This window comes from Corynebacterium qintianiae, from assembly GCF_011038645.2.
Taxonomy (GTDB): Bacteria; Actinomycetota; Actinomycetes; order Mycobacteriales; family Mycobacteriaceae; genus Corynebacterium; species Corynebacterium qintianiae.
The window spans coordinates 334800-391082 of record NZ_CP064955.1; the positions used below are offsets into that span (position 1 = coordinate 334800).

At 65.8% G+C, this 56283-nt stretch carries 55 protein-coding genes (2 of these 55 running past the window's edge); 46 read left to right on the forward strand and 9 right to left on the reverse strand.

The window, feature by feature from the left end; all coding sequences use genetic code 11:
• The 9 genes from rpsM to eccB all read left to right on the forward strand — a co-directional run.
• A protein-coding gene (gene rpsM, locus G7Y29_RS01745) for a 30S ribosomal protein S13 (protein ID WP_006839471.1) crosses the window boundary here: on the forward strand, positions 1–39 show its end. 330 nt of this gene lie to the left of the window's left edge; 39 of the gene's 369 nt are visible here — the last part of the coding sequence; its start codon lies beyond the left edge, outside the window; the stop codon is at positions 37–39.
• Positions 40–42: 3 nt separating this feature from the next.
• Positions 43–447, forward strand: a complete 405-nt coding sequence (gene rpsK, locus G7Y29_RS01750) for a 30S ribosomal protein S11 (RefSeq protein WP_092151612.1) — start codon at positions 43–45, stop codon at positions 445–447.
• Between the two features lie 27 nt (positions 448–474).
• Positions 475–1080, forward strand: a complete 606-nt coding sequence (rpsD, locus tag G7Y29_RS01755) for a 30S ribosomal protein S4 (RefSeq protein WP_165003535.1) — start codon at positions 475–477, stop codon at positions 1078–1080.
• Positions 1081–1155: 75 nt separating this feature from the next.
• On the forward strand, positions 1156–2169 hold the full coding sequence (locus G7Y29_RS01760) for a DNA-directed RNA polymerase subunit alpha (protein WP_165003537.1): 1014 nt from the start codon (positions 1156–1158) through the stop codon (positions 2167–2169).
• Between the two features lie 46 nt (positions 2170–2215).
• Positions 2216–2686, forward strand: a complete 471-nt coding sequence (gene rplQ, locus G7Y29_RS01765; RefSeq protein ID WP_165003539.1) for a 50S ribosomal protein L17 — start codon at positions 2216–2218, stop codon at positions 2684–2686.
• A 73-nt stretch (positions 2687–2759) separates the two neighbouring features.
• A complete protein-coding gene (gene truA / locus G7Y29_RS01770; RefSeq protein ID WP_165003541.1) occupies positions 2760–3599 on the forward strand; it encodes a tRNA pseudouridine(38-40) synthase TruA in 840 nt (279 codons plus the stop codon).
• Between the two features lie 83 nt (positions 3600–3682).
• Complete coding sequence (locus tag G7Y29_RS01775) at positions 3683–5722, forward strand: DUF6541 family protein (RefSeq protein ID WP_165003543.1); 2040 nt, start codon at positions 3683–3685, stop codon at positions 5720–5722.
• Entirely contained in the window at positions 5719–7833 is a 2115-nt protein-coding gene (locus G7Y29_RS01780) for a DUF6541 family protein (RefSeq protein ID WP_165003545.1), read from the forward strand. Before G7Y29_RS01775 ends, G7Y29_RS01780 begins: the two co-directional genes overlap by 4 nt.
• A gap of 35 nt (positions 7834–7868) precedes the next feature.
• Complete coding sequence (gene eccB, locus G7Y29_RS01785; protein WP_165003547.1) at positions 7869–9116, forward strand: type VII secretion protein EccB; 1248 nt, start codon at positions 7869–7871, stop codon at positions 9114–9116.
• On the opposite strand, the gene G7Y29_RS01790 is transcribed toward eccB, so the two are convergent.
• On the reverse strand, positions 9113–10240 hold the full coding sequence (locus G7Y29_RS01790; RefSeq protein WP_249399776.1) for a S8 family serine peptidase: 1128 nt from the start codon (positions 10238–10240) through the stop codon (positions 9113–9115). The genes eccB and G7Y29_RS01790 overlap by 4 nt on opposite strands.
• Positions 10240–11559, reverse strand: coding sequence for a type VII secretion integral membrane protein EccD (gene eccD, locus G7Y29_RS01795; RefSeq protein ID WP_165003549.1), 1320 nt, complete (start codon positions 11557–11559; stop codon positions 10240–10242). The genes G7Y29_RS01790 and eccD overlap by 1 nt, the downstream gene beginning before the upstream one ends.
• A gap of 135 nt (positions 11560–11694) precedes the next feature.
• Between eccD and eccCa the strand changes: the two genes are divergently transcribed.
• The 4 genes from eccCa to G7Y29_RS01815 all read left to right on the forward strand — a co-directional run bounded on the left by eccCa (position 11695) and on the right by G7Y29_RS01815 (position 16942).
• Positions 11695–15327: a type VII secretion protein EccCa gene (gene eccCa / locus G7Y29_RS01800; protein ID WP_165003550.1), complete on the forward strand. Its 3633-nt coding sequence runs from the start codon at positions 11695–11697 to the stop codon at positions 15325–15327.
• A complete protein-coding gene (locus G7Y29_RS01805; RefSeq protein ID WP_165003552.1) occupies positions 15324–16202 on the forward strand; it encodes a type VII secretion-associated protein in 879 nt (292 codons plus the stop codon). Before eccCa ends, G7Y29_RS01805 begins: the two co-directional genes overlap by 4 nt.
• A gap of 107 nt (positions 16203–16309) precedes the next feature.
• Positions 16310–16627: a WXG100 family type VII secretion target gene (locus G7Y29_RS01810; RefSeq protein ID WP_165003554.1), complete on the forward strand. Its 318-nt coding sequence runs from the start codon at positions 16310–16312 to the stop codon at positions 16625–16627.
• A gap of 30 nt (positions 16628–16657) precedes the next feature.
• Positions 16658–16942, forward strand: a complete 285-nt coding sequence (locus tag G7Y29_RS01815) for a WXG100 family type VII secretion target (RefSeq protein ID WP_165003556.1) — start codon at positions 16658–16660, stop codon at positions 16940–16942.
• Positions 16943–17093: 151 nt separating this feature from the next.
• Here the strand turns inward: G7Y29_RS01815 and G7Y29_RS01820 are convergent, their stop codons facing one another.
• Complete coding sequence (locus tag G7Y29_RS01820) at positions 17094–18590, reverse strand: HNH endonuclease signature motif containing protein (RefSeq protein ID WP_165003558.1); 1497 nt, start codon at positions 18588–18590, stop codon at positions 17094–17096.
• Between the two features lie 288 nt (positions 18591–18878).
• Between G7Y29_RS01820 and rplM the strand changes: the two genes are divergently transcribed.
• From rplM to G7Y29_RS01850, 6 genes are all read left to right on the forward strand, one after another.
• Positions 18879–19322, forward strand: coding sequence for a 50S ribosomal protein L13 (gene rplM, locus G7Y29_RS01825; protein ID WP_165003560.1), 444 nt, complete (start codon positions 18879–18881; stop codon positions 19320–19322).
• Entirely contained in the window at positions 19322–19870 is a 549-nt protein-coding gene (gene rpsI / locus G7Y29_RS01830; protein WP_165003562.1) for a 30S ribosomal protein S9, read from the forward strand. Before rplM ends, rpsI begins: the two co-directional genes overlap by 1 nt.
• 117 nt (positions 19871–19987) lie before the next feature.
• Positions 19988–21331, forward strand: a complete 1344-nt coding sequence (gene glmM / locus G7Y29_RS01835) for a phosphoglucosamine mutase (RefSeq protein ID WP_165003564.1) — start codon at positions 19988–19990, stop codon at positions 21329–21331.
• A 144-nt stretch (positions 21332–21475) separates the two neighbouring features.
• The gene (locus G7Y29_RS01840; RefSeq protein WP_165003566.1) at positions 21476–21775 is read left to right on the forward strand and encodes a hypothetical protein; all 300 of its coding nucleotides are present in this window, start codon (positions 21476–21478) and stop codon (positions 21773–21775) included.
• Positions 21772–23148: a hypothetical protein gene (locus G7Y29_RS01845; protein WP_165003568.1), complete on the forward strand. Its 1377-nt coding sequence runs from the start codon at positions 21772–21774 to the stop codon at positions 23146–23148. The genes G7Y29_RS01840 and G7Y29_RS01845 overlap by 4 nt, the downstream gene beginning before the upstream one ends.
• The gene (locus G7Y29_RS01850; protein WP_165003570.1) at positions 23148–23390 is read left to right on the forward strand and encodes a hypothetical protein; all 243 of its coding nucleotides are present in this window, start codon (positions 23148–23150) and stop codon (positions 23388–23390) included. Before G7Y29_RS01845 ends, G7Y29_RS01850 begins: the two co-directional genes overlap by 1 nt.
• A 13-nt stretch (positions 23391–23403) precedes the next feature.
• On the opposite strand, the gene G7Y29_RS01855 is transcribed toward G7Y29_RS01850, so the two are convergent.
• Positions 23404–24258, reverse strand: a complete 855-nt coding sequence (locus tag G7Y29_RS01855; protein ID WP_165003572.1) for a poly(ethylene terephthalate) hydrolase family protein — start codon at positions 24256–24258, stop codon at positions 23404–23406.
• Positions 24259–24364: 106 nt separating this feature from the next.
• Here G7Y29_RS01855 and glmS point away from each other — a divergent pair, with 106 nt between their 5' ends.
• The 10 genes from glmS to groL all read left to right on the forward strand — a co-directional run bounded on the left by glmS (position 24365) and on the right by groL (position 33256).
• Positions 24365–26227 carry a glutamine--fructose-6-phosphate transaminase (isomerizing) gene (glmS, locus tag G7Y29_RS01860; protein ID WP_165003574.1) on the forward strand — a complete coding sequence of 621 codons (1863 nt, stop codon included), beginning with the start codon at positions 24365–24367 and terminating at the stop codon, positions 26225–26227.
• A gap of 19 nt (positions 26228–26246) precedes the next feature.
• Positions 26247–26906, forward strand: a complete 660-nt coding sequence (locus G7Y29_RS01865; protein WP_165003576.1) for a hypothetical protein — start codon at positions 26247–26249, stop codon at positions 26904–26906.
• A 10-nt stretch (positions 26907–26916) separates the two neighbouring features.
• Positions 26917–27996 (forward strand): alanine racemase, encoded by a 1080-nt coding sequence (gene alr / locus G7Y29_RS01870; RefSeq protein WP_165003578.1) that lies wholly within the window; start codon positions 26917–26919, stop codon positions 27994–27996.
• Positions 27993–28487, forward strand: a complete 495-nt coding sequence (tsaE, locus tag G7Y29_RS01875) for a tRNA (adenosine(37)-N6)-threonylcarbamoyltransferase complex ATPase subunit type 1 TsaE (protein ID WP_165003580.1) — start codon at positions 27993–27995, stop codon at positions 28485–28487. The genes alr and tsaE overlap by 4 nt, the downstream gene beginning before the upstream one ends.
• Before the next feature lie 10 nt (positions 28488–28497).
• On the forward strand, positions 28498–28995 hold the full coding sequence (locus tag G7Y29_RS01880; protein WP_165003582.1) for a hypothetical protein: 498 nt from the start codon (positions 28498–28500) through the stop codon (positions 28993–28995).
• Positions 28996–29005: 10 nt separating this feature from the next.
• Positions 29006–29674 (forward strand): tRNA (adenosine(37)-N6)-threonylcarbamoyltransferase complex dimerization subunit type 1 TsaB, encoded by a 669-nt coding sequence (tsaB, locus tag G7Y29_RS01885; RefSeq protein ID WP_165003584.1) that lies wholly within the window; start codon positions 29006–29008, stop codon positions 29672–29674.
• The gene (gene rimI / locus G7Y29_RS01890) at positions 29671–30156 is read left to right on the forward strand and encodes a ribosomal protein S18-alanine N-acetyltransferase (protein WP_196820164.1); all 486 of its coding nucleotides are present in this window, start codon (positions 29671–29673) and stop codon (positions 30154–30156) included. Before tsaB ends, rimI begins: the two co-directional genes overlap by 4 nt.
• The gene (gene tsaD, locus G7Y29_RS01895; protein WP_165003586.1) at positions 30153–31208 is read left to right on the forward strand and encodes a tRNA (adenosine(37)-N6)-threonylcarbamoyltransferase complex transferase subunit TsaD; all 1056 of its coding nucleotides are present in this window, start codon (positions 30153–30155) and stop codon (positions 31206–31208) included. The genes rimI and tsaD overlap by 4 nt, the downstream gene beginning before the upstream one ends.
• A gap of 133 nt (positions 31209–31341) precedes the next feature.
• The gene (gene groES, locus G7Y29_RS01900) at positions 31342–31641 is read left to right on the forward strand and encodes a co-chaperone GroES (protein WP_006839505.1); all 300 of its coding nucleotides are present in this window, start codon (positions 31342–31344) and stop codon (positions 31639–31641) included.
• A 7-nt stretch (positions 31642–31648) separates the two neighbouring features.
• The gene (gene groL, locus G7Y29_RS01905) at positions 31649–33256 is read left to right on the forward strand and encodes a chaperonin GroEL (RefSeq protein ID WP_165003589.1); all 1608 of its coding nucleotides are present in this window, start codon (positions 31649–31651) and stop codon (positions 33254–33256) included.
• A 59-nt stretch (positions 33257–33315) separates the two neighbouring features.
• Here the strand turns inward: groL and G7Y29_RS01910 are convergent, their stop codons facing one another.
• Positions 33316–33633, reverse strand: coding sequence for a WhiB family transcriptional regulator (locus G7Y29_RS01910; RefSeq protein ID WP_165003591.1), 318 nt, complete (start codon positions 33631–33633; stop codon positions 33316–33318).
• A 310-nt stretch (positions 33634–33943) separates the two neighbouring features.
• Between G7Y29_RS01910 and G7Y29_RS01915 the strand changes: the two genes are divergently transcribed.
• Positions 33944–34528, forward strand: coding sequence for a sigma-70 family RNA polymerase sigma factor (locus G7Y29_RS01915; protein ID WP_165003592.1), 585 nt, complete (start codon positions 33944–33946; stop codon positions 34526–34528).
• Positions 34512–35312, forward strand: coding sequence for a hypothetical protein (locus tag G7Y29_RS01920; protein WP_165003594.1), 801 nt, complete (start codon positions 34512–34514; stop codon positions 35310–35312). The genes G7Y29_RS01915 and G7Y29_RS01920 overlap by 17 nt, the downstream gene beginning before the upstream one ends.
• Positions 35313–35321: 9 nt before the next feature.
• Here the strand turns inward: G7Y29_RS01920 and G7Y29_RS01925 are convergent, their stop codons facing one another.
• Positions 35322–35702, reverse strand: coding sequence for a DUF5319 domain-containing protein (locus tag G7Y29_RS01925; protein ID WP_196820165.1), 381 nt, complete (start codon positions 35700–35702; stop codon positions 35322–35324).
• Positions 35703–35830: 128 nt separating this feature from the next.
• Here G7Y29_RS01925 and guaB point away from each other — a divergent pair, with 128 nt between their 5' ends.
• From guaB to G7Y29_RS01950, 5 genes are all read left to right on the forward strand, one after another.
• Complete coding sequence (gene guaB / locus G7Y29_RS01930; RefSeq protein WP_165003596.1) at positions 35831–37354, forward strand: IMP dehydrogenase; 1524 nt, start codon at positions 35831–35833, stop codon at positions 37352–37354.
• Between the two features lie 15 nt (positions 37355–37369).
• Positions 37370–38533, forward strand: coding sequence for a GuaB3 family IMP dehydrogenase-related protein (locus G7Y29_RS01935; RefSeq protein ID WP_165003598.1), 1164 nt, complete (start codon positions 37370–37372; stop codon positions 38531–38533).
• A 24-nt stretch (positions 38534–38557) separates the two neighbouring features.
• On the forward strand, positions 38558–40114 hold the full coding sequence (guaA, locus tag G7Y29_RS01940) for a glutamine-hydrolyzing GMP synthase (protein ID WP_165003600.1): 1557 nt from the start codon (positions 38558–38560) through the stop codon (positions 40112–40114).
• Positions 40115–40266: 152 nt separating this feature from the next.
• Complete coding sequence (locus G7Y29_RS01945; RefSeq protein ID WP_165003602.1) at positions 40267–40650, forward strand: hypothetical protein; 384 nt, start codon at positions 40267–40269, stop codon at positions 40648–40650.
• A gap of 279 nt (positions 40651–40929) precedes the next feature.
• The gene (locus G7Y29_RS01950) at positions 40930–41253 is read left to right on the forward strand and encodes a hypothetical protein (RefSeq protein ID WP_165003604.1); all 324 of its coding nucleotides are present in this window, start codon (positions 40930–40932) and stop codon (positions 41251–41253) included.
• Positions 41254–41265: 12 nt separating this feature from the next.
• Here G7Y29_RS01950 and G7Y29_RS01955 read toward each other — a convergent pair whose 3' ends face one another.
• Positions 41266–42300: a PspC domain-containing protein gene (locus tag G7Y29_RS01955; protein WP_165003606.1), complete on the reverse strand. Its 1035-nt coding sequence runs from the start codon at positions 42298–42300 to the stop codon at positions 41266–41268.
• A 111-nt stretch (positions 42301–42411) separates the two neighbouring features.
• Between G7Y29_RS01955 and G7Y29_RS01960 the strand changes: the two genes are divergently transcribed.
• A complete protein-coding gene (locus G7Y29_RS01960) occupies positions 42412–43590 on the forward strand; it encodes an ATP-binding protein (RefSeq protein WP_165003608.1) in 1179 nt (392 codons plus the stop codon).
• On the opposite strand, the gene G7Y29_RS01965 is transcribed toward G7Y29_RS01960, so the two are convergent.
• Positions 43573–45474 (reverse strand): FAD/NAD(P)-binding protein, encoded by a 1902-nt coding sequence (locus G7Y29_RS01965; protein ID WP_165003610.1) that lies wholly within the window; start codon positions 45472–45474, stop codon positions 43573–43575. The two genes, G7Y29_RS01960 and G7Y29_RS01965, sit on opposite strands and share 18 nt — an antisense overlap.
• A gap of 74 nt (positions 45475–45548) precedes the next feature.
• On the opposite strand from G7Y29_RS01965, the gene G7Y29_RS01970 reads away from it, so the two are divergent.
• The 8 genes from G7Y29_RS01970 (at position 45549) to G7Y29_RS02005 (ending at position 54837) form a co-directional block, all read left to right on the forward strand.
• On the forward strand, positions 45549–47258 hold the full coding sequence (locus tag G7Y29_RS01970; protein WP_430393284.1) for a TIGR04028 family ABC transporter substrate-binding protein: 1710 nt from the start codon (positions 45549–45551) through the stop codon (positions 47256–47258).
• Positions 47258–48193, forward strand: coding sequence for an ABC transporter permease (locus G7Y29_RS01975; protein WP_165003612.1), 936 nt, complete (start codon positions 47258–47260; stop codon positions 48191–48193). Before G7Y29_RS01970 ends, G7Y29_RS01975 begins: the two co-directional genes overlap by 1 nt.
• A complete protein-coding gene (locus G7Y29_RS01980; RefSeq protein ID WP_165003614.1) occupies positions 48190–48996 on the forward strand; it encodes an ABC transporter permease in 807 nt (268 codons plus the stop codon). Before G7Y29_RS01975 ends, G7Y29_RS01980 begins: the two co-directional genes overlap by 4 nt.
• Positions 48993–50615 (forward strand): dipeptide ABC transporter ATP-binding protein, encoded by a 1623-nt coding sequence (locus G7Y29_RS01985; protein WP_165003616.1) that lies wholly within the window; start codon positions 48993–48995, stop codon positions 50613–50615. The genes G7Y29_RS01980 and G7Y29_RS01985 overlap by 4 nt, the downstream gene beginning before the upstream one ends.
• On the forward strand, positions 50608–51831 hold the full coding sequence (locus G7Y29_RS01990; RefSeq protein ID WP_165003620.1) for an alkylhydroperoxidase domain protein: 1224 nt from the start codon (positions 50608–50610) through the stop codon (positions 51829–51831). The genes G7Y29_RS01985 and G7Y29_RS01990 overlap by 8 nt, the downstream gene beginning before the upstream one ends.
• A 19-nt stretch (positions 51832–51850) precedes the next feature.
• Entirely contained in the window at positions 51851–52504 is a 654-nt protein-coding gene (locus G7Y29_RS01995; protein ID WP_165003622.1) for a response regulator transcription factor, read from the forward strand.
• Between the two features lie 97 nt (positions 52505–52601).
• Positions 52602–53279, forward strand: a complete 678-nt coding sequence (locus G7Y29_RS02000; RefSeq protein ID WP_346727131.1) for a hypothetical protein — start codon at positions 52602–52604, stop codon at positions 53277–53279.
• Between the two features lies 1 nt (position 53280).
• Positions 53281–54837 (forward strand): Y-family DNA polymerase, encoded by a 1557-nt coding sequence (locus G7Y29_RS02005; RefSeq protein ID WP_165003624.1) that lies wholly within the window; start codon positions 53281–53283, stop codon positions 54835–54837.
• 9 nt (positions 54838–54846) lie between these two features.
• Here G7Y29_RS02005 and G7Y29_RS02010 read toward each other — a convergent pair whose 3' ends face one another.
• Positions 54847–55359, reverse strand: a complete 513-nt coding sequence (locus tag G7Y29_RS02010) for an AMIN-like domain-containing (lipo)protein (protein ID WP_165003626.1) — start codon at positions 55357–55359, stop codon at positions 54847–54849.
• A 144-nt stretch (positions 55360–55503) separates the two neighbouring features.
• Here G7Y29_RS02010 and G7Y29_RS02015 point away from each other — a divergent pair, with 144 nt between their 5' ends.
• Positions 55504–56283 carry the 5' portion of a ferredoxin family protein gene (locus tag G7Y29_RS02015; RefSeq protein ID WP_165003629.1) on the forward strand. It continues 141 nt past the right edge of the window, so the window shows 780 of its 921 coding nt (coding positions 1–780); its start codon is at positions 55504–55506; its stop codon lies beyond the right edge, outside the window.

The following is a 56283-nucleotide window of genomic DNA, read 5'->3' on the forward strand; positions in this document are numbered from 1 at the left end:
AAGGGCCCGAAGAAGACCATCGCAGGAAAGAAGAAGTAACGCATGCCTCCCAAGACTCGTTCCGGCGCGCGCCGTACCGGCCGTCGCGTCGTCAAGAAGAACGTGGCCGCCGGCCACGCCTACATCAAGTCCACCTTCAACAACACCATCGTGTCCATCACGGACCCGAGCGGTGCCGTGATCTCCTGGGCGTCCTCCGGCCACGTCGGTTTCAAGGGCTCCCGCAAGTCCACCCCGTTCGCCGCGCAAATGGCTGCAGAGAATGCAGCTCGCAAGGCGATGGAGCACGGCATGAAGAAGGTCGACGTCTTTGTCAAGGGTCCCGGCTCCGGCCGCGAGACCGCCATCCGTTCTCTCCAGGCCGCTGGCCTGGAGGTGTCCTCGATCTCCGACGTGACGCCCCAGCCGTTCAACGGTTGCCGTCCGCCGAAGCGTCGTCGCGTTTAAGGCAGAAAGGAAAAGAGGTAATACATCATGGCTCGTTATACTGGCCCTGCTACCCGTAAGTCCCGTCGCCTCCGCGTCGATCTCGTCGGCGGAGACATGTCGTTTGAGCGCCGCCCCTACCCTCCGGGGCAGGCTGGCCGCGCCCGCATCAAGGAGTCGGAGTACCTCCTCCAGCTGCAGGAGAAGCAGAAGGCCCGCTTCACCTACGGCGTGATGGAGAAGCAGTTCCGCCGCTACTACGAGGAGGCGAACCGCCTCGCCGGTAAGACCGGCGACAATCTGCTCGTACTCCTCGAGTCCCGTCTGGACAACGTCGTCTACCGCGCTGGTTTGGCACGCACCCGCCGCCAGGCCCGTCAGCTCGTCTCTCACGGCCACTTCACCATCAACGGCAAGAAGACGAACGTCCCGTCCCACCGCGTCTCCCAGTACGACATCATCGATGTCCGCGAGAAGTCCCGCGCCATGATCTGGTTCGAGGAAGCTCAGGACAACCTGGTCGATTCCGTCGTCCCGGCCTGGCTGCAGGTCGTCCCGGAGACCCTGCGCATTCTCGTGCACCAGCTGCCCGAGCGCGCTCAGATCGACGTTCCACTGCAGGAGCAGCTCATCGTCGAGCTCTACTCGAAGTAACCAATTACTTCGAACCACCTTCCGTCATCCGTTCCTACCGGCATCAAATAGTGGTTGCCGACAAAGGAGAAGTTCATGCTCATCTCGCAGCGTCCTCAACTGACTGAGGAGTACATCGACACCAACCGCTCGAAGTTCGTCATCGAGCCCCTCGAGCCCGGTTTCGGTTACACCCTCGGAAACTCCCTGCGCCGCACGCTGCTGTCGTCCATTCCGGGCGCCGCAGTGACCTCGATCAAGATCGACGGTGTGCTTCACGAGTTCACCACGATCAACGGCATCAAGGAAAACGTTTCGGAGATCATCCTCAACGTCAAGAACTTGGTTCTGTCCTCCGACTCCGATGAGCCGGTTGTCATGTACGTGTCCAAGGAGGGCCCGGGCAATGTCACCGCTGGCGACATTGAGGTTCCGGCCGACGTGGAGATCCACAACCCGGACCTGCACATCGCGTCGCTGAACGACAACGCTCGCCTGGAGATGGAGCTCGTCGTCGAGCGCGGCCGCGGTTACGTCCCGGCCATGCCTAACTCCGGCGGAGAGGCCGGCCGCATCCCGGTCGACCAGATCTACTCCCCGGTGACTCGGGTCGCCTACAAGGTTGAGGCGACTCGTGTGGAGCAGCGCACTGACTTTGACAAGCTCATCATCGACGTGGAGACCAAGAACTCCATGTCCGCCCGTGACGCGCTCGCCTCCGCCGGCTCCACCCTGGTCGAGCTGTTCGGCTTGGCCCGCGAGCTCAACACGGCGGCAGAAGGCATCGAGATTGGCCCGTCCCCGCAGGAGACGGAGTTCATCGCCGCCTACAACCTGCCGATCGAGGACCTGAACTTCTCCGTGCGCTCCTACAACTGCCTGAAGCGCCAGGAGATCCACTCCGTCGGTGAGCTCGCTGAGTGCACCGAGAGCGATCTGCTGGATATCCGCAACTTCGGCCAGAAGTCCATCAACGAGGTCAAGATCAAGCTTGCCTCGCTGGGCCTGACCCTGAAGGACGCACCGGAAGACTTCGACCCCACCCAGATCGAGGGTTACGACGCCGAGACCGGCGACTACGTCGACGTCAGCGCGGAAGACACCGAGTAACAACAAAGAGCACGCGCTCAACCAACCGCACACGAGGAGTACGAAAATGCCGACCCCTAAGAAGGGTGCCCGTCTCGGAGGCTCCGCCAGCAACCAGAAGCACATTGTTTCCAACCTGGCGATGTCCCTCTTCGAGCACGGGGCAATCAAGACCACCGAGGCCAAGGCCAAGGTTCTGCGCCCGTACGCAGAGAAGCTGATCACCAAGGCGAAGAAGGGCACCGTGGCCGACCGCCGCGCCGTCGCCGCCGAGTTGCCGAGCAAAGAGATCGTCGCTTACCTGTTCAACGAGCTCGCACCGAAGTTCGCCAACCGTGAGGGCGGCTACACCCGCTCCATCAAGCTGGAGAACCGTTCCGGCGACAACGCCCCGATGACCCACATCTCCCTCGTTCTCGAGGAGACCGTGTCCACCGAGGCCACCCGCGCGGCACGCGCCGCGGCTTCCAAGCAGGCCGAGGAGGCTCCCGCAGAGGAGACCACCGAGGTTGAGGCTGAGAAGCAGGACGAGAAGTAGGCCGTAGCGCCTGATTCCGGCGGCCCCGCACTCCGTTATGGAGGGCGGGGCCGTTTGCTACCCTCAGGGCACCATGACGGATGAAACGCTACGACTGCGCCTCGACATCGCCTACGACGGCACCGACTTTCACGGTTGGGCGCGCCAGGCAGACCTGCGCACGGTGCAGGGGACGATCGAGGCCGCGCTCGGCATGGTGCTGTGCACCCCGGTCGAGCTCACAGTCGCGGGCCGCACCGACGCCGGGGTTCATGCCTCCGGCCAAGTCGCACATGTCGACATTCCCCGCGCCGCGCTGGAACAGCGGTCCATTGAGGGCGATCCCGCCCGCCTCGTCCGACGCATGGCGAAGCTCCTGCCCGAGGACGTGCGCATCTTCCGCGTCACTGCTGCCCACCCGCTTTTCGACGCCCGCTTCTCCGCACTCTCCCGAAGCTACGTGTACCGGGTCACCACGCACCCGGCCGGGGCGCTGCCGACTCGCGCGCGCGATACTGCCGCGTGGCGCAGGCCCGTGGACCTTTCCGTTGTGCAGGCCGTCGCTGACGCCTTCGTCGGCCTGCATGATTTCGCCGCCTTCTGCAAGGCGAAACCGAACGCGACAACGGTGCGGGAGGTGCTGGGAATGCGCTGGGTGGAGGCGTCGACAAGCGAAGAACCCAACCTGTACGAGGCGCACGTGACGGCCGACGCCTTCTGCTGGAACATGGTGCGCGCGCTGGTGGCCACGTGCCTGCAGGTGGGGGACGGGTCGAAGGAGCCCGGGTGGGTGGAACCGCTGCTCGGTGAGCGCGAGCGCAACCCGCAGGTGCTGCTCGCCCCAGCGAAGGGGCTCACGCTTGTCGACGTCGCGTATCCCGCCCCCGACGAGTACGGGCGTAGGTCTGCGTTAACTCGGGCGAAGCGCGAATAGGCGCGCCGGTTGCCGTGCGGGGGGCGGAGGGCAATAGAATCACCTAACGTTCGTAGGAAAGTTTCGGCAGGAACGGAGCGGCAATGACGGCAACCGGCGCCTTGGCGGCCGCGATCGCCTTATTCGTGCTGCCCGGATTCTTCATTTCCTGGGTCGCAGGAGCGAAGGCGCCGGCTGCGGCGGCGAGCGCGCTGCCCGTGACGTTCGGCGTCATGGGAATGAGTGCCTGGATGTGGGGGGAGACAACCGCCCCGTTCAACATGCTCACCTTCGGCATCAGTTTCCTGTTCACCCTGGGCTGCGCGGTCGTGTGGCGCCGGTTCATGGCTCGGCCCGGTAGGGGATTCAGCTTCGACGCTTACTGGGTACTTCCGGCCCTGGGAGTAGTCACGGGCGCGTGGATGCTGGCATCCGACCGGTTGAAGTGGCTGGACCGCCTGCCCCACGGCACCAACACGATCGTCCAAGGCTGGGACGTGCAATGGCATGCCAACGTCGTGCGCTACATCATGGAGGAGGGCGTGGCCTCCCCGACCCGCATGGGGGAGGTGCGCAACCTCGAGACGGCGGGCCATCTGTTCTACCCCTCAGGATTCCACGCGGGCACGGCGCTTTTCGCGCAGGCTAGCGGCCTGGAGGCCATTCCTGCGCTGAACGTCGCGGCGGCGATTCTGCCCGCCCTGGCGCTCCCGGCCGCCATGGCGTGTTTGGTTTTCGCCATGACACAGTCGCGCGGTGTGACCACGCAGATCGCGGCTGCTTTGGCCGCGATCGCCAGCTACGCCATTCCGACACTGATGTGGGTGCCGGATTACGTGGGAATGTGGCCCTACATGTTCGCCGTCTTCATCGCCGTCATCGTTGTCTGGCAATTCTGCGCCGTGCCGGAACGGCCCGAGACGGCGTTACCCGCCGCCGTGGGTTTCATGGGCGTGCTCGTCGTTCACCCGTCGGCCGTGACCATCGTCGTCCTCGGGGTCGCGCTTTACTGGCTGACGAGGCTTGTCTTCGTCCCGGTGCGCTCGAGGCTGAAGGACTTCTTCTGGCTGGCTGCCCCGGCCCTTGTGGCGGCTGGGTTGTTCCTCCCGCAGATCGTGCAGGGTTCGGAACAGGCCGAGGAGGTTTCTGCGGTGGAGCCGCCAGGGGAGAACGTGGACCCCGCCGGCGCATGGGCGACGGTCTTGCTCATGCGAACCCGCCACTCGCTGCAGTTCTTTCCCGACTTCAACCCGGTGCCTCTACTCTGGCTCGCGGCTGCCGGAGCTGTCGCGCTCATTTTCTGGCGTCGCCAAATCTGGTCTGTGGTCATGTTCGCTATCAGCGCGCTCGTGGTTGTCAACGTCCTCGAGCCCTTCGGCGGGTGGCTGCAGGATGCCCTCGCCGCGATCAGCAGCCTGCACTACAACACCGCGCACCGCCTGGTCATGCCGGTGAGCATGCTCACTCTCGCGGCCGCTGCCGTTGGTGCCGCAGTGGTGATACGGGTGCTCACACTCGCGCCTCTGGCCGCGCGGAACGGGACGGCGGCGTGGACGCGGGCGACTGCCGCTGCAGCGCTGGCGCTGGCGGTCGCGGCGGGTGCCGGGACGTGCTGGTGGGCCAAGGACAGCGCCTACGACGGCGCGAAGGAGTCTTTCGTGGGCCCGCGTCTCGACGACCGGATGGTCAACAACAACGACCGCATCGCGTTCGACTGGCTGGGCTCCCAGCCCGCGGCCCGCGAGGGCTTGACCGTTGGCGAACCCGCCGACGGTTACTCGTGGCTCTACGCCTACAACGGTGTGCCCACGCTGGACAAGCATTACGACGGCGGCCGCGGCTTCCGTACCGAACTCCTCCAGCGGCATCCCGACGCGCTGGGTGAAGCGGCCCCGGTGGACCAGGCAGCCCGCGACCTCGACGTCCGATTCATCCTCAGCAGCCCGGGCAACTTCTGGTGGGGTCAGGTGCCACCGTATCCACAACTCAAGGGGTTGTGGGCGAGCGAAGGGGTCACGCCCGTGTTCAAGCGCGGCACCACAGGCATCTTCGCCGTCAACGACGCCTTCACGCGATCGGAGCTCCACGAGATGCGCCGCGACGCACAGCGCAACGGCTCCGAGGAGCTTCCGGAGGTCCAATGATCGAGACACTGCCCGTCATCGTTTCCGCAGTCGGCCTGTTTGTCATCCCTGGAGCGGTTATCGGCTTGGCGGCAGGCATGCGCCCGGCGTGGGCGCTCGCCGCCGGGGCCGCCCTTACCCCCGGTGCATGGAGCGTGCTCGCGTGGGCTTACGGCGAAGCTGGGATTGCAGTGACGAACCTGTCGCTGTTTCTCGGCACGGTGGTGTTCATCGGTCTGGGCCTTCTGTGGAGGTTCGCGTACGGCGCAGTGGGGGAGCGTTCGTCGTGGCGTCGAGAAGCGGTGCCCATAGCTGGGGTCCTGGCCGCCTTCTCCATCCTGATGACGCGCACAGTCAACGTGTACCGAGGTTTGCCGGAGGGCTTGTCAACGCCGTTTCTGGGCTGGGACGTGCACTGGCATGCCTCCGTGATCAAGTTCATCACCGAGACCGGGGTCGCGAGCTCCGCCCGGATGGGCGAGCTGCAACACGTGGAGACCCATGAGCTGCTGTACTACCCCACGGGCTTCCACGTAATGGCGTTCGCGCTGCACGAGCTCACGGGCCGCGACATCATCTACGCGCTGAACCTGACGTCGTTGGTGCTGCCCGGGATCGGCCTGACGATTTCGGCGGCGCTGCTGGCGAAGCTGGTCATTGGCAAGCGCGGCTTGACGACGTCGCTCGCGGCCGGGCTCGCCCCCATCGTCGCCGTGGGTGTGCAGAACCTCTTTTACTCGGAGTACCACATGGGGGCGTGGCCGTACCTCGCGGCGATGTCCATGGCAGGTATCGCGGCGTGCGCGATAGCCAACACCCCCCGCGACGCGGCGAGCGTTCCCGCCGCAGGGCTCACTCTGGCGGGCGTGTGCGCGCTGCACCCGTCGCCTGTCACCGTGGTGGTTTTGCTCGTCGGTTTCTGGTGGCTCTTCGCCGGACTCCGTCAACCCAACCGCGTGCGCAATACCCTCGTCGTGGTAACAGTCGGCGTCATCGGCGCCCTGTTCATGCTGCCTCAGCTGCTCGCCGGAAGCGGTCAAGCGGAGGAGGTGGCGGAGTTCGCCGAGACGCAGCTCGACATCTCGCGCGCGGAGTCATGGCAGCGCGCGCTGGAGCTGCAATGGTCCGCAGAGCAGCACGTCCCCACCCAGTGGTGGCTCATCACAGCCGCGATCGTGGGTGCGGTCATTCTCGTGGTGTGGCGGCGCACCTTCTGGCCCGTTCTGCTCCCACTGCTCTTTATCGCCCTGACTGCCCACGCCCTGGTGTGGTTTGACGGCCCGGTCGGTGCCTTGTTCGGGGCGTACACCTCCTTGCACTACAACAATGCGCACCGGCTCGTGCTGCCCACCGCGCTGTTGTATGCGGTGTTCGCGGCGGTGGCCGTGGCGGGCATTGTGCGGTTCGCCTGCCATAAGCTAGCGCCGGGGGCGCCTCGCTGGCTGAGCATCGCGCTTGTGGCTGCCATCGCTGCGGCCCACGTGCAGTGGCAGCAGCGGCCGTTCAAGGTGTTCTACGACGCCGTGATCGAGATAAGCGCCACCAACGGGACACTCGGGGAGACCGAATTGGCGGCCTTCGAGTGGTTGACAACTCAACCCCGCGCGTACGAGGGGCTCATCGCCAACAACCCCGGCGAGGGAACGGGCTGGATGTACCCGCTGCACGGCCTGCCCTCCCTGCACCGTCACTACCTGTACCCCCCAACCCCGGTGGACTCCGCTACGAGCCGGATCTTCCAGATCCCCAACCTGCTGGGAACCGGTCTGACCCAGCGCAGGGACTACGCCAACATCGCGGACTTCGCGGCCCGTGACCTCGACGCAACCTACTACATTGTGTCCCCGCCCGGTTTCTGGGATTACCTGGAACCCATTCCTGAGCAGGTGGACGGACTGTGGACCGCGCCGGGAGCTACTCCGGTGTACCGCAACGGGCGCACAACCGTGTTCGCGATCAACGCGAACTTGACTGACGATGAGATTCGCGCCGCGCGCGAGTCGGGGGAGAAAGCCTCGCCCGGCGGCCTTCCGCCGCTGCCCTTCGATCCCTCCCAGGGCTTCCACCGCCCCACTGAGTGGGACCGGGAGGCCGCGGAGGCCGACGCTCGGCGGGCACCTGCTGTACGCTGAACCCCGAGTTCTAGGACACTATTTCGGGGGAAATCATGTCTGCACAACCGCCACGGCGGCTCCTGCCCACCACGCGTTCCCAGGTGTCGGGCCATAGGTTCATGCGCCGGCGCGTGGAGCACGGGCTCATCTTCGGCGACATCCGGATGATCCACGACCCGCTAGCCTCACGGCAGCGGGCAACCATCTTCAGCGGGGTGGCCGTTGCTCTCGTCGCGGCGATCATGGCGCTATTCGCCTGGTTGCGGCCCAACGCCGATCCGGGGGATGCCCCGATTCTCCGGGCGAGCAGCGGTGAGCTCTACATCAGGGTGGACGGGGTCGTCCACCCCGTCACCAACCTCACCTCTGCGCGGCTGATCGCGGGGGCGCCGGAGCAGGCTCAGCGCATCGGAGACAGCAACCTGCTGGAGTTGCCGCGGGGAGTGCCCGTCGGAATCGTGAACGCGCCGTCCGTTTTCGCCCCCCGGGGCTCCGCGGACGTGGCCTGGTCGGCGTGCACGCCTTCCGACCAAGTGGCGGTCTTCGCCGGTGCGCCGGCGGTACCGCTTGAGGGGGCGGCATCAATCCTTGCCTCCGCCGACGGCAGGGAATGGCTGGTTGATGGCCGGGGCCGCAGCCTCCTTCCTGCCGCAGACAGCCCGGAGGGGCGGATCATCCGCCGCAAGCTCGGCATCGATTCCGACACCCCGCGCTGGAACCCGCCCTCCCAGGTGCTCGACGCGATTGTGGAGCAAGCCCCTCTAGCAATTCCTGAGCCGCTCCCCGAGATCGCCGTCAACGGCACAGATTCGTGGGCGCTGAGCGGGCAGGGCGGCGTCCAGTCGCTATCGCGCGTGCAGCGCGAGATTCTTCTGGAGGCGGGTGCGCCCCGCAGGGACATCGCGGGTTCGGAACTTGCCGCGCTCCCCGATGCCGATCCTCCGCTGGAGATCCACCTCCCGGATCGAGTCCCGCAGTGGGTGGATCCCGAGTCCGGGGCATTCTGCGCCAGTGAGAACCGCGTCGCGGCGATCATGCCCGAGCCCGCGCCGTCGATGGCTCTCTCGGGCGGCGCGGTGGCCACCCAATTCGCGGGGCTTGACGACGGAGCCGTAGCCGTCGACACCGGCCACGGATTCCACGTGGTGTCGGCCAACGGTGTGCGCCACCCCGTCTCGGACCGAGGGGCCCTCGACGTCATTGGCGCGGAGCACATTGAACACGTGCCGTGGGAGATCATCTCGCTCTTGCCGGAGGGTCCGGCGCTGACTCAGCTCGATGCCCTCACCGCGACGTACTAGGCAGCGCGGGGCCGCAGAGCGGATCCTACAACGATTACCAGCACAAAAACTGCGAGGGCCGAAGCGAACTTGAGCCAACGCCCCGGAGCGGCGGAGGTGTGCCCCCGGGCCGGGCCCACGACCATGCGGTCGGTGTGTTCGAGCGCATCCGGTGCGAGCTGGGTGGCCACCGCGAGTGGGTCGATCGCCCCGCCGCTGGGTTCTGCGGAGGCTGCGACGATCTCGCGCACCCGCGCGGGGGTGAGATCGGGCCGGCGTTGCTTGAGTAGCGCCACGGCTCCGGTGACCACAGGGGCGGCGAAACTCGTGCCCTCGAAGGGAAAGACATCTCCCTTCTCGTTCACGGTCCCGCCTGCCCACCCGTTCCCGTCCGGCGACGGTGCGGCCGCGACGCGGCCGGCGGCGGAGAGCTGGAGCGACCCGGCTGGGACGCGAATGGAGTAATCCGCGACTGTGTGCGGGTCCGAGCGGGAGCCGACGGCAAGCACGGTGGACGAGTGGGAGGGGAAGACGTGGGACCCCTGCGGGCAATCGCCGGTGAGGTTTCCCGCTGCCGCGACGACGACGGCACCCTCCGCTTCTGCCCGGCCCAGCGCCGCGTCCAGGCCGGCCACGTCCACGCGAGGCGCGACGCGGGGATCCACGCAGGAGACAACCGAAATGTTGATCACGTGGGCGCCGAGGTCGAGGGCGTTGTGGATGGCACCAGTCAACGTCTGCAGGCTTCCCGAGCCCGCGGGTTCGGCCGAACGGAAATGCGCCGACGTCTGCCGGATAGCGATAACCTCGGCGTCCGGGGCGATCCCCGCCGTGTTTCCCGCGATCGTCCCCGCTACGACCGTGCCGTGGGCGTCGCAGTCATGGAGCGGATCGGGCGCGCCGGATACCACGAAATCCGCACCGGGCACGACCTGATCGAGCTCGGGCGAAGGAGCCACCCCCGTGTCGATGACGGCGACGCGCACGTCCGCCCCCGTGGCAAAGCGCCGCAGCTCCCGCGCCGATTCCGGTGTCGCTGGGGCGTCGACATGAGCCGGGACGGCGCATGCGATGTCCTGCGCCGCCGCGTACGGGGTTATCGGAAATACCGCGCACGCTGCCATCGCGGCCCAGACCCGACGCATCACAACCCCCTGATGAGGTCGAACACGCCGAGGAGGTGGACACCGAGCGGGAATACGGCGATGATCGCGGCCATCTCGGTGCGCTCCAGCCACACCAGCGTGGTCGGTTCCAGGTCGGGCACTCGCGCCGACCACATTGGGGCGGTCAGGGTGAGAGCAGCGGTGAAGAACGCGAACCCCACCCACACAGGGTGCGGTTCGACGGCGTTGGCCGCCGCGAGGGAGGACGCCACCACCGCCCCCAACGCGCAGAGCGCCAGAGCGACTCTCGGCCCGGCACCGTGGTGGCGGAATGAGTGGACGAGCAACGCGCCCGCCACGCACAGGCAGAACACGTACACCCACCCGCCGCCGAGTAACCCCAGCCGCGCCAGCGCAGGGAGGACGCAGAGGGACACCGCCGACGCGATGCCGGTGGTGACGCGCCGCGCGACGCGGCTGCGGTCGTCCACGTCAGCCTGGTAGTCGTCGGCCACCGCGAAAGTCTCCCCGGCCGTGGGCACACGCGGAATAGCGATGCCGGAAGCGCGGGTTGCGATTCCGGGTGTGAGGATCACCGCCGCCAGGCCGGCGAGGACCACGGCCGCGGCTGGGGCAGTGTTTACCGGCAGCCATGCCGCGGCCGCCCCCGCAGCCAGCAGGACGGCGGTGGTGGAAAGAATGGCGGCGAGGCGAGCGTCGACAAGCTTGATCACAGCCCCACCGCCCGCGGCGGCGAGGAGTGCGAGTGCGCCGGCCAGCACACCCAGTGCGGGTTCCGAGACGTCCACCCACTCGCCGCGTGGCCCCGCGACCCACCAACCCGCCGCGGCAGCGGTGGCGACCGCACTGAGCGCGAACAGAACCCGGGAGCGGGCGACGGCGGCGACCGGAAACAACGAGACTGCCGCCGCGCCCACGGCGGGAAGCGCGCCGAACAGCATCCCGACGAGGACGTACACCATGACGGCACCCGCGCAGGCTGCGGCGGCATCGAGCCCGTGCGCCCGGCCGCCTTCATCGGCTGTTGCCGCGAGCGACTCGGCCGCATCGCGTACCACCGGAGGGGTGACGGGCTCGCGCGGGCGCAGGACGACCACTTGGCCGTCGCGGAGCCGCTGCTGGTAGAGGGGCCGCGCCGGGTCGAGCACGGCGCCCGCAACGGTGGTCACCTCCCACGGGCGGGAGATCGCGGGCAGATCCACCAGCCGAGCGAGTTCGGGGAGGATCTCGGCGAATGAGGACGACGTTGGCAGAGTGATGTCGATGTCGCGGTGAAACGCAGCGACGTCGATACGGACAGTGACGCGCACAATGTGGTGCGCCGAAGTAGCAACCATGAAAATTCCCCCGGTGAGCTGCGCGCGGACCCCCGTCGCCGCGCATCTGACTCAATTATTGCCTACAATCTGCAGCGCGTCCACAGCTCGGGTGACGGGCGTGGAAAGTTTCGGGGGAAACAAGGGGGAATAGCCGTGCTCGGCCTCGACCACACTGCCGTTTTGGCGTCGCAACCTGCGCATGCCGCCGACCCTGCGCCGCCACTGCCCGAGGGCAACCTGGTCGCGGAACCGGTTCCGGAGGCGCAGCGCGACCAGCCGCAACCGCTGGTGAAGATACTCATGCCGGTGGTGATGGTCGCAGCGATCGGCGCCATGGTCGCGGTGGTCGCGCTGTCTGGCCGGGCGGTCAGCCCGATGATGATGATCTTCCCGCTCATGATGGTGCTCAGCGCCATGATGATGATCAACCCCCCGGAGAAAACCGGGGACATCGATGAAACACGCCGCACGTACCTGCGGCACCTCGACGCGCTCGCCGCTGCGGCGCGCCGCAATGCCGACCTGCAGCGCAACCACTCTTCCCACTTCCACCCGGAACCCTCCGCGCTGGTCAGCGCTACCCCGACATCTCGGGTGTGGGAGCGGGGAGCCGATTCCCCCAAAGCCCTGGAAGTGCGCCTGGGTACGGGTGCGACGACGCTGTGCACCCCGATCGAAGTCTCTGACCCCGGCTCGCCGGAGGACCTCGACCCGGTGTGTGCGGTCAGCCTGCGCCGGACGGTGGCCGCAGTACACACCGTCACCGGGATGCCGATTGTGGTCCAGCTCGGTGCCTTCCCCGCGGTGTCGCTTGTGGGCCCGCGCGCCGCCGAGGTCGCGCGGGCGGTGCTGTGCCAGCTCTGCTTCTTCCACGGGCCCGAAATGGTGGGGATGATCAACCTCCACGGGGACCCGCAATTCGAGTGGACCAAGTGGCTTCCCCACACACGGGAGCCGGACAACGCCGCGTTCCGCGTGGTGCTGGCAGACCCGGCCCACGAGCACGCGGCTTTACTCGACCCGGGTACCGACTGCGTGATCGTGGTCCACCCGGATCCCGACCACATTGCCGACGAGGAAACGTTCCAGCTCGTCTGCGACGATGTCATCCTCGCCCGCACCCTCCAGGGGGAGGAGGTGCTCGGCGCACCGGACCCTTTCAGCACGAGCGAGGCGGAGCTGGTGGCCCGCCACCTGGCGTTCTACCGGCGCCCCGACGATGCCGGTTCTACCGGCCAGGCAGGCGAGCTGCTGCCCATGCTCGGTTTCTCCGACATCGACGACCTCAACCCGCACTCCATGTGGCGGGGTAGGGAGGGCACCCGCCAGCGCCTGGTCGTCCCCTTCGGTTCTACACCCGATGGCGCTCCCGTCCACCTAGACCTGAAAGAGTCGGCGCATGGCGGCATGGGCCCTCACGGGTTGTGCATCGGTGCGACGGGTTCAGGTAAGTCGGAGCTGTTGCGCACGCTGGTGACTTCGCTGGCGGCGACCCACTCCCCCGAGGAATTGAACCTCGTGTTGGTGGATTTCAAGGGTGGTGCCACGTTCCTCGGCTGCGAGGGGTTGCCGCACACCTCGGCGGTGATCACCAACCTCGAGGACGAAGCGGTTCTGGTCGAGCGCATGTACGACGCGATCTCCGGCGAGCTCAACCGGCGCCAAGAACTGCTCCGCAGCTCGGGCAATTTCGCCAATGTGACTGACTACACCAACGCCCGGCTGGGTGGCCGCTCCGACCTCGGCGCGTTGCCCGCGCTGGTGATCATCGTCGACGAGTTCTCCGAGCTCCTGGGTCAGCACCCGCACTTCGCCGACCTCTTCGTCGCAGTAGGCAGGCTGGGCCGCTCGCTCGGCGTCCACCTCCTTTTGGCCTCGCAGCGTCTGGAGGAGGGCAAGCTGCGCGGCCTGGATTCGCACCTGTCGTACCGCATCGGCCTGAGGACATTTTCGGCTGGGGAGTCACGCCAGGTTCTCGGTGTTCCGGACGCCTACGAACTCCCCGGAGAACCGGGCAGCGGGTACCTCAAGGCGGGGTCCCCGGATCTGACTCGGTTCCGCGCCGCCTACGTGTCCGGGCCGCTGTCCCGGCGGAGAATGGAGACGGACCCCGGCGCGCGCCCGAGCGTCGGTCTGTTCCGCGGGTGGGAGACTCCCCAGCTTGAGGAGGTTGGGATCACGGTGGACGATTCGACCACGCTTTTCGACGCCGTCGTGGCCAAGGCCCGCGTATCAGCTGAGGCCCGCGGCCTCAGCGCCCACAGAGTGTGGTTGCCTCCGCTGCCGCCGGTGGTCGAACTGTCCGCCGTCTGCGAGTCGCCGCAACCGTTGAGCGTGTCTATCGGGCTGGTGGACGACCCGTACCGCCAGCGCCAGGACCACCTTGTAGTGGACTTTTCCTCGGCGGGCGGACACCTGGCCATCGCGGGTGGGCCGCAAACGGGCAAGTCTATGGCGCTGCGCACGATCGTGGCGGCCCTCGCGGTGACGCACTCCACGGCTGACGTCGCGTTCTACGTCATCGACGCGGGAGCGGGGCAACTGCAGGATCTTGAAGTGCTGCCCCATGTCGCCGGAACGGCCGCGCGCGCTGAGGAAGAGAAAGCGCGGCGCATCGTTGACGAGGTGCTGGGCCACATTGACAACCCTGACAACCCTGACAACCCTGACAACCCCAGGGTCCGCCACATATTCCTCGTCGTGGATGGCTGGCACGCCGTCGTGGCGAACGACTCCAAACTCGAGGACCTGCGCGATTCGCTGGCCAGGATCGCGTCCGAGGGGCCCGCCGCTGGAGTTCACCTGGTGGTCTCAACACAGCGGTGGAACGCGATCCGAACCAACGTGCGCGACCTCATCGGTACCCGCCTCGAACTCCACATGAGCGAGGCGACCGATTCCCTGATCGACCGCAAGAACCAAAAGAAGGTGCCAGTCCTACCTGGCAGGGGCCTGGCCCCTGACGGCAAACACATGCTCGTGGCCGCGACCGCGAAACAGGATCTCGCACACATCGCCGCCCAAACTGCGTCGCAGGCCCGCGTGCCGCAGCTGAAGGTCCTGCCGCATTACGTCTCCGCCAGGTCGCTTATCGACGCCCCATCGGCCCAGCGTCTTCCCATGGGAATCGGCGGGCCGCACCTCGACGCCTTCCACCTCGACGCGGCCCACCTGCTGGCCGTGGGGTCGCGGGGTTCCGGTAAATCGACCCTGCTGGCCACACTCATCGCGGGAATCAGCGCCCTGCCGCGCGACGACGCCAGAATGGTCATCATCGACCCGCGCCGCACGCACCTGAACGCGAGCGGGTCGGACATGGTGGCGGCCTACGGCACGGCGGGCTCGGTGGAAGAAACGGTGAAGGCGACCGTCGAGACGCTGTCCTCGCGCTTGCCCGGCGCCGAGGTGACGGCCGAACAGCTCGCCACCCGCTCGTGGTGGCGAGGACCCGACATCTACCTGGTCATTGACGACCTCGACCTGCTCGGGGACGAACCGCTGCGCCCGCTTCTTCCGCTTTTTCCGCACGCGCACGACATCGGGTTACACCTCATCGTGGCCCGGAAGTTCGGTGGTACGGGCCGCGCGTTGTACAGCGGTGTCCTCGCCGCACTGAAAGACCTGAACCCGGACGTTGTCATCCTCGACGGAAACCGCGACGAAGGCGCCATATTCGGCGTCAAACCCGGGCCCATGCCTCCGGGGCGGGCGACCTTTGTCCGTGGCGGGGAGAACGTCGGAACCATCCACATAGCCACCCTCGCACCGGAGGAGGAGCACGCGTGACCACCACCCACCCGGATCTGACCATCTCTATCAAGCAGTCGTCCACCGCGTTCGAGGGGTTGGCCAACGTCCGGCGCTACGACCGCCCCAGCGCCTCCGAGATTGCGAACTACGTGCGCAGTGTGGTCGGACCATCGCCGCACGGTTACCACGTCCACATTGAGGCGGAGGAGGATGAGTTCCAGCGCGTCGCGCAGGCTTTGGCGGACTACGACGTCACCCTCACCCATGACCAAACACAGGGGGAGGGAAGGCACGCCCTCAAGGACCCCGAGCCGATCGAGGTCGAGCGGCCCTCGGCCGATAGTGGTCAGCATCGCTCCTCGTGGCTGGTAGCGGCGTGCGTCGGGGCGGTCGTCGTACTGTGTGCAGGTGCGATCTGGGCGACGATGTCCGCGCTGGGCAGGAACGAGCCGGAAGTACCGGTGGCGCCGGAGGAGACGTCGACAAGCGAAGAGCCCGCTCCCGCGGCGGTCGTCATCTCCCGGGAGGGGCTGATGGTGGAAGCCCCCGCTGGCTTCAAGGTCGAACCCGATGGCGACATGTGGCGGGCTAGCGGCGAGGACCCGAACTTCCGCTTGCAGCTGGCAGTAGACCCGCTGTACCAACTGCCGCCGGCTGCGCTTATCGAGCAGATCCTCACCGAAATTGAGAACGACCCTCAGGTGGAGCTGCTCAACAACGAGGGCTCCGCGCTCACCTACCGTGAGACGGGCACGGACGGCTCTCAAGCTCTGTGGAAAACGTGGGTTGAGGGCGGGCACCATATTTCCATCGGGTGCCACTCGCGTTCGGCCCCGACCCAGGTCCAGGCTGCAACCTGCCGAATGGCCGTAGATTCAGCGACCTTCAACGCCGAGCGCGCCGCCGGTTAAAAAAACTTTGTCAGGGAAGGGAACCGCACAGGCTTCACGGCAGTCCAATACATATGAGGCCGAAACCGGTCTCGCCGCACAAGCTATAAGCACAAGGGGGAGATCAGATGACTCAGCTGAATACTGAAGCCGATGTCATGCGTTCCGCAGCCAGCAACGTGGACGACACCAATAACGCCGTCAACAGGGAGATCGAACGAATCCAGGGAGTTGTCGAGGGCACTCGTTCCTACTGGGCGGGCGAGGCGCAGACCAGTTTCGACGGTGTCATGCGCAATTACGACGACGCGCAGCGCCGCCTGGTGGAGGCCCTGCGCGGAATCGCAGAGAACCTGCGCGACAACGCCAAGAACTACGAGCACATTGAGGCGTCCAACATGGACGACATGCAGAAGGTCGGCGCGAGCGCGGGACTCGCGCTCTAAACGAGCTGGATTTAGGAGAAGGGGAGAAACATGACCATCAAGTACGAGTTCGGCCAGCTGGCCGGTGCGGCGGGAGACCTGCGGGCCTCGGTCGCTCAGATCAACCGCATGCTGGATGACCTCAAGTCCGGACTGCAGCCCATGGTGTCGACGTGGACTGGCGATGCCGCCGAAGCCTACAATGCCCACCAGCAGAAGTGGGACGCAGCGGCGGACGACCTCAACGTGATCCTCAACAATGTCGCCGAGGCTGTCGAGGGTGGTAACGACCGAATGCGGCAGGTCAACAACGCAGCTGCCCAGAGCTGGGGCTAGCAAGCTTATCGACGGCGCACCGCACGCTCGGGGGAGGTAGACGCGCGCCGGGCAGGATTGATATCGGGGACCAACTAATCGGGGGATGCGCAGCGCGTTCCCGCAACACCGGATGCGCAGATCCGTATGTCGCGGGGGCGCGCTAAAGCTTTTAGTAGATGGCATCGCCGTATTTGAGGTACGGGTCGTTGTTGATGAGGCGCTCGATGCGTGCTTCGTAATCGGCAAGGGGTTCTGTTTCCTCGTCAATGAACCCCGCGTTGTGGGTAATCATGGGTTCGGGCGGGTCGAAGGGGAAATTCATGCCGTATTCGTTTTCGAGTGTGGTGAGGGCATCTTTGCAGGCAATTTCATCCCGCGTGTTTTCGAAGTCGTCGAGGATTTTGTGGCCCCGGGCGAAGAAGGTTCTCACCCGGTCGCGTTCACGCCGTCGCGCGTCAAGGTCGATGTTCCAGCGGGGGTTGCATCGGTTGAGCTGCTCGCCTATGAACCCCTCGGGCTCGGACAGTTGGTAGGTTCCATCGGAAAACAGCCAGACAACATCGCCTGTGACGGGATCGGGGAGGTAATACGCCCGCCGGTCGGTCTTGACGTTGTGATGTTTCTGGCACAGCGAATACAAGTTCGCGGGTGTGGTGGAACCACCTTCCTCGTATGGCACGCGGTGGTCGAGTTCGCAATGTTCAGCAGCGCGATCGCATCCGGGCCAGATGCAGGTTCCGTCGCGTGCGGCGGCGTAAGCTCTCATCGTTTCCGACGGGACGTAGCCGGCGATCTGGTGATCCGCCACCTTGTCGAGGTCGACGATGTGCGCTGTGGTGTCCTCGACGAGGTTCGCGAATGCCTCGGTTCCGTCGCCGTCGGTCCAGCCCTGGCCGGGGAAGTACACCGACGCTCCCGGCGCCACGTCGCCCTCAGAGGTCAGGGGTGCGTACCCGTAGATAGTGACTTTGATGTCGGCGTTGAGCCCGCCGGTGAGGATGAGACGCGTGGCTTGTTCTTCGGAGAGTTTATGTTCGCGGGCGACCTGCCGGCGAAACTCAGTGATTAGAGCGTAGGTGGCGCGGTCGCATTCGACGGTCATGCCCGAGCGTTTCACAGCCCGGTATTCGTGCACGGTGAAGTCGCCCGAGTCTTTGTCGCGCCGCGTGCGCTTTTTTTCGTCGTAGGCGACACCTTCGTCGAGTTTGGCGATAAACCTGCGCAACCGGTGGGTAATCGCATTCGGTGTGGGTAGGGGCTGGTCGGCTTTCACCGGCGTAAACATTGCAGCAAGGAACTCGTCGATCACCGCCAGGACCTCCCGGGTGAGTTCGGGGCCGAGCTCGGCGATAACGTTATCGACGGAAATGAGACGTTTCAGGTCGAGCACCCGGGTGGTGTCTTGGATGGCTCTGAGCCAGGGCAGGTCAATGAGACGTCGATAAGCGAAAACCGCCTTCTCGACAGCTGCCTTGCTCTCTCCGGTGGCCTCCTGGATCGCGGTTAATTCGCGCTCGAGGTCGTCGACGATGAACGTCGGATCGGCCCATGTCGAATACAACTCGTAATCGAGGTCGCGTTTGCGCTGTGCCAATTCTGCCCGCGCGTCGCCCGGGCGCTGTGTGCGGAAAAAGCGAGTGTCAGAGTGCTGGGTAGGGTTAGTCATGTTCCCCCTTTCGTTACAGCATATGATAATCGAACATATTAGCGTAGTCAAGTCTAAATGCAGGAAATACGGATAATTTCTAGGCAATACGTTCGAAATATATTCGAGCTGACGTGCGGGACGTTTTGGATCAGGTGAGATCGTGCCCTAGGCTGATCTACCTGTGTGTTCCCGTGTTGAAAGGCACGCACATGTCCGTCGGGTCTCCACCGGCCGCCGTCAGGACGTGTCGAGCGCACTGGCTTTTTCTGGCCGGCAGCCATCTAGACAGACTTTAAGGAGTCGTACATGTCTACTTACCATCCGAAGAGCGGTGACATTACCCGTCAGTGGTACGTCATCGACGCAACCGACGTGGTGCTGGGCAAGCTCGCTTCCACCGCAGCAGACATTCTGCGCGGCAAGCATAAGCCCCAGTTCGCGCCGAATGTCGACACTGGTGACCACGTCATCGTCATCAACGCCGACAAGGTCCACATTTCCTCGAACAAGCGCGAGCGTGAAATGCGCTACCGCCACTCCGGTTACCCGGGTGGTCTGAAGTCCATGACCCTTGGTCGCGCTCTGGATGAGCGCCCGGATCGCGTTGTCGAAGAGGCAATTCGCGGCATGATGCCGCACAACCGCCTCTCCCGCCAGTCCATCAAGAAGCTTCACGTCTTCGTCGGCTCCGAGCACCCGTACCAGGCTCAGAAGCCGGAAACCTTCGAGTTTAAGCAGGTGGCCCAGTAATGACCGAGCCGAACAACTACACCGACGAGAACTTCGAGACCGAGGTTGACGTCGACCTCGCAACCGCCGCGACGGAAGAGTTCAACTACACCATCGGCGACGCTGTCGCTCCCGAGGTTGAGGCCGGGTCTGATGAGGCTGTCGAGCCGGTTTCCCTGCACGAGGGCCCGATCCAGACCGTCGGCCGCCGTAAGCGCGCCATTGCCCGCGTCACCGTGACCGAGGGCGACGGCACCATCACCGTCAACGGCCGCGAGTTCGAGAACTACTTCCCGAACAAGCTGCACCAGCAGGACATTCTGCAGCCGTTGACACTGCTTGAGCGTGAAGGTCAGTTCAATATCAAGGCCACGATCACCGGTGGCGGCCCGACCGGCCAGTCCGGTGCACTGCGTTTGGCGATCGCCCGCGCGCTCAACGTGTACAACCCGGCCGAGCGCCCGACCCTGAAGAAGGCCGGCTTGCTTACCCGTGACGCCCGTGCCGTGGAGCGCAAGAAGGCTGGTTTGCACAAGGCCCGCCGCGCCCCGCAGTACTCCAAGCGTTAATTCACTTCAACGCGCCAGGCTCAAGCCGTCCCGCCCTCGTTGCGGGGCGGCTTTCGCCGTTTCACGGGGTGTGCATCTTGTCGCGACAGAAATATAGAGTCGTGCATAATTAGACGAATGACTCGATTGTTCGGAACTGACGGTGTACGCGGCTTAGCCAACGAAGTGCTGACAGCCCCCCTGGCTCTCAAGCTCGGTGCGGCAGCGGCGGCGGTGCTCACGGAGCACCGGAGCTCAGGCAAGCGGCGGCCGACCGCCATCATCGGACGAGACCCGCGGGTGTCCGGTGAAATGCTCGCTGCCGCGATGGCGGCCGGTATGGCGTCGAAGGGTGTGGACGTGTTGCGCGTAGGCGTCATCCCGACCCCGGGCCTCGCCTTTTTGACCGACGATTACGGCGCCGATATCGGTGTCATGATCTCGGCGTCGCACAACCCGATGCCCGACAACGGGATCAAGTTTTTCTCCGCCGGCGGGCGCAAGCTTCCCGACGACGTAGAGGATCGCATCGAGGAAGCGATGAACCACCTTGACGACACGGGCCCCACCGGCACCGGCATCGGCCGCGTCATCGAAGAGGCGCCGGACGCCCAGGAGCGCTACCTTGCCCACCTCAAGCGCGCTGTGACCACCGACCTTTCAGGCATCAAGGTTGTCGTCGATTGTGCCAACGGTGCCGCTTTCGAGGTCGCCCCCAAGGCGTACGCCGCGGCCGGAGCGGATGTGACGGCGATTTTCAACACCCCCGACGCCTTCAACATCAACGACGGATCGGGTTCGACCCACATGGAACAAATCCAACGGGCCGTGATCGCCCACGGAGCAGACATCGGCTTGGCGCACGACGGTGACGCCGATCGCTGCCTAGCCGTGGATGCGGCAGGTAACATCATCGACGGTGACCAGATCATGGCGATTCTGGCAACGGGGATGAGGGACAAAAACATCCTCCAGGAGAACACCCTAGTAGCCACGGTGATGAGCAACCTCGGCCTTAAGCTCGCGATGCAACGCGAGGGTATCGCGATGAAAGAGACGAAGGTTGGCGACCGCTATGTTCTGGAGGAGCTGGGCCGCGGAGGATACTCGCTCGGTGGCGAGCAGTCGGGACACATCGTCGTTCCCCAGCACGCAACCACCGGTGACGGCACCTTGTCGGGCCTTCTGTTGATGGCGCGGATGGCGGAAACGGGTAAGAGCCTCCAGGAGCTCGCCAGCGTGATGACGGTGCTGCCGCAAGTGTTGATCAACGTTCCCGTCGCGGACAAGTCCCGCATTGCCGACGCCCCGTCGGTCAAGGAAGCCGTCGCTGAGGCCGGTGTAGAGCTCGGCGACAGCGGCCGCGTCCTGCTCCGCCCGTCGGGCACGGAGGAGATTTTCCGCGTCATGGTGGAGGCGTCAGAGGAGGAGCAGGCGCGCAAAATTGCGGGGCGGCTGGCGGCCGTCGTGTCGTCTGTGTAAGTTCGGGGCTGTACCCGCGATCCCGGTGGCCGAAAGAAAATCGGGGATCGAGGGAACCACACCCGGCTCGGGGGAGTCTAATCAGGGTGCAACTGTTTGTAGGGCGTGCCCTCTACTGGGCCGCCAGGGGGAATGGGGAATCTCGTGGAACATCCGCTTCACGTGGATCCGGAGGCAGTCCGTGAACGGCTGACCGTCGCGATCGCGCAGTACGAGGAAGTGATTTCGCAGCTTAGAGCTGCGCCACCGGCGCTGCCAATCGACGCTGTCGGCAGCGGTTTTCCAGACTCGGGTCGGGCTTTGGCTGAAGCGCTGGAGGGAATGCAGAGTCTCAACGTGCAGTTCTTGGAAAACCGCGTGGACGGCTGGCGCCAGGTGATGCGGTTGATGGACACTGTGGAGCAGGCGGACGGTGTCCATGCTTCGGGATTGGGGTTGCTATGACCGCGGTAACCGCGAACATTGATTCGCTCGCAGCGGAAGCTGCGTCCGTCCCGGGAGCTGACCCGGCGACGCTGTCTCGAATCTTCTCGCTCGCCGATGAAATCAACTCGCAGTACCGCAAGATTGACGGCATGAACCTCGAAGTGGTCTCTGCCAGTTCCGGCAGGTTGCTCGGTTCCGGAGGGGGCAGTTCCAGCGGGTCGCGCGGTGGAGGTATCGGCGGATTCCTGCTCAAATTCGCCATCGACGTGGTGAGCAAGATCGGAGCCGACGGCGCCTCGAGTTGGTTCCACGGAATCGGCGTCTCCGGCGACGAGGACGGCCGCGAGAACGCGGAGGAGACACAGGGTAACAACGCTCGCGAGATCCACCACGACGTGCAGGCTGCATGCAGGTCCATGACGGATATAGACCTGACGGCGAATACCGCAATCGGCGGAGTGACGGAGGTGATGGCGGGTCTCCTGGCGGTCGTGCGCATTCACCCGGTTGGACGGGCAGTGGCGATCGTCCTGCCACTCGTAGCCCAGGGAATGGAACAGATTCTTGGGATCGTCGAGGACCGCAACACCCAGATGGAGGGTTGTCTCGGTGCGGTGACCGACAGGTGCAATGCCATGCTCGACCACCAGCCGGCCCTACCTCGGGAATGGGAATGCCCGGTGCCGGCGGCTCGCGACTGCGAGACAGCCCGGCCCACCACACCTGATGCTCCTTGCCCGACCCCGGGAGCTCCCGCCGTAACAGCGCCTGCCACCGAAGAGTGTATCGAGCGGCTGGTGAAAACTGTCCCGTCCGCCCTCGACGAGGTGAAGACGCAGGCTGCCTCCGTGGCCGCCTCGGCTCCAGTCAACATCGCATTCGACTTCGACGTGGAGCGCCTGCCACAGCACACTGTGGAAAAGGAAACCGTATCCTGCCCGCCCACGTGCGCGGACGCCGCGTTGTTCGTCCCTCCGGAAGATACCGCTGAGGTGTGTCACGTCGGAGTGCTTGCGCACATAGGGCTGGGCATCACTCTCGAGTGTGTGAACTACCTCGCAGAGTGTATCGCGGAGGCGGCGGAATGCCCGGGCGAGAGCTGCTGCGCCCACACTGAGGAGACCTCGGAGGAATGCCCTCCGCCCCCCGAACCGGAGCCGGCGCCCGCACCAGTGCAACCGCCGGTCGCGGAGGGCACGATCCCGCCGCCGCCCGAACTGGCACAGGTGGAGGAGCCGCCGGCGCCAGCCGAGAAGCTGCGGGCCGCCGGACTTGACGCTCCGGCGCCTGCGCCTGCAGCGCCTCCACCTCCCGTGGAGCCCGCACCGGCACCAGAGCCTGCGCCTGCCAGCGGAGACACCCCGAAAATGAGAAAGTCAGGTGAGTGGTAATGGACTTCGTTGAATTCGCTGAACAGTACAAGCGTCGGACCGCGAAGCGGATGTTGGATTTTGAAGCCGCCGTCGCCGAAGCGCACCGCAAGATGGAGCAGGCCGGCCGGCAGCAGGCGATGGCCCGGGAACTGAACCTGCGTCAGATCCCAGCCAACCCGCCGAAGGGCACGTACCGGCCGGTGCGCAGGAACGGACGCGTGCAAGGCGTGCTCCGCCGGGATGGCGAGCACGAGACGTGAGGTCAACCGGCTTCTAGAAGAACGAGAATCCGGAATCGTCCCGGGTCAACCCGGCACGCTCGGCGAGGTCGTCACCGCACAGTGACGTGACCTTGGGGCCGGAGGCGTCGGTCTCGCTGAAGTCGGAGTACTTCTTCTCACCGTCGAGTTGGTGCAGGAAGTACCCGACGAGCAGGCCGCGCACCGTGGACTGGACGCTGCTGTTGGGCCGGGCCAACCCCATGATCCGCTTGGCCATTCCGTCCTCGCTAAAGCTGACCTGGCTGCCCTTGGAGGCGACGCGGTAGACGACGTCACCGGCCCAGTTGTATGCGAGTTTGGCGGGGTTGCCCGGATCAAAGAGCGAGTCTGAGTCATTGTCGGCGCCGACAACCATTCCGGGGATCAAAAGGTTTCGGGCCGCCTGGATGGCCGACGGCGCGGTGTTGGCGGGATAAATTGCTGCGACGGCCTTGACTTTCGAGTTATCCACGGCGGACAGGACTGCTGCGCCGCCGCCCATGCCGTGGCCCGCCACGCCAATCTTGCCCGGTGCGACAGTGACGTTGCCGTTGCCCAAGCGGACCCCAGCGAGAATCTGCATCGCGGTGTCGAGGTCCGCGGCGAAACCCGCGTGGTCAGGGTTGAAACCGGACTCCGTGTTCGGAGCCGCGACAACGATGCCCCAGCTAGCCAAGTGGCGCAGGGTGGCGTGGTAGTCGTCGATGGTCCGCATCCAGTCGTGGCCGAAAGCGATCGCGGGAAGACCGTCGCCCTCCGCAGGGGTGTACACCTTGCCGGGCAGACCGGTGTAGCCGAGGTCGCCCTCCATCACATGGTGCGGGCCACGCTTGGTCAGATCAGACAGCTTTTTCAGATTCGCAGACACGTAAACCAGAATACGTTATCCCGCGCTTGCCAGGGGCGGTGCCGCGTGGTGGGCGTCCAGAAGCGAAATACGTGACGCAATAGAAGGTTGTATTACTGTGGGCTCCATGTGTGGAATCGTGGGATACGTCGGCCAGAAGCAATCGCTGCCCATCGCTGTCGAGGCGCTGCGCCGCATGGAGTACCGCGGGTACGACTCCGCGGGTGTCGCCGTGGTGGGCGAGAACGGCATCGCGAGCGCGAAACGCGCCGGTAAGCTGGCCAACCTCGAGGACAAGATCGCTGAGATCGGCGAGGGCACTCTCGCTGGCACGACCGTCATCGGCCACACCCGCTGGGCGACCCATGGCCGCCCGACGGACGAGAACGCGCACCCCCACGTCTCCTTCGACGGCAAGGTGGCGATCGTCCACAACGGTATCATCGAGAACTTCGCCGTCCTGCGCGAGGAATTGGAGCGCGACGGCATCGAGCTCAAGTCTGAGACCGACTCGGAGACCGCTGCTCACTTGCTTGCCAAGGCATACAACGACGGCGACACCGCGGGTGACTTCCGTGCCTCCGCTCTTAATGTTCTGAACCGCCTAGAGGGTGCATTCACACTGCTGTTCGTGCACGCCAATCACCCTGATCAGATCATCGCTGCGCGCCGCTCCACCCCGCTTATGGTGGGCGTGGGCGAGGGCGAGATGTTCCTCGGCTCGGACGTCGCGGCATTCATCGAGCACACCAAGCAGGCCGTCGAGTTGGGGCACGACTCTGTAGTGGTCATTAACAAAGACGGCTATGAAATCCTCAATTTCGACGGCTCCGGGGCGGAGGGCAAGCCCTTTACCATCGACTGGGATCTTGAAGCTGCTGAGAAGGGGGGATACGACTCCTTCATGATGAAGGAGATCTTCGAGCAGCCTGCCGCGGTCCGCGACACGCTCGCGGGCCACTGGGCCGACGGCCGCGTCACCCTCGACGAGAACAGCCTCACCGTCGACCAGCTGAAATCTTTCAACCAGGTCTTCGTCGTGGCCTGCGGCTCGGCCTACCACTCGGGCTTGGCGGCGAAGTACGCCATTGAGCATTGGGTACGTATCCCGGTGCAAATCGAGGTGGCAAGCGAGTTCCGTTACCGCGACCCCGTGCTCGATGAGCGCACCCTCGTGCTCGCCATTTCCCAGTCGGGTGAGACGGCCGACACGCTGGAGGCCGTGCGACACGCCAAGACCCAGGGCGCGAAGGTGCTGGCGGTGTGCAACACCAATGGCTCCCAGATCCCGCGCGAATCCGATGCGGTGCTGTACACCCACGCCGGGCCGGAGATCGGCGTGGCCTCCACCAAGGCGTTCCTCGCCCAGGTGGCGGCGAACTACATCGTCGGGCTGGCGCTCGCCCAGGCGAAGGGGACGAAGTACCCGGATGAGATCGCGGAGATCTGGCGCGAGTTGGAGGCTATCCCGGGCAAGATCGAGCAGGCTCTGGACTCGCGCGACCAGGTCAACGAGATCTCCGAGACTCTTGGCGCAATTAAGACCATGCTGTTCCTCGGCCGCGGCGTCGGTTTCCCAATCGCCCTGGAAGGTGCGCTCAAACTCAAGGAGCTCGCCTACATCCACGCCGAGGGCTTTCCCGCCGGCGAACTCAAGCACGGCCCGATCGCGCTGATTGAAGAAGACCTCCCCGTCGTCGTCATCGTGCCCAGCCCGCGCGGGGTGAGCCAGCTGCACTCCAAGATCGTGTCCAACATCCAGGAGATCCGCGCCCGGGGCGCCAAGACCTTCGTCATCGCGGAGGAGGGTGACACTGCGGTGGAGCCGTACGCCAATTGGCTGGTGCGCATCCCGCAGACGCCGACGATCATGCAGCCGCTTCTCGCGACTGTCCCGCTGCAGTTCCTCGCCGCCGACATCGCGCGGGAGAACGGCAACGAGGACATCGACAAGCCGCGCAACCTGGCCAAGTCGGTCACGGTCGAGTAAGCGGCGGAACGCGTAAAGGATGCTCGGCGCGCTCTCGTTCGCCTTCGTCGACTCGATCAACCTCCTGCTCATCGGCGTGATCGTGGCGGTAGGCATCGTGGTTCCCGCGGGCCGGGGCCAGTACGCGAAGATCACATCGTTGCTCATCGCGGGCGACTGGCTGGGTGTGGCCAGCCTGGCCCTGCTCATGCTGGCGATTTTCGACGGGTTGGGCCCGGTGGTCAAGGAGTTCGTCGAGGGGCCGGTGTTCGGCATAATCCTCATTGCCACCGGCCTGGCGACGGGCCTGCTGGCGCTCCGCGGCGGGGACAACTCCGCCATCATCGAGCGGGTGATGGGCCCGCTGCGCGCGCCGGGGCCGCTGACGGTGCTGACGGGTTTCGTGCTCGGTGTCGTGCAGTCGGCAACCTCGGTGCCTTTCTACGGCGGGTTGGCGCTGCTGTCAACGGCCGGAATCGAGCCGCCGGTGCGCTACAGCTCCCTCGTTCTGTATGCCACGGTGGCGTTAAGCCTGCCCACGGTATGCGCACTGCTGGTGGCATGGGTGCGGCAGCGCCCCCGCAGCGCGGCGGGACGGGGCTTCGCGTGGGCCCGCGCCAACCCGCGGGCGGTCACGCTCACTGCCACCTGGGCGGTGTCGGTCCTGCTCGTCGCCCTCGGGGTAATCCACCTCTTCTAGGATGGGCAGCATGGATTTGCTCACCGCGCGCATTGACTTGGACGCGATCGCGCACAACACCCGTGTGCTCAAGCAGCGCGCAGGTGACGCGCGGCTGATGTGCGTGGTCAAGGCGGACGCCTACAACCACGGCGCGCAGCGCGTGGTGCCGGTGATGGACGCCAGCGGGGCGGACGCTTTCGGGGTGGCCACGCTGGCCGAGGGGGCGTCGATAAGCGAGCTCACCGCCAAACCGGTGGCCGCCTGGCTCTGGGTGCCAGGCCAGGAAATCCCGCCCGGGGTTGAACTGGGCGTGCCCACCCTCGACCATCTGAGCTGGCTTATCGACGCCCGTGTCAACGCACCCCTCCACATCAAGGTGGACACCGGCATGCATCGCTCCGGGTTGCGGGAGTCCGACTGGGAGGCGGCGTTCCGCATGGCGGCCCGCGCCGGTCTCGAGGTCAAAGGCCTGATGAGCCATCTTGCGGTGGCGGACGACCCCGCAAACCCGTACACCGATGCCCAGGCAGACGCGTTCCGGCGTGCGGTGGCCCTGGCCCGCCAGGTTGGCCTGGAGGTGCCGGTAAACCACCTCGCCAACTCGCCTGCGCTGCTCAGCCGCCCCGACCTCGCTTTCGACCAGGTGCGCGCCGGGGTGGGGCTCTACGGGCTTGAACCGATTGCCGGGGGCGGCAGTGATCTGCGCCCCGCGATGAGCTGGGTCGCGCGCGTGCTGGCGGTCAAGCCCCTGTCCGTGGGGGAGGCCGTGAGTTACGGGTTGACGTGGGCCGCGCCTGACAACGGGTTCGTGGCGGTCGTGACGGCCGGGTACGCGGACGGTGTGGCGCGCTCGTGGCAGGGCTGCCTCGATGTCGCCATCGGCGCGCACCGTTACCCGCAGGTCGGGCGGGTGTGCATGGACCAGTTCATCGTTTGGTTGGGTGACAATGACGCGGGTGTCGCGATCGGCGACGAGGCCGTCATCTTCGGCGCTGGCGGGGTCGGTGCCACAGAGCTCGCCGACCGTGTGGGCACCATCAACTACGAGATCGTGTGCGCGCCGACTGGCCGCACCGTACGCACCTATACCGGAGGGACAGGCGCATGAAACACGGGTTCCCGGAGCGCGGCCAGCGCCGCTGCGACACTGCGGACGAGACCAAAGGGCTCGGGCGTGAGTTCGGCCAGGCCCTGGAGGCCGGCGACGTCGTGATCCTCGACGGCCCCCTCGGTGCCGGCAAGACCACCTTCACCCAGGGCGTCGCCGACGGGATGGGGGTCAACGGGCGGGTGACCAGCCCGACGTTCGTTATCGCCCGGGAGCACAAGGCGTCGGCGGGCGGCCCCGCGCTGATCCACGTCGACGCGTACCGCCTCATCGGTGAAGGATCGTCCGGCGACCCCCTCGGCGAGCTCGATGCGCTTGATCTGGACACAAACCTTGAAAGCGCCGTGGTCGTCGCGGAATGGGGCGGCGGGCTGGTCGAGCAGATCGCAGCCGAGTACCTGGTCGTCACCATCGACCGCGAGACTCTTGTATCGGAGGACCCCGACTCAGAGGGCCGGATCATCTCGTGGGAGATAGCAGCACCAATGTAGGCTTTAACCCATGCTGAAGCTGAACAACGCCAACCGCCGCTGGATCGGGCTCGCTCTCGCCCTCTGGCTCATCGCCCTAATCGCCATTATCTTCCTGCCGATGAGCAGGGGAGGAGCCCAGGCCAGCCACACCGACTCGCTGGCCCAGAGCCTGCAGCAGACGCAGGCCGCCAACGGTGACTCGGTTGTCGCCGAGCTGGTGAACCCGGCGCTCGTGTACAACGAGTCCTTCGTCGGCTACACCACCATGTGCCCGACGGACCCGGCCGAGCTCACCCAGGCGAAGATGCAGGCCTTCCAGCTCGACGGGGCGCAGGTGGACATGAGCGGAAAGTACGGTTACATGGTGCTGCTGCCCGCCCAGCAGGGTGAGGAGGTCACGCTCGACCGCGTCAACCTGGACACCGTGGACATCTGCACCGTCCCGCAGTCCGAGTCCTTCCCCCTGAACACGCCGATCCCGTTCTACCTCGACGATGGAACCTGGAAGATGGGGATCAACTCCTAAGGTCCGACGCATGATTGTTCTGGCATTGGACACCGCCACGACGGACCTGGTCGCGGGTGTTGTGGACACCCGCGGTGAGCCCCGCGTGCTCGCGGAGTCGGTGACGGCGACGCGGGCACACAACGAGGAGCTCGTGCCCACGGTCACCCGGTTGCTCGCTGAGGCGGGCGTCGGGTTCGCGGACATCGGGGCGGTCGTCGTCGGTTGCGGCCCCGGCCCGTTCACCGGGTTGCGGGTGGGCATGGCCACGGCGTCGGCGTTCGGTCAGGCGCTCGGTGTGCCCGTCCACGGGGTGGTCACGCACGACGCGGTCGCAAAGCTTATCGACGCCCCGGTGACGCTGGTGGCCACCGACGCCCGCAGGAAAGAGGTGTACTGGGCGAAGTACGCCTCGGGCGAGCGCGCGGCGGGCCCGGCGGTGACAGAACCGTCGGAGGTGGACACCGCGGACGCCAACGTGGTCAGCGTGCCGCCTCACCTCGCGGAACAGCTTCCCGCGAGCGGGGCGGAGTTCACCTACGTCGCGCCCTCTCCACTCGGGTTGGTCGCGGCGGCGGACCTGAGCTCCGAGCCAGCGCCGCTCGTGCCGCACTACCTGCGCCGCCCGGATGCGAAGGAGCCCGCGCCCGCGCCGCGCTCGGCGGCCATCCCGGTGGTCGACCTAGGGGAATTAAAGTGAAACTGCGGGAGCTCACCCGCGCGGACGCGACCCGCGTGGCGGAGATCGAGCACGACCTGTTCTCGGGTGACAATCCGTGGTCGCGCGACGTGTTCGTTGCGCAGTTCGCCCAGCCGTACACGTTCTATGTGGGTGCTTTCGAGAACACCGGTGCTGGGGAGATCCTCGTGGGCTACGCGGGCCTGGCCATGCTGGGCCCCCGCGACGATCCTGAGTTCGAGGTCCACACCATCGGTGTCGCGCGCGAGCACCAGGGCCGCGGCATTGGGCGGGTGCTCATGGACCAGCTGGTGCACACCGCCGACGTGATGAACGGGCCGATGTTCCTCGAGGTCCGCACCGACAATGCCCCCGCCATCGGCCTGTACGAGAGTTACGGATTCAACGTGCTCGCGACACGTAAGGCGTACTACCAACCCTCGGGCGCCGACGCGTACTCCATGATGAGGCACCGAAGAGATGAAAGGGACCCGGGAACATGATCGTCCTCGGAATCGAATCCTCCTGTGACGAGACCGCCGTCGGTGTGATCGAGCTGCGGGAAGACGGGTCGATGGAGATCCTCGCCGACGCGGTGGCGTCGTCCATGCACGAGCACGCCCGCTTCGGCGGTGTCGTGCCGGAGATTGCCTCGCGCGCCCACCTCGAGGCGATGCCGCAGGTGATGGAGGCGGCTCTCCAGCAGGCCGGTATTGACAAGCCGGACGCTGTGGCCGCGACCGTCGGCCCGGGACTGGCCGGTGCGCTGCTCGTCGGGGCGTCCGCCGCGAAGGCCTACGCCGCCGCGTGGGGCGTGGGCTTCTACGGCGTCAACCACCTCGGCGGCCACGTCGCGGTGGCCAACCTCGACGGCTCGGGTGACCTGCCTCACGCGGTGGCCCTGCTCGTCTCCGGCGGTCACACCCAGCTTCTCGAGGTCCAGTCCGTGGGAAAGCCCATGCGCGAGTTGGGCAGCACGCTTGACGACGCCGCCGGTGAGGCCTACGACAAGGTCGCTCGCTTGCTGGGGCTGGGGTATCCGGGAGGGCCGGTCGTCGATAAGCTTGCGGCCCGCGGCGAGGCCTCGATCCCGTTCCCGCGCGGGCTGAGCAAGGCCGAGGACATGCGCGGCGAGCACCGCTACGACTTCTCCTTTTCCGGGCTCAAGACCGCCGTGGCGCGCTACGTCGAGGCCGCCGAGCGGGAGGGACGCGTCATCTCGGTGGAAGACGTGTGCGCCTCTTTCCAAGAGGCGGTGTGCGACATCCTGACGAGGAAGGCCGTGCTGGCCTGCGAGGACACGGGCGCACGCGTGCTCTTGCTTGGCGGGGGAGTGGCCGCCAACGGGCGGCTGCGCGAGCTGGCGCAGGAGCGCTGTAGCGCAGCCGGTGTCGAGCTGCGCGTCCCGAGGTTCAAGCTCTGCACCGACAACGGCGTGATGATTGCGGCTCTGGCGGCCCAGCTGATCCGCGAGGGTGCGGAGCCCTCGGGTTTGGGTGTGGGAACGGATACGACGCTCGATGTCGGCGTGCCGCAGGTGAGTGTTGAGAGTTAGCACTCACGGGGGTAGAGTGCCAGTAGGTTGCATTGAGCACAGTTGTTCACCCGCGACGACGGCTGCGGCTGGATGAAAACCGACTGAAGAATTTCACTCACGCTCAAACATCACGAAAGGTCATTGATCGATCATGGCAAACGTCAACATCAAGCCGCTCGAGGACAAGGTCCTGGTTCAGATCGCTGAGGCGGAGACCACCACCGCTTCAGGCCTGGTCATCCCTGATTCTGCCGCTGAGAAGCCGCAGGAAGCCGTCGTCATCGCAGTGGGCCCGGGTCGCCTGGACGACTCCGGAAACCGCGTGCCGGTGGATGTCAAGGAAGGCGACACCGTCGTCTTCTCCAAGTACGGCGGCACCGAGCTGAAGTACAACGGCGAGGAGTACCTGCTCCTTTCCGCTCGTGACCTGCTTGCAGTCGTCGAGAAGTAGGTTTTCAATGGCAAAACTTATCGCATTTGACCAGGAGGCCCGCGAGGGCATCCAGCGCGGTGTGGATATCCTCGCCGACGCCGTCAAGGTCACCCTCGGCCCGCGCGGCCGCAACGTCGTCCTGTCCAAAGCTTTCGGCGGCCCGGCAGTCACCAACGACGGTGTGACCATCGCCCGCGACATCGACCTCGAGGACCCCTTCGAGAACCTCGGTGCGCAGCTGGTGAAATCCGTCGCCGTGAAAACCAACGACATCGCCGGTGACGGCACCACCACCGCGACCCTGCTCGCACAGGCGCTCGTCGCTGAGGGGCTGCGCAACGTCGCGGCTGGTGCTAACCCGGTCGAGTTGAACAAGGGCATCAAGGCGGCCGCCGAGAAGGCCGTCGAGGAGCTCAAGAACCGGGCTACCTCTGTGTCCTCCTCCGCCGAGATCGCCAACGTCGCCACCGTCTCCTCCCGCGACCCCGAGGTCGGCGAGATGGTTGCCGGCGCGATGGAAAAGGTGGGCAAGGACGGGGTCCTTACTGTTGAGGAGTCCCAGTCGATCGAGTCTTACGTCGATCTGACCGAGGGCATTTCCTTCGACAAGGGCTTCCTCTCGCCGTACTTCATGACGGACCCGGATGCCGGCCAGGCGGTGCTGGATGGCGCGCGCGTGCTGCTCGTCCGCGGCAAGATCTCCTCCCTGCCCGACTTCCTTCCGCTGCTCGAGCAGATCGCCACGGAGTCCGTGCCTCTGCTCATCATCGCCGAGGACGTCGAGGGTGAGCCGCTGCAGACCCTGGTTGTCAACACCATCCGCAAGTCTCTCAAGGTCGTCGCAGTGAAGTCCCCGTACTTCGGTGAGCGCCGTTCCGCGTTCATGGACGACCTCGCTGTCGTAACCAATGCCACGGTGATCGACCCGGAGGTGGGTCTCAACCTTAAGGACGCGACCCTGGATCACCTCGGTTCTGCACGGCGCGTCACCGTGACGAAGGACGACACGATCATCGTCGACGGCGCCGGCACCGCCGAGGCCGTAGAGGAGCGCCGCGCGAAGATCCGCCGCGACATCGAGGCGACGGATTCCACCTGGGACAAGGAGAAGATGGAGGAGCGCCTGGCGAAGCTGTCCGGCGGTGTCGCCGTCATCCGCGTCGGCGCAGCGACCGAGACCGAGGTGAACGAGCGTAAGCTGCGCGTCGAGGACGCCATCAACGCGGCCCGCGCTGCCGTGCAGGAAGGCATCATCGCCGGCGGCGGTTCCGCTCTCGTGCAAATCTCACGCGAGCTGGAGGCGTACGCCGAGCAGTTCGACGGCGAGCAGAAGACCGGCGTACTCGCCGTATCCCGCGCGCTGACCAAGCCTGCCTACTGGATCGCGGAGAACGCGGGCCTCGACGGCGCCGTTGTCGTCTCCAAGGTTGCCGAACGCTCGAACGGGGAAGGTTTCAACGCCGCCGCCCTGGAGTACGGAAACCTAATTGAGCAGGGCATCATCGACCCGGTCAAGGTGACACACTCTGCAGTGGTCAACGCCGCCTCCGTGGCGCGCATGATCCTGACCACCGAGGCGTCCGTGGTGACGAAGCCGGCCGAGACTGGCGACGATCACGGCCACCAGCACTAGTAATAGTCGGCACAACACGCAAAGGCCCCGCCTCGTGCGGGGCCTTCTTCGCGCGCGGCTTACTTCGCGGAAACCGCGGCGACCTTCATGCCGCCGCGCGACGAGCCGCCGCGCAGGATGGCCTGACGCTCCGACTCGCTCATGCCACCCCAGATGCCGTACGGCTCGGCGACCTTGAGGGCGTGGTCACGGCACTGGGAAAGTACCGGGCAGTTGTAGCAGATTGCTTTTGCGCGGTTCTCGCGCTGCGTGCGCGCGCGGCCGCGCTCACCGTCGGGATGGTAGAAAACCTCGGACGCTTCACCGCGGCACGCGCCGTGAAGCTGCCAATCCCAGAAATCCGCATTCGGTCCGGGAAGCTGCTGAGGTTGAGACATGTGTGAGGGCTCCTTCTGCACTGCGCCGCGGGTCACGCGGCGGGATCCATCTAAACCAACGGTGTTAGGCACCACCCAGCAGTTAAGTACGCGATGGTTAACGTTTGGTTTCGGAGCGGTAACGCCAAACTTGAAAGCGAAAGACACCCTTGAAAATAGTGGCAAGGAGCTGGGAGTTTGATTAAGGTTAAGGCTCGGTGAACATTTGGATACCCGGGCAACCGGCGGCGAAGTAGCACCATATTGGGCAAATCCAAACACCCGGGCGTAGGATGAACGCCATCTTTGTCGGAATGTAGGAAGGGGAGCCGTGGCTTCGTCGGACGTGGATGACCGGCTCGCGGAACTCGTTCCGTTGGCCGCCGACGGCGACCGCCGCGCCCTCCAGGAGGTGGTGCGTCTCATCCACCCGATGGTTCTGCGCTACGCGCGGGCCCGCTTGGGGGGAGGTCGCGCTCCCACGGCAGAAGACGTGGCGCAGGAGATCTGCCTTGCGGTGGCGACGTCGATAAGCAAGTTTGTAGACCGCGGCAAGCCGTTTATGGCGTTTGTCTACGGAATTGCGTTCAATAAGGTGGCGGACGCGCACCGCACCATGGCGCGGGACAAACTCACTCCTACTGAGACCGTTCCTGACAGCGAGCACCACGGGGAAACTCCCGAGGAATTTGCGCTGGTCAATGACGGCAGTAACAGAGTGCACGAGTTGCTCGATGTACTCGGTGACAAGGCTAGAGACATCATCATCCTGAGGGTGTTCGTCGGATTGTCCGCTGAGGAGACGGCCGAGGCGGTCGGCGGCACCGCAGGCGCTGTACGCGTGGCGCAGCACCGCGCCCTAGCCACACTGAGGAAAGCCATTGAAGAAGGTGAAAGCTATGAGGCGTCACTCTGAGGGGGAGATGCGCGACGTGACGTCGCACCTCCAGCCGCTTGTCGACGACGACGTGTTCCTGACCGCATTGTCCCGCGGCGAAGACCCGTCGGACGGTACCGACCCTCTGGCCGCGATGCTGCTCGAGTTGCGCGTTGACGTGGAGAGGCAGATGCCGCCCGCGCCCGTCGTCGAGGGCGCGGACATCGCACCTGTGGTCTCCGACCTTGCGGCCGCGCGGAAACGGCGTGGCCCGGGTCCGCTTTTGTCCGGGCTCATCGGCGCGGCAGCCGCTACGGCGCTCGTGGCGGGCTCGGGCGCGGCCCTGTACAACGCGACGCCCGGCTCCCCGCTATGGGGCCCGTCCACCGCAGTCTTCGGCGAGCGCGCTTCCGTGGTCGAGCTCGCCAGCACGCTCGATGAACTGGAGGCCGCCAGCGAGAAGGGCGACGTCGACGGCACCCGCGATCTGCTGAATCAGGCCCGGGCTCTCATTGACGCAATCGGCGCCTCGCGCTCCCAGGCCGAAGGCGAGGCGCCTGCCGCAGTGCCCGCGCCGAAACAAGCCACGGTGACGGTGACGGAAACAAAGGCTCCGCCGCCCCCGTCCGAGGTTCCCTCCGAGCCCGCCGACACGCCTCCGCCTGCACCGGAGCCCGCTCCGACGGTGACGCAGACGGTGACCGTGACGCAGACTGTGGTCCAACAGGCCCCTGTCGAGCCGGTTGAGACGACAGCGTCGACGGCTGCGCCGACAACGACAAGCTCGCTTTCGACCGAAACAGGCGACCCGTCCGTTAGGTAGACCCCGGGTTTAGCGCGCGTCGAGCCCGTCCAAGTACCCGAGGGCATAGTCCCACGGCACATACGCCTCGACGTTCGGCTGGGCGCTCGGTTCGTGCACTGGGGGGAGCTCCCCGTTCAAGCTGGCGATCATGTTTTGTTCCATGATTTCCCAGTCGTAGTAGTGCATCTCCTCGCAGTCCTCGCACTGGAAGTAGATGCCCTGCAGCCCGCGCGGGCGCAGAACTTCCTTGAACTCGCGCACCTGGGCCAGGTCGCGGATAACGGCGACGCGCTCCTCTTCCGAGAGCGGCTCAACGATGTCGTCGTCCTCGATGAAGGATGCCGGATCGTTCGGGTCGTCCTTGAACGGGTCGAGTGGCATCATATCGTCGTAGTTCACACTGCCCAACCCTAATTGCGCCGACCGACACTGGGCAATTCATGCGCAACTGACGTGCGCATATGTCCCTTTTGACACCGCGATATATCATGACGTAAACGAACGGGACTTGGAAAGCGGAAAGGGAGTTGCGGTTTATGGCCACCGAACGAGTACTCACAGGCGGGGACGATCCGAACAAGGTGGCTCTGCGCGGCCTGACTTTCGACGACGTGCTGCTGCTGCCCGCAGAATCGCACATCGTCCCGTCCGAGGTGAGCACGGCAACGCAGTTCACCCGCAACATCCGGCTCGGTATCCCGATCGCCTCGGCGGCGATGGACACCGTCACCGAGTCCCGCATGGCGATCGCCATGGCGCGTCAGGGCGGCATCGGTGTGCTGCACCGCAACCTGAGCGCTCATGACCAGGCTGAGCACGTCGACATTGTGAAGCGTTCTGAGTCGGGAATGATCTCCAACCCCGTCACAGCCTCCCCCGACATGACGATCCGCGACGTCGACGCCCTGTGCGCCCGCTTCCGCATCTCCGGCCTGCCGGTGGTGGATGACGCCGGCACGCTCGTTGGCATCATCACCAACCGGGACATGCGCTTCGAGTCCGACTTCGACCGCTGCGTCTCCGAGGTCATGACGGCGATGCCGCTGGTCGTGGCGCGTGACGGCGTATCCAAGGACGAGGCGCTTGCGCTGCTATCCGCCAACAAGGTGGAAAAGCTCCCGATTGTCGACGCCGACAACAGGCTGATCGGCCTGATCACCGTCAAAGACTTCGTCAAGTCAGAGCAGTACCCGAACGCCTCTAAGGACAGCCAGGGCCGTCTCCTCGTCGCGGCCGGCATCGGCACCGGCGCTGACTCCTACGACCGCGCCGGCCTGCTGGTCGAGGCCGGTGTAGACGCGCTTGTGGTCGACTCCGCCCACGCGCACAACAACCGCGTGCTCGAGATGGTCGCGCGCGTCAAAAAGGACTTCGGCGACCGCGTCGACGTTGTCGGAGGCAATCTCGCCACTCGCAGCGCCGCCCAAGCGATGATCGACGCTGGCGCGGACGCCATCAAGGTCGGCATCGGCCCGGGCTCCATCTGCACCACCCGCGTCGTCGCGGGTGTCGGTGCGCCGCAGATCACCTCCATCCTCGAGGCCTTCGTGCCGGCGCACAAGGCGGGCGTGCCCGTCATTGCCGACGGCGGGATGCAGCACTCCGGCGACGTCGCCAAGGCTCTCGCGGCCGGCGCATCCACGGTAATGCTCGGCTCAATGCTCGCCGGTACGAAGGAGGCCCCGGGCGACATCGTCGTGGTGGGTGGTAAGCAGTACAAGCGGTACCGTGGCATGGGTTCCATGGGCGCGATGCAGGGGCGTGGACTCACTGGTGAAAAGCGCTCCTTTTCCAAGGACCGCTACTTCCAGGCAGATGTCGCCAGCGAGGACAAGCTGGTGCCGGAGGGCATTGAGGGCCGCGTGCCCTACCGCGGTGAGCTCGACGCGATCACCCACCAGATCGTCGGCGGCTTGCGCGCCGCAATGGGTTACACCGGCTCGTCGTCGGTTAGCGAGTTGCAAACGAAGCAGTTCGTGCAGATCACCGCTGCCGGCCTGCGCGAGTCCCACCCGCACGACATCACCCAGACCGTCGAAGCGCCGAACTACCGCGGATAGAGAGAGCAGGCACACATGCGTGATTACGTCGAGATCGGAATCGGCCGGGAGGCGCGGAAGGCGTACCGCCTGAGCGACATTTCTCTGGTGCCGTCGCGCCGCACGAGATCCTCGGGTGACGTGGACACGAGCTGGCATATCGACGCCTACACGTTCGACATTCCGCTGGTGTCGCACCCCACCGACGCACTCGCCAGCCCGGAGTTCGTCATTGAGATGGGCAGGCAGGGCGGCCTCGGTGTGCTCAACGCTGAGGGAATTCTGGCGCGCCACGCCTCCTTCGAGGAGGCGGTGGCGAGGGTTGCGAAGGTGTCCCGGGCCGTCATGGACGACGAGGTGGTCTCGTGGACGGATATCGTTAGCGGGGATCGGCAGACGACGCAGGAGCTCCAGGCGCTGCACTCCGTACCTATTGACTATGACCTGCTCGCCGAGCGCATCGCCCAGGTCCGCGACGCGGGAGTGACCGTCGCGGTGCGCGTCTCCCCGCAAAACGCCCGCGAGCTCGCCCCCGTGGTGATCAAAGCTGGTGCGGAGATCCTGTTCATCCAGGGCACGATCATCTCCGCCGAGCACGTACAGCGCGGCGGCGAGCCGCTTGACCTCAAGGAGTTCATCGGCTCCCTCGACGTGCCTGTCATTGCCGGCGGGGTGTACGACTACACCACCGCGACGCACCTGATGCGCTCCGGGGCAGCCGGCATCATCGTCGGCTCCGGGGTGCTGTCGGGGTACCCGTCGGTCGGCGTCGGGGTCCCGATGGCCACGGCGATCGCGGACGTTGCAGCCGCCCGCCGCGAGTACCTGGACGAGACCGGCGGGCGCTACGTGCACGTGATCGCGGACGGGGAGATCCACAACAGCGGTGACATCGCGGCTGCAATCGCGTGCGGTGCCGATGCAGTGATGCTCGGGCGCCCGCTCGCGTGGGCGGCTGAGGCCGCGGGGAACGGCACCTATTGGGAGGCCGCCGCCGCGCACCCGCGGTTCCCGCGTGGGGTAGTGGAGCCGGTCACCGGGTTGGCGGAGCGTATCCCGCTCGAGCAGGTGCTCAACGGGCCGGCCACCGAAGCCTCCGGCGAGACGAACGTGGTCGGCGGGTTGCGCCGCATCATGGCCAAGTGCGGTTACACCGACACCAAGTCGTTCCAGAAGGTCGGACTGACGGTGGGGCGGTAGGGTTCTTGGGCTACTATTTGGGCTGTGACTACAGCCCAGCAACGCCCAGTACTTGTTGTCGATTTCGGTGCCCAGTACGCGCAGCTCATTGCGCGCCGCGTGCGCGAAGCCCGCGTGTACTCTGAGGTCGTGCCCTCCACCGTCACGGCCGCCGAGGTACGCGAGAAGAACCCCGTCGCTCTCGTCCTCTCCGGCGGCCCGTCCTCTGTCTACGAGGAAGGTGCCCCGCAGCTGGACCAGGAGATCTTTGAGCTGGGCCTTCCGATCTTCGGCATCTGCTACGGCTTCCAGATCATGACTCAGGCGCTCGGCGGGAAGGTGGAGAAGACCGGTGCCCGTGAGTACGGTCGGACCACGATGCTCACTTCGGAGGGTGTCCTCCATGGCGGGCTTCCTACCGAGCATCCCGTGTGGATGAGCCACGGTGATTCCGTCACGCAGGCTCCGGAAGGTTTCGAGGTCACGGCATCGACCCCGGGTGCTCCTGTGGCGTCGTTTGAGAACGTCGAGAAGCGATTTGCGGGCGTGCAATACCACCCCGAAGTCATGCATTCGCCGCACGGCCAACAGGTTCTGACGCGTTTCCTCACCGACATCGCCGGGTTGGAGCAGACGTGGACCGCTTCCAATATCGCCGACCAGCTAATCGGGCAAGTGCGCGAGCAGATAGGGGAGGACGGCCACGCCATCTGCGGGCTCTCCGGGGGCGTAGATTCCGCTGTTGCGGCAGCACTCGTGCAGCGTGCCATCGGCGATCGTCTCACCTGCGTTTTCGTTGACCACGGTCTGCTTCGCCAGGGCGAGCGCGAGCAGGTGGAGCAGGACTTCGTCGCCGCCACCGGTGCGAAACTTGTCACCGTTGATGAGCGTGAGGCCTTCCTGGACAAGCTAGCGGGAGTTACGGAACCGGAGGCGAAGCGCAAGGCGATTGGCGCCGAGTTCATCCGTTCCTTCGAGCGTGCCGTCTCCTCGGTTCTATCCGACCACACTGTGGACTTCCTTGTCCAGGGCACTCTGTACCCGGACGTTGTCGAGTCCGGTGGCGGCAGCGGCACCGCGAACATCAAGAGCCACCACAACGTCGGCGGGTTGCCGGATGACGTGGAGTTCAAACTCGTCGAGCCGTTGCGCCTGCTGTTCAAGGACGAAGTCCGCGCCGTGGGACGCGAGCTCGGTCTGCCCGAGGTCATCGTCGGCCGCCAGCCGTTCCCCGGCCCCGGCCTGGGCATCCGCATCATCGGTGAGGTCACCGAGCAGCGTTTGGAGACCCTGCGTCAGGCCGACGCCATTGCGCGCGAGGAGCTCACCCGCGCAGGGTTGGACAACCAGATCTGGCAGTGCCCGGTCGTGCTGCTTGCCGACGTCCGCTCCGTCGGTGTCCAAGGCGACGGCCGCACTTACGGCCACCCGATCGTGTTGCGCCCCGTCGCCTCCGAGGATGCGATGACCGCGGACTGGGTCCGCGTGCCCTACGAGGTGTTGGAGACGATTTCCACCCGCATCACCAACGAGGTCTCCGAGGTCAACCGGGTGGTTCTGGACATCACCTCCAAGCCGCCGGCGACCATTGAGTGGGAGTAACCGGGGCTGTTCCGGGGGCGGACATGGGTGGGGACTTTCGTTCCTCGTTTCCGGCCTACCTTTCACTGAACCGGGGCTCCTCATAGGGTCTGAGCCGTAGCTGCATTTGACTGCAGCCGGTATTGAAAAGGGTTCTATGGAAAGGGAACACCGTGAACAGGCTCCGCACCCCCGCGTTGATGACCATGGTAACAACCATCGTGCTCGCGTCAGCTCCTGGAGCGATCGCCGAACCGGCAGTTGATCCGGTTCGTTGCCAGGATGTTGACTTGGGCGACGCCATGACGAACGAAGATGTCGCGCTTGCGTGCAAGATCGCCCAGGTTGGCAATGAGCATTTCAGCCAGTCTGACGACGGCAAAGCGCTCAAGGTCGACCTATCCGACGGGGAGCTTGAGAGCGTTTACGGGTTCAACGCTCAACAGGTGGGTGATTTCCGGGCCATTCTTGACGGGAGCTTCGTGCCGGCGTCTGCAAGACAAGAAGGAACGGCGCTGCGTGAGGGGCCCGCTACTATATTTCCAACGAGGCACTGACCGCCGGAACCTTTGTGGCCTTGGCAACCGCCGCTGAGGCGGGACCCTACGCGCTGGCAGCGGCGAGCACCGCGCTAGGGGGAGTAATCGGTGGTCCGATCGGTGCAGCAATATCCGGTGGAATTGCGTTGCTGGGTGTGGGATTCTTCATCGACCTGGCCGCAAAAATTATCGGTGCATTGGCGCAAGGTAAGGGGGTTGCCCTGTACCCACAGTGGGGTTTCCCTCCTTGGAATCGGCCATCGAGTAAAACTCGCAAAATTGCGGAAAGGAATCGACATGCACCCTTCTTTGCGCACTATCCTCCCGGTGATTGTCGGAGGGTTTGCTCTTGGAATGAGCGCCAGCATCAGATCAGGTTTGGAGACCGAGCAAGCAGCCGTCTTCTACACCTTTTACGGGATTGCGTTTGTAATCGCTCTTGTGCTGTGTTTTAAGGCTTCCGATTTCCGGACCGCCGTTAGGGATATTGCGTGCAGCGTGAGTTTGTTCGGTATCGCATGGATTGATCTTAGATATTCGTGGGTGCTGATCATCAGCGTGTCAGCGATCTGGCTGGCCGTGGCATTTCACGAGTCGAACCGTGGTGCGGCCGGTGCTTGAGCTGCTCCACGGCTAGCTCACTACTTCGACTTCCCCGATTCCCACGTCGACCTTGAGGGTGAGCGTGCCGCCTTTGGCGTTGTCGTTGAGCGTGGCGGGGCACTTGTCCGAGCCGACGCCCACCGCGCAGTCGAATTCCACGCGCGTGTCTTTGGGCGGGATGATGGTGACCTTGCCGATGCCGTGGTCGATCGTGGTTGCCCGGTCGTCGTCAAGCGAGCTGAGGCTGGAGAGGTCGATGGTCGTCGACCCGATGCCGGTGTCGTAGGTGTCGCGCAAATCGTCGGTGACCTGGAACTCCACGTTCGAACCCGAGCGGGGGCCGTAATGGGCGAACATCGCTCCGGTTGTCGTGGCGCCGATAGAGAGGAGGATCAGGCCGGTGCCTCCGAGGGCGATGAGCCAGATCAGCCACCGGTTCTTCCTCGGTTCCGGCGCGGCGGCAACGGGCTCGCGGTCAAGATCGGGAAGGTGCCACAGCTCCGGTGCGGCCCCCAGCGGGTCCCAGCTCGGCGGCGTTGTCTGGCCCACGCTCGGGTGCGGGTAACCCTCAGGCGCGGTGAGAGTGGAGTTGGCGCTTAGGCCGGTAGGCGGCACCGGCTGGGAGCGGTGCAGAAGGTACAGAGCCCCGGCCGCGAGAACGAGGGTAAACAGCGAAGCGGCGGCGAAGCTTCCCGTTCCCGCGGTGAGCGACGGGAGGAATACCACGAGGCCGACGAGCAGCCACCAACCGGTGTCGCGATCTTTCTTCTCCTGCGGGTCGAGCTGGACCTTCGGAGTATTTATCGCGCGCCACGGCGAGGTGGTCATGCCGTAGCGGGGCATGTTCATCCACATCAAGAGGTAGACGAAAATGCCACCGCCGAAGGCGAGCGACAGGCCAACAAAGGCGAGGCGGATGATGACGGGGTCGATGCGGTAGCGGGCGCCGACGCCCTCGCACACGCCGGCGACCATGGCGTTACCGCCCTGGTTCTTGGGAATGCGGGCGGGGCGGGAGTGCCACATGTCTTTGAGGGTGGTCTCGATGCTGGTGTTCGTGTCCATGCTTTAAGTATCGCTTGCCGGGGCACGGAAAGCTATCGGGAACTGCCCTGATTTCGCAGTTCAGGGTCATCCCCGATTTGATTGTCGGGGGTCCGTGCGACAATCAGGGGCATGTCTCCGATCACTGCTTACGCGCCTGGGCGAAGTCGGCCGTACCCGCGCTTTGCCCGGTACCGCTCGGGGCGCATCGTCGCTGGCTGTGCGGCAGGTTTGGCGGCGCACCTCGGGGTGGACGTGAAGTGGGTGCGCGTTTTCTTCGCCTTGGCCTCCTTCGCCAGCGGCCTTGGGCTGATCCTGTACGCGATGCTGTGGGTCTTCACCCCGTTGGAGAAAGGGGAGGGGACCGGAGCGCAGGGGGACTGGCCGAGGGCGGTTTATGTCCTTCTCGCCGCAGTGGGTCTCGCTGGGTCCATCATGTCGATGTCCCTGGTCAGCGGGGCAGGAGGGGCATTCGCGTTCATCCTCGGCGTCGTCGCAGTCGGAGCCGTGGTGGCGTGGCAGGCGTACGACAGGGGGATGTCCTCCGCGAGCAACGTCGTGGCCCTGGCCCTGGGAATCGTCCTGGTGATGGGTGGGGTCCTCGCGATCGCGCTGCTGGGAGACAATGCCGGGACCGCGGGGATTGTGGTCGCCGTGCTGGCGAGCATGTTCGGGTTTTCGCTGCTGGTGATCCCGCTCATCGTTCGGCTCGCGTCGTCGCTGGTTGAGGAGCGGCAGGCCAAGGCGGTGGCGGACCAGCGCGCCGAGATTGCCTCGCGTCTGCACGACTCGGTGCTGCAGACCTTGGCGCTGATACAGAAGCGGGCGGGTGACGCGGACGAGGTCGCGCGGTTGGCGCGCGGCCAGGAGCGCGAGCTGCGGTCCTGGCTCTTCAGCGCGGAGGACAAAGCCGACGAGCGAGCGACCTCCACCGTCTTTGTGGCGCTGAACAAGGCCGCTGGCGAGGTGGAGGATTTGTTCGGAGTGGTCATCCGTCCGGTGTCGGTGGGCGAGGACGTGGCGTTCACTGAGGCGACCGAGCCGGTGGTGCTGGCGGCGCGGGAGGCGATGATGAACTCCGCCAAGCACGCGGGAGTGGATAGCCTCGACGTGTACGCGGAGAATCTGGCCGGCGAGCTCAGCGTCTTCGTACGCGACAGGGGTTCGGGGTTCGACCCCGCCGCGGTGCCGGTGGACCGGCACGGGGTGCGCGACTCCATCGTCGGGCGAATGGAGCGTTCGGGCGGGAGTGCGGTGATCCGGTCGTCGAGAAGCGAGGGGACCGAGGTGGAGCTACGCAAGCCCCTTTAGTAGTGAGGCGGCGATCTTGTCGGTTTCCTGCAAAAACAGCGGATCGGTTCCCGGCATCGGCGAGATGGTGGTGTCCGCCCACTGTGCCCCGGTGGGAATGCCCGCAATATGCAGCCGCGCGTCCACTCTCCCATCCGGGTGGACGGTCCGCCGGGTAGTGCTGTCCGTCTCAGGGGCCGAGGTGGCAATGCCGCCGGGGGCGAAGGGCCGGACCCTGCCTGCACGAACAAGGGATTGTGTGAGGGGGTCGGCGGTTGTGCGGACGTCCGGGCCGGGTAGGAAAGCGTCGGCGAGCACTTCGGCGGTCGCGCTCCTTGTCCCGCTGACTGCAGTAACCGCGCCGTCGGAGTATGTCAGGCGAGGTCTGGGGCCGAGAAACTCGACGAGGCCGGCGTCGACAAGCGCCAAAAGTTCCCGCGTGCGGAAAAGCGGCGGCCCAGATCCCACCATCTGGCCAAAAGCCATGAACTGCGAAAGAGCCCCCATCCGGTCTTCCTGGGCGCCGCGGCCGTTCTCTACTGCGACGGCTGACGGTTTCCGGGCGGCGGACACCACCCAGAGACCGGCCTTCAGGGGCGACCCCCAGGCGGACACCGCTTCTGAAATGTCGGTCTCGAGCCTCGACGCGATGTGCTCCGTCAGCATCGGCACCGTCAGGTCCTCGGTACCGGCGAGAGGATCGACCCATGCGGAAAGGTCGAAGGGGGCGTCGGTCATCCCGCTGAGCCTGCGGGTCATTTCCACCGCTGCCTCGATGATGCTTGTCGACGACGCCACTCGCTCCACATCAGCCGCGTCGATCGCGGCTAGGATGTCGGCGAGCCCGACCCGCAAAGATTGCGGAGCGACCTCCGCCAGCGTGCGGTAGTACGCGGAGTATGAGTCGCGGACGATCGCGGGCCACAGGGCGGTACCGAAATGCACGCCTCCCTGAGCAGTGTGCGAGGTGGCCTCGACGGCTGGGCGGAGGTGCGTGAGATCCGGCTTCGGGGGCAGGGAGCGGTATTCCGACTTGGGCAGGTAAGGGTAGCCACGTCCCGACGTAACCACGAGACGGGGCTCGCGCCCTGATGGCATGTACCGCAGGCCGGAGCGCGCGGCGGCGTCGGGGACGAACCGGCCGCCGCGGTCGATGGTGGACAACGCCATCAGGTCGAAGAAACCCATACCGAGCCCCCGCACGAGGACGCGGCGACCCGCGGGGAGGGCGTCGACGTCCTGCTCGAGCGGATTGTTGGCGCGCACGTGGGTCAAGTCACCGGGGAGAGCAGGGGTGCCGGGCAGTACCCATCCGGTGGACAGAACTGTCGCGCCGGCCTCGACGGTGCTGCCGTCTGCAAGCCCGATAGTGTCCGCTTCCCCGTTGGAGATAAGGGAGACGGCGCGGGAGTTGTGCTCCACGACCCGGACTGATTCCGGCAGCAGGGCCAGCGCGACCCGGTAGACCCACCGCAGGTAGGCGCCGTACAGGGCGCGAGAGGGGTTGGATTCGGGCACCGTTATCGCGAGCTCGTCCCGGAACGTGGTGGTGACGTGGGGTGCGGTGGGGTGGGCGTCGAAAAGCTTTCGCTTGGCGGGGCTGATCTCCTCGCGCTCGCCCCGCAGCAGCTGGATCCACTCGAACAAGGAGGGGCCCTCGAGCACCGGTGCCCCGACGGTCGCCCCCGGCTCGGTGAACAGGGTGACCGCGCCGGCCAGTGTGTTCATGCACAGTGTCCGAGTCTGCGAGGTGTCCCACACGCGGCCGGCGCCGATCTGAGCGTCCTCGATGAGGTGCAGCGTAAGCGGGACTGTGGTTGGGGCGGTGCGGAGGCGGGCGGCGATCCTCTCGATCACCGAGATTCCGCGGGGTCCCATCCCGACCAGTGCGATGGAGGCAACCATTGCTCACGTCCTTCGTATTATATTCAGAAAAGTAGACTACATTGTCTAGTAAAATGATACCGATTCGTCTATTTATGGTAGCGTGTGGGCGACCACGACGGGAAACAGGTGATGTTGCCCGCTTCAAAGAAGGGATCGATGCAGTGAAATCAGTGTTACGGCGAGTGCCCGTAATAGTGGTGGCCGGGGTGGTCCTGGCCTCCTGCGCGGCCGCCGACGGCCGGAAATCCACCTCCGCCGCGCCGGGCCACGAGGTGCTGACCTACCTCGAGCCCAACTGGTTTACCGGCCTGTACCCTCCGTCGGCGGGCTTCTACCCCAACGGCGGAGTTGTCAACCAGATCACGGACCGTCTGCTGTACCAGGATCCGGAAACGCTCGAGCTCGAGCCGTGGATCGCCACCGACCTCCCCGAGGTCAACGACGACGCCACAGTGTTCACCTTTGACATTCGCACAGACGTGACGTATTCGGACGGCACACCGATGACCGCGCAGAACGTGGTCAACAACATCGACCTCTACGGTAAGGGCGACAAGTCGCGGCTGCTGAGCAAGTCCGAGCAGATCAACAACTACAGCCACGGCGAGGTCGTCGACGAAGACACCGTCCGCTTCTATTTCTCCGCGCCGTCGCCGGGTTTCGCCCAGGCCGTGTCCGTGTACAACGCGGGTTTGCTTGCCGACGCCTCCCTGACGATGCGCAACGAAGAATTCGGCCCCGGAAACGCCGTCAACGTCATCGGCTCGGGCCCGTTCGTCATCTCCGGTGAGACGCTGGGCACCGATCTGACGCTGAGCGCCCGCGAGGACTACAACTGGGCGCCGCCGTCGTCGCCGCACCAGGGCCGCGCCCGCATCGGCGGCGTGCGCTACATGCTCGCGGCAGAGGAAGGGATGCGCACCGGAGCGGTGCTCTCCGGCCAGGCAGACATCGTCCGCGGCGTGACCGCGCCCGCGGAGCGCCACCTGCAGGACAACGCTATCAACGTCTACGCCCGCGGCACCAACTCGATGAACAACCAGCTGGGACTGCGTTTCAATCACCCGCTGCTGAGCGACATCCGGGTGCGGCAGGCCATCGCCCACGCAGTCAACCGCGAGGAAATCCTCCGCGTACTCTTCTCCCCGTCGTACCCACTGGCCACCTCGACGGTTGCCGCGACGGGCCTAGGCTACGCCCCGCAAGATCCCGCCGCGTACGAGTTTGATTTGGCCGAGTCCCGCCGCCTGCTCGCGGACGCCGGCTGGCAGCCAGGCCCTGATGGAATCTTGGTCAAAGACGGCGCGCGGATGACACTTCGCGTCAACGTCGCGGGCCCGCAACCGCGCTCGCGGGAGGTGCAGACCATGATCCAGGAGCAGCTGCGCGAAGTCGGCATTGAGCTGCAGATCAACTCGGGCGACAACGCCACCCAGAACATGGATGCGAAAGACCAGAACAAAATCCAGATCTACCACTCGATGGTGGGACGGGCCTCCTACGATGCGATCGAGTCGCTCTACGCAGTCGGGGCGAGGGACGTCTTCATCAACCGTGACACCGAGGGCAACGTCGCCGACCCGCACCTCGAAGACTTGCTGCAAGCTGTGGTGACCACCCCCGATGAGGCGGGCCGGTCTGCCGCAGTCGAGGCGGTGCAGAACTACATCACGGAGCAGGCCTACGCCGTACCGCTTTTTGAAGAGCCGCAGGTCTACGCCATGTCACCGCGGGTCAAGGGGTTCACGGCCGAAGCCGTCGCCCGGCCGTCCTTCTACGGTGTCTACGTGGAGGAGAAATAATGCGCTACGTTGCTAAACGCGCAGGTCATGCCCTGCTGGTTCTCTTCATCGCCTACACGCTCGCATTCTTCCTCCTTTCTGCCCTGCCATCCGACGGCGTGATGGCGCGCTACGCGGACCCCGCGCTGGGGCTCTCGCAGCCGGAGATTGACGCGATCCGCGAGGAGATGGGCGCGGACAAGCCGCTCCTGGCTCAGTTCTTCTCCTCGCTCGGAGGGTTTCTCACCGGCAATCTCGGGTACTCGGTGAGAACCGGTACGCCGGTGAGCTCCCTTATCGCCGAGGCGCTGCCGCATACCCTGGCGCTCGCAGCCACGTCGGTGGGGCTGGCGATCGTCGTGGCGCTGCTAGCCGCGTTCGTCGCCACGCTTCCCGGGATGGGGTGGATCGGTGACTTTTTCCGCGCGCTGCCGTCGTTTATGGCGTCGCTGCCGGGGTTCTGGATTGCCATCCTCTTGCTGCAGTTCTTCTCCTTCCACCTCGGGTGGGTCAACGTGATCGACCCGGCGCCGGGCGAGGGGCTCATCTTGCCGACCTTGACACTCGTCGTGCCGATGGCGGCGCCGCTGATCCAGGTGCTCATCCGCTCGATCGACGAGGTCAAGGGGCAGTCTTTCGTGCAGGTTCTGCGTGCTCGGGGTGCGACCGAGACGAGGATCTTCTGGCGGGACGTCCTGCAAAATTCCCTGCTGCCCGCTGTCACTATGGCAGGTTTGCTATTCGGCGAGCTTGTCGGCGGCGCGGTTGTCACAGAAACAGTCTTCGGCCGGCCCGGTCTGGGCTCGCTCGTTGTCACGGCGGTGTCTAACCGTGATACCCCGGTGTTGCTCGGGGTGGTTCTTATCGCAGCCGCGGCCTATGTGGTGATCAACCTGGTGGTCGATCTGCTGTATCCCGTCCTCGACGTCCGTTTGCGCGGAAAGGTGACCCGATGAAGAAAAACTCGTGGCTCGCGCCCGGCTCGATCGTGGCCGTTACCATCCTCGGGGTCATGCTGCTGTGGGCGCTGTTTCCGGGCGCTTTCGCGCCGGAGAACCCGTACCGCGGCACAGATGTCGCGCTCCTCCCTCCGGGCGCGGACCACTGGTTCGGAACGGACGCTGTCGGCCGCGACTTATTCTCCCGCGTGGTCTACGGCGCGCGGCAATCCCTTCTCGGCGCCGTCATCGCGGTGCTCGTCGGAATGATCGCCGGCACCTTCATCGGTGTGGTGGCGGGCACCCTTCGCGGCTGGGTTGATTCGGTTCTGATGCGGATCGTGGACGTCCTTCTCGCCATCCCCGGAATCCTGTTGTCCTTGTCCATCATCATCGTCGTCGGGTTCGGCTCGCTGCAGGCCGCGTTCGCGGTCGGTATCACGTCGGTGGCTACGTTTGCGCGGCTGTCGCGTTCCGGCGTGATCACGGTGGCGAACTCGGATTACGTCGAGGCGGCCTACGGCTCCGGCGCGACGCGGGCGACGGTGTTGTGGCGCCATGTCCTGCCCAACTCGCTGACCCCCGTGATTGCACTGGCTGCGCTGCAGTTCGGCAACGCCATTCTCCAATTGTCCATCCTCGGGTTCTTGGGTTACGGCGCGCCGCCGCCCACCCCGGAGTGGGGTCTGACAATCGCGGAAGGGCGCGATTTCATGTCCACCGCGTGGTGGGTGATCGTTTTGCCGGGCGTGGCGATCGCCGCGACGGTGATGTCCGCCAACCGCCTGTCCCAGAACTTCTCCACGGAGGTGCGAGCGTGACCAGCACAAAGAAGACCGCTAACAATACTCCCGTCCTGGCAGTTGAGGGCCTGAGCGTGGAGTATTCGGGCGCGCAGGCCGTCGACAAGGTGAGCTTCGCTGTCTACCCCGGCGAGATCACCGCCTTGGTGGGCGAGTCGGGCTCGGGCAAGACCACCTCGGCCATGGCTGCGGCCGGGTTGCTTGGGCGTTCGGCCAGCGTGGAGCGCGGCACGATCACGTTTGGCGGCGAGGACATCACCGCGAACAGCCCCGCGCAGTGGCGGGTGCTGCGCGGCAAGCGGATTGGCCTGGTGCCCCAGGACCCGGGCAACTCACTCAACCCCTTGAAAACTATCGGTGAGGCGATCGAGGAAGGGTGGGAGATCCACGGGGTGGGTGACGCGGCGTGGCGCCGCACGCGCGCCCTCGAGCTGCTGGCCGAGGTCGGCATCGACGAACCCGTGCGCCGGTACCAGCAGTACCCCCACGAGCTCTCGGGCGGAATGAAGCAGCGCGTGCTCATCGCCGCGGCCGTCGCACTGGAGCCGGAGGTGCTCATCGCCGACGAGCCGACCTCGGCGCTCGATGTGACTGTGCAGAAGACCATTCTCGATCTGCTTGACCGGATGCGCCGCGAGTTGGGCCTGGGGATCCTCCTGATCACCCACGACCTCGCGGTGGCGGGTGACCGCGCGGAACACGTCGTCATCATGGAGCGCGGGCGGGTAGTTGAGTCGGGCCCGGCAAGCGAGACGCTGGCGAACCCGCGGGAGGCGTACTCGCGCCGCCTGCTTGCCGACGCCCCCTCGCTCGCCGTCGCCAATGCCCACCACCGCCCTGCTTTATCGGGCGAGACGCTCCTGACCGTGGAGAACCTCACCGCACGCTTCGGTGATTTCACTGCTGTGGACGACGTCTCGTTCGAGGTGCAGCGCGGCTCTACCCACGCGCTGGTGGGCGAATCGGGCTCGGGCAAAACGACGACAGGCCGCGCGGTGTCGTTGTTCTACGCGCCGACGCACGGCCGGATCACCCTCGCCGGGGTGGATGTGACAGGTGCGAAGGGCGCGCAGCTGCGCGCGCTGCGTTCGTCCGTGCAGATGGTTCACCAGAACCCGTTCTCCTCGCTGAACCCGAGGATGAGTGTGGAGGACATCGTGGCCGAGCCGCTGCGCAACCTGTCGAACACACCCAAGCGCGCGGCGCGGGCCGCGGCTCGTGAGTTCCTTAACCGCGTCGCGCTGGACCCCGCGCTGGGGGACCGCACAGCGTCGCAGCTCTCAGGTGGCCAGCGCCAGCGCGTGGCAATCGCGCGTGCGCTCATCGTCGAACCGGATCTGGTCGTGCTCGACGAGGCGGTCTCCGCCCTTGACGTCACCGTGCAAGCTCAAATCCTCGAGCTGCTGGAGGAGTTGCAGCAGGAACTCGGCCTGACCTACATCTTCATTTCCCACGACCTGGCGGTTGTGCGGCAGATTTCCGACACCGTCAGCGTGTTCAGCCGCGGCACGCAGGTCGAGTACGGCCCCACCGGCGACGTGTTCGACAACCCGCGCGCAGAGACGACGCGCATGCTTATCGACGCCATCCCCGGCGCCACATTCCGCGCCCGACAGTTAGGAGAATTTCATGTCTGAACAGGCCAACATCATCGACCTCCTCGCCGGCACGCCGCCCGAGCTGGCGGAGTTGCGCCGCGCTCGCCCCGACGCAGTGGCGAATGCGGAGCTCAGTTTCACGGCGCTGTTCGAACCCGGGGATGAAAAGGATTTTCCCCAGGCGTGGCGCTACGCCGTGGCCGTCTTCATCGCCGGCGTCTCCGGGCAGGACGAGGCCGCGCGGTTCTACCGCGACCTGCTCGAGGATGAACTTGACGGGCGTGCCGGAGAGCTTGGACTGGATGAGGCAATTGGGCAGGGACTGTCCGCTGGCCCGTACGACACCGGGGACTTCGTCGTGTTCGACCTCGGGGAAGGGCCTCAGGGCCGCGCGTTGTCCGCCGCATTCGACTTTGCCCACCTGCTGACGTTCCACCCGAAGGACGCCACACCTGCGGCCATCGGCCATCTGCAAAGCGCGGGGTGGAGCGATGACGCGATTGTTTCGCTGGCGCAGCTGATCTCGTTTGTTGCCTTTCAGCTGCGGGTGGCCCACGGTCTGCGGGTGCTTTCCGGTGCCGTGGAGTGGGCGTCGCCAAGCGAAATTGTTCGTGCCGCAGGGGTGGCTGACCCGAGCTGGGAACCGGGCCCACGCACGCTGATTCCGGAGGTCGTGGCACCGGCGCGCTTTGTCAACCACTCGCTGGGATGGAAGCCCTGGCTGGCGGACCTGCCCAAGGACGAGTTCACGCAGGAGCACAAGGATGCGCTCATTCAACCGCAGCGCATCGACTCAGAGTACTTTCGTCTGCTTGCGCGCGACCCTGCGGCTCTGAAGGCGCGCACCCTGACGGACATCGACATTTTCTACAACACGGAGGGCGGCCTGGGGCGCGCGGAGCGCGAGCTCGCCGCGACGGTGGTGTCTCGTCTGAACGGGTGCGAGTACTGCGCTTCGGTCCACCAGGCGCGGAGCAAGGAGGAAGGCGGGGACCCCGAGGCGATTGACCGGCTCCTGGAGGAGGGGGTGGGCGCCGACCTCGGTTCCCCGCTGTGGAACGCGCTGCAAAAGGCGGCCGCGGCGCTCACCCAGACGCCGTTCGAGTTCTCTGCGGAGCACGTCCGGGTGCTGCGGGAGGAGGGGCTCGATGACCTCGCGCTGATCGATCTGGTCAATTCTGCGGCGTTCTTCAACTGGGCGAACCGTCTGATGCTCACGCTGGGAGAACCCGACGTGCCCAAGCGCTTTCGCTGAGACCGGTAAGTTGAGGGGCATGAAGGTATTCCTCGTCGACGATCACTCCGTATTCCGCGCCGGCGTGCGCGCAGAGCTCTCCGCCGCCGCCGGTGTGGAGATCGTCGGCGAGGCCGGTTCGGTGGGTGAGGCCGTCCGCGGCATCGATGAAGCGGCGCCGGACGTGGTGCTTCTCGACGTCCACATGCCCGACGGCGGCGGTCTCGCTGTGATCCGAGGCGTGGCCGCGGAGACGAAGTTTCTCGCCCTGTCCGTCTCCGACGCCGCGGAGGACGTCATCGCGCTGATCCGCGCCGGGGCGCGCGGGTACGTGACCAAGAACATCGGCGGTGCCGAACTCGCCGAGGCTATCGCGCGGGTGCACGGTGGCGACGCCTATTTTTCTCCGCGCCTGGCGGGTTTCGTGCTCGACGCGTTTGCCTCGGGCGGGGTGGTGGACGACCCGGAGGGTGAGCCGGTCAAGGTCGAGGACCCGCTTGTCGACGCCCTGACAAGGCGCGAACTCGAAGTCCTGCGACTGCTCGCCCGCGGCTACACGTACAAGGAGATCGGCAAACAGCTGTTCATCTCGGTGAAGACGGTGGAGACGCACGCGTCGAACATCCTGCGCAAGACGCAGACGTCGAACAGGCACCAGCTGACGCGGTGGGCCGCGGACCGCGACTTGGATTAGACCTGGATTAGACCTGCACTAGAACTGCACTATATTTAGAAAACCCGTTCGACCTCGGGGCTTGCTGGTGTCGTAGCGTGAGTGCATACTAAGGGGCGTGAGTGGAACACCTATTCGACTGCCCCGGGAGCAGTCTAGCCGCGCGGATCGCATCGCCGAGCTCCGCTCACGCATGGCCGCGATGGGCGGGGAGGCGCCGGAACGCGTCGTCCCGGAGACCGATACTCTGGCGCTCGGGGAGAAGTTTCGAACAGTTTTGCCCGACGGAGGGTTGCCGCGCCGGGCGGTGAGCCAGGTGAGCGACACGCCCGCGCTGGTGGTGGAGATACTGGACGCCGTGACCGCCGAAGGCGGGTTCGCGGCAGTGGTGGGCTGGCCGGATCTGTCATATGCGGGCATCGCCGCCCTGGACCAAATCATCGCGGTGCCGGAGCCGGGCATCGACCCGCTTAGCGTGGCGGGTGTGCTCGCGGAAGGCCTCGATCTTGTGGTGCTGCACACCGCGCAGCCCATCAATGTGAGCCCGGTACGCGCCCGCCCGCTGCTGGCGCGAGTGCGCAAGGGCCGGGCCGCCCTAGTCACGGTCAACGCCCACGTGCCGTCACCCGCGCTGAGCATCACCGGCCGGGTGGCAGGGTTCCACGGCATCGGACGCGGGGCCGGGCGGATCATGGGGATGGACATGCGCGTCGAGGCCGCCGGGCATCGGACCGCCTCCGCGACGATCACTCTGGGCCAGACTCCGGGCCGGGTGGGACTGAAGGCGGTGAAGTGAGGTGCGCGTGGCCGCTGTCTGGTTTCCGGACTGGCCCGTGCAGGCGGCGCGCCTCGACGCGGAGGACGAGCTGTCCGAACCGATCGCGGTTGTGGCGCAGCACCGCGTGAAGGTGTGCTCGCGGGCGGCGCGCGGCCGCGGTGTGCGGCGCGGGATGAAAGTCCGCCACGCCCAGGCGCTGGTGCCGGAGCTGACGGTAGTCGACGACAATCCCGACCGCGACGGACGGATGTTTGCCGCGCTGGCGGGCAGTTTCGACGACGTCGCCTCCTCGGTGGAGGTCCTGCGCCCGGGGCTTGTGGTGGTGGATCTCGCGGCCGCGGGAAAATTCCACGGCAGCGAGGCCAGAGCGACGGAGATGCTTATCGACGCTGCTGCGCGCCGCGGTATCGACGCACTTGCAGGGGTGGCCGACGAGATTGCCACCGCGGTGATAGCCACCCGTTCGTCCGCGGTCGTCCCGCCGGGCGGTTCGGCCGAGTTTCTCGCGGCACAGCCTCTGCGAATGCTGCTTGCGGAGGTGTCCCTGGCCGCCGACCCGGAGTCGGTCAAGGCGCTCGGCCAGCTGGGGCTGTCTACGTTGGGTGATATCGCGGCGGTGCCGGCGACGGCGATGTCCACGCGCTTCGGCGAGCGCGGAACCCACATCCACCGGATCGCCCGGGCGGCCCCCGACCGGCGGGTGGCCCCGGATCTGCCGGTGGTGGACTTGGCGGTGGCCGTGACGCCGGAGGACCCGATCGAGCGGGTGGACGCGGCGGCGTTCGCGGCGCGCGCCCTGGCGGCGAGTCTGCACGAGCGGCTCAAGGCGGCCGGGAGGGTGTGCCTGCGCCTGAAGGTCACGGCCGAGCTGGGCAACGGCGAGCGAGTAGAGCGCGTGTGGCGCACGCGGGAGGCGCTGACGGAGTCGGCGACGGCGGACCGGGTGCGCTGGCAGCTCGACGGCTGGCTCACCGGCGGCGGAGCCGGTGAGATCACTTCGCTGATACTGGAGCCGCTCGAGGTGGCGGAGCCGGAAATGGTGGGTGAGCTGTGGACGGACGGCACCACTACGGATGAGGCGCGGCGCGTGGTCGAGCGGGTGCAGTCTCAACTGGGCATTGATGCGGTACTCCAACCCCGGCTCGTGGGTGGGCGCGGTGTGGCCGAGCGCGTGGAGCTCGTCCCCTACGGGGAGAGCAGGAAGGAACCCGCACCGGCGCCGTGGCCGGGGGCGATCCCGCCACCGCTGCCGGCGCGCCTCGGCGGCGGGATCGACCACCCGGCGTCGAAAGTTCAGCTGATCGACGCAGGCGCGAAACACGTCGGAGTCACCGCCGAAGTCCTCCTCACCTCTGCCCCCTACGCCCTGGGGTGGGGCAGAAAACGCTACCTGGTCACGGGTTGGGCCGGCCCCTGGCCTGTGGACGAGGGCTGGTGGGGCACGGTGTCCACCAGCGTGTACACCAGGGTGGCGCGACTGCAGGTGGTGGGCACGCGCGAGAACGGCGGCGAACCGTGCGGGTGGCTGCTGGTGTGGTCCCGGCAGCGCTGGCGGGTGGAGGCCATCTACGGCTAGGGGGCGAGCCTAGGATTTGGAGATGTCGATGACGAGGCGCGTCGGGTCGTCGAGAAGCTGAACCGAGTAGGGCAGCGCGGCGCGCAGGCCCACCACGATTTGGGTGCGCCCGTCATAGGTGCCGGCGTTGACGAGGTCCACAACGTTGGACGAACTGGTGGAGATGTCGATCGGGGTCTCCTCCGCCCCGTTGACGGTGCCGTCGATCTTCACGTTGAGGTGGGCGTTGCCCGTTATCGTGATGGGCTTGCCCGTGGTTTCCTGCATGGGGGAGGCGACGTAGTCGACGAACCAGCCGGGTGTGCCCGTGCCATCGAGCTCGATAACCAGGCGGTCGAAACCGCTGTGGCTTTCCATGGTGATCCCGCTGACAGTGAGGTGCGCCGGTGCGTCGGGGCGCTGCGTCTTGGGGGACTGGTCCATGGCGTGCTGCACCCCGCCGACCTTGGCGGTGACGGTATCCCCGGAGTAGCCGGCCGAGCACGCGGACACTGCCGCCGCGGCGACGCACGCCGCAGCCACTGCACCTATTCCCCGAAAACGTCTAGCCGACAAAGACATATCTGACACCGTAACCATTCCGGCCGGGATTCTAAAATTTATTCACCCTCTCCCCGAAAAAGGTTACAAAACTGTTGCGTAAATGAGCGGGTAAGGTGGGGAGCCATGAGTGCCAGCGGAGACGACATCTTCTGTTCGGATGTGGAAGTGGAGCCTCTGCCGGGAACAGCGAAGCAGGGCGATGTCTACGTGCTGTTTGAGTGGCCGGGCCCCTGGAGCCACGACGTGCTCGACGGCGGCACCCTCGGGGAGGAGCTCTCGGCCGAGATCAAGGCACACCTGAAGAAGTTCGGCGCATCGCTGCAGCTCATCCGCCACCCCACGCGCGAGGGACGGCGCATTGATGACCACCACCTCTACATCGTCCACACACGCATCGGCCTGACCGAGGTCAAGCACGTGGAGGGGCCGGAGGCGATCCTGCAACTCGACCTGTCAGGGCCGGGAAAGAACCATGCGATGGCGCGCCCGACCCCGCTAGTTCTCGTGTGCACGCACGGCAAACGCGACCGGTGCTGCGCCGTCAAGGGGCGTCCCCTGGTGAGCGAGCTAGAAAAGATCTACCCGTTCAACCGGGGCAGCGATGTGGTGTGGGAAACCTCGCACATCAAGGGCCACCGCTTCGCCGCCACGTTGCTGCTCATGCCGTGGGGCTACAGCTTCGGGCGGATGAACCTGGAGGCGACGGAGGCGATGATCGCCGACGCGATGCGCGGGCAGTACTTCGTGCCCGGCAACCGGGGCCGCGGCACATTCTCACCCGTTGCGCAGGCCGCGGAGGTCGGGGTGGCCGCCCACCTCGCCGCAGAGGGAACGCGCATCAGCTACGGCCAGCTCGAGGTCGTGGGCGAGGACGTCAGCGGCGAAAAAGCGCTGGTAACGCTA

Coding starts and splice junctions, on each gene's coding strand:
- G7Y29_RS01780 (WP_165003545.1), top strand. CDS start 5,719: ATGATCGAGACACTGCCCGTCATCGTTTCCGCAGTCGGCCTGTTTGTC.
- eccD (WP_165003549.1), bottom strand. CDS start 11,559: ATGGTTGCTACTTCGGCGCACCACATTGTGCGCGTCACTGTCCGTATC.
- G7Y29_RS01760 (WP_165003537.1), top strand. CDS start 1,156: ATGCTCATCTCGCAGCGTCCTCAACTGACTGAGGAGTACATCGACACC.
- rpsD (WP_165003535.1), top strand. CDS start 475: ATGGCTCGTTATACTGGCCCTGCTACCCGTAAGTCCCGTCGCCTCCGC.
- alr (WP_165003578.1), top strand. CDS start 26,917: ATGGATTTGCTCACCGCGCGCATTGACTTGGACGCGATCGCGCACAAC.
- G7Y29_RS01850 (WP_165003570.1), top strand. CDS start 23,148: ATGGACTTCGTTGAATTCGCTGAACAGTACAAGCGTCGGACCGCGAAG.
- G7Y29_RS01845 (WP_165003568.1), top strand. CDS start 21,772: ATGACCGCGGTAACCGCGAACATTGATTCGCTCGCAGCGGAAGCTGCG.
- rpsK (WP_092151612.1), top strand. CDS start 43: ATGCCTCCCAAGACTCGTTCCGGCGCGCGCCGTACCGGCCGTCGCGTC.
- G7Y29_RS01815 (WP_165003556.1), top strand. CDS start 16,658: ATGACCATCAAGTACGAGTTCGGCCAGCTGGCCGGTGCGGCGGGAGAC.
- tsaB (WP_165003584.1), top strand. CDS start 29,006: ATGATTGTTCTGGCATTGGACACCGCCACGACGGACCTGGTCGCGGGT.
- G7Y29_RS01910 (WP_165003591.1), bottom strand. CDS start 33,633: ATGTCTCAACCTCAGCAGCTTCCCGGACCGAATGCGGATTTCTGGGAT.
- glmM (WP_165003564.1), top strand. CDS start 19,988: ATGACTCGATTGTTCGGAACTGACGGTGTACGCGGCTTAGCCAACGAA.
- G7Y29_RS01995 (WP_165003622.1), top strand. CDS start 51,851: ATGAAGGTATTCCTCGTCGACGATCACTCCGTATTCCGCGCCGGCGTG.
- G7Y29_RS01880 (WP_165003582.1), top strand. CDS start 28,498: ATGCTGAAGCTGAACAACGCCAACCGCCGCTGGATCGGGCTCGCTCTC.
- G7Y29_RS01975 (WP_165003612.1), top strand. CDS start 47,258: ATGCGCTACGTTGCTAAACGCGCAGGTCATGCCCTGCTGGTTCTCTTC.
- groL (WP_165003589.1), top strand. CDS start 31,649: ATGGCAAAACTTATCGCATTTGACCAGGAGGCCCGCGAGGGCATCCAG.
- tsaE (WP_165003580.1), top strand. CDS start 27,993: ATGAAACACGGGTTCCCGGAGCGCGGCCAGCGCCGCTGCGACACTGCG.
- rplM (WP_165003560.1), top strand. CDS start 18,879: ATGTCTACTTACCATCCGAAGAGCGGTGACATTACCCGTCAGTGGTAC.
- G7Y29_RS01960 (WP_165003608.1), top strand. CDS start 42,412: ATGTCTCCGATCACTGCTTACGCGCCTGGGCGAAGTCGGCCGTACCCG.
- groES (WP_006839505.1), top strand. CDS start 31,342: ATGGCAAACGTCAACATCAAGCCGCTCGAGGACAAGGTCCTGGTTCAG.
- G7Y29_RS01775 (WP_165003543.1), top strand. CDS start 3,683: ATGACGGCAACCGGCGCCTTGGCGGCCGCGATCGCCTTATTCGTGCTG.
- G7Y29_RS01955 (WP_165003606.1), bottom strand. CDS start 42,300: ATGGACACGAACACCAGCATCGAGACCACCCTCAAAGACATGTGGCAC.
- G7Y29_RS01980 (WP_165003614.1), top strand. CDS start 48,190: ATGAAGAAAAACTCGTGGCTCGCGCCCGGCTCGATCGTGGCCGTTACC.
- G7Y29_RS01935 (WP_165003598.1), top strand. CDS start 37,370: ATGCGTGATTACGTCGAGATCGGAATCGGCCGGGAGGCGCGGAAGGCG.
- G7Y29_RS01790 (WP_249399776.1), bottom strand. CDS start 10,240: ATGCGTCGGGTCTGGGCCGCGATGGCAGCGTGCGCGGTATTTCCGATA.
- G7Y29_RS01865 (WP_165003576.1), top strand. CDS start 26,247: ATGCTCGGCGCGCTCTCGTTCGCCTTCGTCGACTCGATCAACCTCCTG.
- rplQ (WP_165003539.1), top strand. CDS start 2,216: ATGCCGACCCCTAAGAAGGGTGCCCGTCTCGGAGGCTCCGCCAGCAAC.
- G7Y29_RS01950 (WP_165003604.1), top strand. CDS start 40,930: ATGCACCCTTCTTTGCGCACTATCCTCCCGGTGATTGTCGGAGGGTTT.
- G7Y29_RS01965 (WP_165003610.1), bottom strand. CDS start 45,474: ATGGTTGCCTCCATCGCACTGGTCGGGATGGGACCCCGCGGAATCTCG.
- rpsI (WP_165003562.1), top strand. CDS start 19,322: ATGACCGAGCCGAACAACTACACCGACGAGAACTTCGAGACCGAGGTT.
- eccB (WP_165003547.1), top strand. CDS start 7,869: ATGTCTGCACAACCGCCACGGCGGCTCCTGCCCACCACGCGTTCCCAG.
- G7Y29_RS01810 (WP_165003554.1), top strand. CDS start 16,310: ATGACTCAGCTGAATACTGAAGCCGATGTCATGCGTTCCGCAGCCAGC.
- glmS (WP_165003574.1), top strand. CDS start 24,365: ATGTGTGGAATCGTGGGATACGTCGGCCAGAAGCAATCGCTGCCCATC.
- guaB (WP_165003596.1), top strand. CDS start 35,831: ATGGCCACCGAACGAGTACTCACAGGCGGGGACGATCCGAACAAGGTG.
- truA (WP_165003541.1), top strand. CDS start 2,760: ATGACGGATGAAACGCTACGACTGCGCCTCGACATCGCCTACGACGGC.
- G7Y29_RS01990 (WP_165003620.1), top strand. CDS start 50,608: ATGTCTGAACAGGCCAACATCATCGACCTCCTCGCCGGCACGCCGCCC.
- G7Y29_RS01970 (WP_430393284.1), top strand. CDS start 45,549: ATGGTAGCGTGTGGGCGACCACGACGGGAAACAGGTGATGTTGCCCGC.
- G7Y29_RS01820 (WP_165003558.1), bottom strand. CDS start 18,590: ATGACTAACCCTACCCAGCACTCTGACACTCGCTTTTTCCGCACACAG.
- tsaD (WP_165003586.1), top strand. CDS start 30,153: ATGATCGTCCTCGGAATCGAATCCTCCTGTGACGAGACCGCCGTCGGT.
- G7Y29_RS01920 (WP_165003594.1), top strand. CDS start 34,512: ATGAGGCGTCACTCTGAGGGGGAGATGCGCGACGTGACGTCGCACCTC.